Origin of the sequence: Curtobacterium sp. VKM Ac-2889 (assembly GCF_015350855.1) — a bacterium.
Classification (GTDB): Bacteria; Actinomycetota; Actinomycetes; order Actinomycetales; family Microbacteriaceae; genus Curtobacterium; species Curtobacterium poinsettiae.
Genome location: NZ_JADKSC010000001.1, coordinates 504,358 through 558,523, shown reverse-complemented (window position 1 = coordinate 558,523; position 54,166 = coordinate 504,358). Strand labels below are relative to the sequence as shown.

General features: G+C 71.7%; 59 protein-coding genes and 3 tRNA genes (1 of these 62 cut by a window edge). 37 read left to right on the top strand and 25 right to left on the bottom strand.

Going from position 1 to position 54,166, the window contains the following annotated elements:
* Positions 1–21: 21 nt before the first annotated feature.
* Complete coding sequence (locus tag ITJ50_RS02850; protein WP_056072520.1) at positions 22–699, bottom strand: DUF4232 domain-containing protein; 678 nt, start codon at positions 697–699, stop codon at positions 22–24.
* 99 nt (positions 700–798) lie between these two features.
* On the opposite strand from ITJ50_RS02850, the gene ITJ50_RS02845 reads away from it, so the two are divergent.
* Positions 799–1,074, top strand: coding sequence for a hypothetical protein (locus ITJ50_RS02845; protein WP_071249893.1), 276 nt, complete (start codon positions 799–801; stop codon positions 1,072–1,074).
* A 3-nt stretch (positions 1,075–1,077) separates the two neighbouring features.
* Here ITJ50_RS02845 and ITJ50_RS02840 read toward each other — a convergent pair whose 3' ends face one another.
* Positions 1,078–1,476, bottom strand: coding sequence for an NUDIX domain-containing protein (locus tag ITJ50_RS02840; RefSeq protein WP_323749874.1), 399 nt, complete (start codon positions 1,474–1,476; stop codon positions 1,078–1,080).
* 35 nt (positions 1,477–1,511) lie between these two features.
* Positions 1,512–2,834, bottom strand: a complete 1,323-nt coding sequence (locus tag ITJ50_RS02835) for a glutamyl-tRNA reductase (protein WP_017887730.1) — start codon at positions 2,832–2,834, stop codon at positions 1,512–1,514.
* 38 nt (positions 2,835–2,872) lie between these two features.
* Here ITJ50_RS02835 and hemE point away from each other — a divergent pair, with 38 nt between their 5' ends.
* The 11 genes from hemE (at position 2,873) to hemL (ending at position 12,693) form a co-directional block, all read left to right on the top strand.
* Positions 2,873–3,979, top strand: coding sequence for a uroporphyrinogen decarboxylase (gene hemE, locus ITJ50_RS02830; RefSeq protein WP_194589868.1), 1,107 nt, complete (start codon positions 2,873–2,875; stop codon positions 3,977–3,979).
* Positions 3,976–5,292, top strand: a complete 1,317-nt coding sequence (locus tag ITJ50_RS02825; RefSeq protein WP_194589867.1) for a protoporphyrinogen/coproporphyrinogen oxidase — start codon at positions 3,976–3,978, stop codon at positions 5,290–5,292. Before hemE ends, ITJ50_RS02825 begins: the two co-directional genes overlap by 4 nt.
* A gap of 100 nt (positions 5,293–5,392) precedes the next feature.
* Complete coding sequence (locus ITJ50_RS02820; protein ID WP_017887727.1) at positions 5,393–5,647, top strand: hypothetical protein; 255 nt, start codon at positions 5,393–5,395, stop codon at positions 5,645–5,647.
* Positions 5,644–6,102 carry a phage holin family protein gene (locus ITJ50_RS02815; RefSeq protein WP_017887726.1) on the top strand — a complete coding sequence of 153 codons (459 nt, stop codon included), beginning with the start codon at positions 5,644–5,646 and terminating at the stop codon, positions 6,100–6,102. The genes ITJ50_RS02820 and ITJ50_RS02815 overlap by 4 nt, the downstream gene beginning before the upstream one ends.
* Before the next feature lie 41 nt (positions 6,103–6,143).
* Positions 6,144–6,374, top strand: a complete 231-nt coding sequence (locus ITJ50_RS02810; RefSeq protein WP_017887725.1) for a DUF3618 domain-containing protein — start codon at positions 6,144–6,146, stop codon at positions 6,372–6,374.
* 68 nt (positions 6,375–6,442) lie between these two features.
* Positions 6,443–7,195 (top strand): hydrogen peroxide-dependent heme synthase, encoded by a 753-nt coding sequence (gene hemQ / locus ITJ50_RS02805; RefSeq protein ID WP_056072514.1) that lies wholly within the window; start codon positions 6,443–6,445, stop codon positions 7,193–7,195.
* Entirely contained in the window at positions 7,192–8,424 is a 1,233-nt protein-coding gene (locus ITJ50_RS02800; RefSeq protein WP_071249887.1) for a ferrochelatase, read from the top strand. The genes hemQ and ITJ50_RS02800 overlap by 4 nt, the downstream gene beginning before the upstream one ends.
* Positions 8,421–9,473: a hydroxymethylbilane synthase gene (hemC, locus tag ITJ50_RS02795; RefSeq protein WP_235517694.1), complete on the top strand. Its 1,053-nt coding sequence runs from the start codon at positions 8,421–8,423 to the stop codon at positions 9,471–9,473. Before ITJ50_RS02800 ends, hemC begins: the two co-directional genes overlap by 4 nt.
* Before the next feature lie 30 nt (positions 9,474–9,503).
* The gene (locus tag ITJ50_RS02790) at positions 9,504–10,313 is read left to right on the top strand and encodes a uroporphyrinogen-III synthase (protein WP_042537983.1); all 810 of its coding nucleotides are present in this window, start codon (positions 9,504–9,506) and stop codon (positions 10,311–10,313) included.
* Positions 10,310–11,365 carry a porphobilinogen synthase gene (hemB, locus tag ITJ50_RS02785; RefSeq protein WP_284760440.1) on the top strand — a complete coding sequence of 352 codons (1,056 nt, stop codon included), beginning with the start codon at positions 10,310–10,312 and terminating at the stop codon, positions 11,363–11,365. Before ITJ50_RS02790 ends, hemB begins: the two co-directional genes overlap by 4 nt.
* Positions 11,362–12,693: a glutamate-1-semialdehyde 2,1-aminomutase gene (gene hemL, locus ITJ50_RS02780; RefSeq protein WP_071249881.1), complete on the top strand. Its 1,332-nt coding sequence runs from the start codon at positions 11,362–11,364 to the stop codon at positions 12,691–12,693. The genes hemB and hemL overlap by 4 nt, the downstream gene beginning before the upstream one ends.
* Before the next feature lie 48 nt (positions 12,694–12,741).
* On the opposite strand, the gene ITJ50_RS02775 is transcribed toward hemL, so the two are convergent.
* From ITJ50_RS02775 to ITJ50_RS02750, 6 genes are all read right to left on the bottom strand, one after another.
* Positions 12,742–13,446, bottom strand: a complete 705-nt coding sequence (locus tag ITJ50_RS02775; RefSeq protein WP_194589866.1) for a hypothetical protein — start codon at positions 13,444–13,446, stop codon at positions 12,742–12,744.
* 99 nt (positions 13,447–13,545) lie between these two features.
* On the bottom strand, positions 13,546–14,343 hold the full coding sequence (locus ITJ50_RS02770; protein ID WP_017887717.1) for an ABC transporter ATP-binding protein: 798 nt from the start codon (positions 14,341–14,343) through the stop codon (positions 13,546–13,548).
* Complete coding sequence (locus ITJ50_RS02765) at positions 14,340–15,662, bottom strand: hypothetical protein (protein WP_017887716.1); 1,323 nt, start codon at positions 15,660–15,662, stop codon at positions 14,340–14,342. The genes ITJ50_RS02770 and ITJ50_RS02765 overlap by 4 nt, the downstream gene beginning before the upstream one ends.
* Positions 15,663–15,665: 3 nt before the next feature.
* Positions 15,666–16,334 carry a GntR family transcriptional regulator gene (locus tag ITJ50_RS02760; RefSeq protein WP_017887715.1) on the bottom strand — a complete coding sequence of 223 codons (669 nt, stop codon included), beginning with the start codon at positions 16,332–16,334 and terminating at the stop codon, positions 15,666–15,668.
* A 79-nt stretch (positions 16,335–16,413) separates the two neighbouring features.
* Positions 16,414–17,391, bottom strand: a complete 978-nt coding sequence (locus tag ITJ50_RS02755; protein WP_042537980.1) for an MDR family oxidoreductase — start codon at positions 17,389–17,391, stop codon at positions 16,414–16,416.
* A gap of 227 nt (positions 17,392–17,618) precedes the next feature.
* Positions 17,619–18,647, bottom strand: coding sequence for a 6-phosphofructokinase (locus ITJ50_RS02750; protein WP_031260061.1), 1,029 nt, complete (start codon positions 18,645–18,647; stop codon positions 17,619–17,621).
* 74 nt (positions 18,648–18,721) lie between these two features.
* On the opposite strand from ITJ50_RS02750, the gene ITJ50_RS02745 reads away from it, so the two are divergent.
* Positions 18,722–19,690, top strand: a complete 969-nt coding sequence (locus tag ITJ50_RS02745; RefSeq protein WP_193558921.1) for a DNA-3-methyladenine glycosylase family protein — start codon at positions 18,722–18,724, stop codon at positions 19,688–19,690.
* A gap of 86 nt (positions 19,691–19,776) precedes the next feature.
* On the opposite strand, the gene ITJ50_RS02740 is transcribed toward ITJ50_RS02745, so the two are convergent.
* The gene (locus ITJ50_RS02740) at positions 19,777–20,634 is read right to left on the bottom strand and encodes an NAD-dependent epimerase/dehydratase family protein (RefSeq protein ID WP_042537979.1); all 858 of its coding nucleotides are present in this window, start codon (positions 20,632–20,634) and stop codon (positions 19,777–19,779) included.
* A gap of 72 nt (positions 20,635–20,706) precedes the next feature.
* Here ITJ50_RS02740 and ITJ50_RS02735 point away from each other — a divergent pair, with 72 nt between their 5' ends.
* The 3 genes from ITJ50_RS02735 to ITJ50_RS02725 all read left to right on the top strand — a co-directional run bounded on the left by ITJ50_RS02735 (position 20,707) and on the right by ITJ50_RS02725 (position 23,047).
* Complete coding sequence (locus ITJ50_RS02735; protein ID WP_020381114.1) at positions 20,707–21,039, top strand: hypothetical protein; 333 nt, start codon at positions 20,707–20,709, stop codon at positions 21,037–21,039.
* A gap of 50 nt (positions 21,040–21,089) precedes the next feature.
* Positions 21,090–22,454 carry a hypothetical protein gene (locus tag ITJ50_RS02730; protein WP_042538049.1) on the top strand — a complete coding sequence of 455 codons (1,365 nt, stop codon included), beginning with the start codon at positions 21,090–21,092 and terminating at the stop codon, positions 22,452–22,454.
* Positions 22,455–22,519: 65 nt separating this feature from the next.
* On the top strand, positions 22,520–23,047 hold the full coding sequence (locus ITJ50_RS02725) for an AAA family ATPase (RefSeq protein WP_042537976.1): 528 nt from the start codon (positions 22,520–22,522) through the stop codon (positions 23,045–23,047).
* A gap of 12 nt (positions 23,048–23,059) precedes the next feature.
* Here the strand turns inward: ITJ50_RS02725 and ITJ50_RS02720 are convergent, their stop codons facing one another.
* Positions 23,060–23,731, bottom strand: coding sequence for an HAD family hydrolase (locus tag ITJ50_RS02720; RefSeq protein WP_052481691.1), 672 nt, complete (start codon positions 23,729–23,731; stop codon positions 23,060–23,062).
* A 188-nt stretch (positions 23,732–23,919) separates the two neighbouring features.
* Here ITJ50_RS02720 and ITJ50_RS02715 point away from each other — a divergent pair, with 188 nt between their 5' ends.
* Genes ITJ50_RS02715 through ITJ50_RS02700 form a run of 4 tightly spaced genes read left to right on the top strand, consistent with a single transcriptional unit; the run spans position 23,920 to position 26,909 of the window.
* Positions 23,920–24,960: a TerC family protein gene (locus ITJ50_RS02715; RefSeq protein ID WP_042537974.1), complete on the top strand. Its 1,041-nt coding sequence runs from the start codon at positions 23,920–23,922 to the stop codon at positions 24,958–24,960.
* Positions 24,961–25,003: 43 nt separating this feature from the next.
* On the top strand, positions 25,004–25,693 hold the full coding sequence (locus ITJ50_RS02710; RefSeq protein WP_017887706.1) for a YceI family protein: 690 nt from the start codon (positions 25,004–25,006) through the stop codon (positions 25,691–25,693).
* Entirely contained in the window at positions 25,690–26,205 is a 516-nt protein-coding gene (locus ITJ50_RS02705) for a sigma-70 family RNA polymerase sigma factor (protein ID WP_017887705.1), read from the top strand. The genes ITJ50_RS02710 and ITJ50_RS02705 overlap by 4 nt, the downstream gene beginning before the upstream one ends.
* Positions 26,202–26,909, top strand: coding sequence for a zf-HC2 domain-containing protein (locus tag ITJ50_RS02700; protein ID WP_017887704.1), 708 nt, complete (start codon positions 26,202–26,204; stop codon positions 26,907–26,909). Before ITJ50_RS02705 ends, ITJ50_RS02700 begins: the two co-directional genes overlap by 4 nt.
* Here the strand turns inward: ITJ50_RS02700 and ITJ50_RS02695 are convergent.
* Positions 26,906–27,385: a MarR family winged helix-turn-helix transcriptional regulator gene (locus ITJ50_RS02695; protein ID WP_161598107.1), complete on the bottom strand. Its 480-nt coding sequence runs from the start codon at positions 27,383–27,385 to the stop codon at positions 26,906–26,908. The genes ITJ50_RS02700 and ITJ50_RS02695 overlap by 4 nt on opposite strands.
* 128 nt (positions 27,386–27,513) lie before the next feature.
* Here ITJ50_RS02695 and ITJ50_RS02690 point away from each other — a divergent pair, with 128 nt between their 5' ends.
* Complete coding sequence (locus tag ITJ50_RS02690; protein WP_042537973.1) at positions 27,514–31,083, top strand: bifunctional proline dehydrogenase/L-glutamate gamma-semialdehyde dehydrogenase; 3,570 nt, start codon at positions 27,514–27,516, stop codon at positions 31,081–31,083.
* A gap of 93 nt (positions 31,084–31,176) precedes the next feature.
* On the opposite strand, the gene ITJ50_RS02685 is transcribed toward ITJ50_RS02690, so the two are convergent.
* From ITJ50_RS02685 to ITJ50_RS02670, 4 genes are read right to left on the bottom strand one after another with little or no spacing between them, the layout of a single operon-like run.
* Entirely contained in the window at positions 31,177–31,374 is a 198-nt protein-coding gene (locus tag ITJ50_RS02685) for a hypothetical protein (RefSeq protein ID WP_042537971.1), read from the bottom strand.
* Between the two features lie 10 nt (positions 31,375–31,384).
* Positions 31,385–31,927, bottom strand: coding sequence for a dihydrofolate reductase family protein (locus ITJ50_RS02680; RefSeq protein ID WP_214519290.1), 543 nt, complete (start codon positions 31,925–31,927; stop codon positions 31,385–31,387).
* A 33-nt stretch (positions 31,928–31,960) separates the two neighbouring features.
* Positions 31,961–32,305: a hypothetical protein gene (locus tag ITJ50_RS02675; protein WP_071249865.1), complete on the bottom strand. Its 345-nt coding sequence runs from the start codon at positions 32,303–32,305 to the stop codon at positions 31,961–31,963.
* A complete protein-coding gene (locus ITJ50_RS02670; RefSeq protein ID WP_194589864.1) occupies positions 32,302–33,297 on the bottom strand; it encodes an SDR family oxidoreductase in 996 nt (331 codons plus the stop codon). The genes ITJ50_RS02675 and ITJ50_RS02670 overlap by 4 nt, the downstream gene beginning before the upstream one ends.
* A 92-nt stretch (positions 33,298–33,389) precedes the next feature.
* Between ITJ50_RS02670 and ITJ50_RS02665 the strand changes: the two genes are divergently transcribed.
* Positions 33,390–34,103 carry a hypothetical protein gene (locus ITJ50_RS02665; protein ID WP_194589863.1) on the top strand — a complete coding sequence of 238 codons (714 nt, stop codon included), beginning with the start codon at positions 33,390–33,392 and terminating at the stop codon, positions 34,101–34,103.
* Here ITJ50_RS02665 and ITJ50_RS02660 read toward each other — a convergent pair.
* From ITJ50_RS02660 to ITJ50_RS02645, 4 genes are read right to left on the bottom strand one after another with little or no spacing between them, the layout of a single operon-like run.
* On the bottom strand, positions 34,075–34,836 hold the full coding sequence (locus ITJ50_RS02660; RefSeq protein ID WP_056072461.1) for a YqjF family protein: 762 nt from the start codon (positions 34,834–34,836) through the stop codon (positions 34,075–34,077). The two genes, ITJ50_RS02665 and ITJ50_RS02660, sit on opposite strands and share 29 nt — an antisense overlap.
* Entirely contained in the window at positions 34,833–35,666 is an 834-nt protein-coding gene (locus ITJ50_RS02655; RefSeq protein ID WP_027467047.1) for a nitroreductase family protein, read from the bottom strand. The genes ITJ50_RS02660 and ITJ50_RS02655 overlap by 4 nt, the downstream gene beginning before the upstream one ends.
* A 3-nt stretch (positions 35,667–35,669) precedes the next feature.
* Positions 35,670–36,050, bottom strand: coding sequence for a hypothetical protein (locus ITJ50_RS02650; RefSeq protein ID WP_194589862.1), 381 nt, complete (start codon positions 36,048–36,050; stop codon positions 35,670–35,672).
* A 10-nt stretch (positions 36,051–36,060) separates the two neighbouring features.
* Positions 36,061–36,498, bottom strand: coding sequence for an Lrp/AsnC family transcriptional regulator (locus ITJ50_RS02645; protein WP_017887694.1), 438 nt, complete (start codon positions 36,496–36,498; stop codon positions 36,061–36,063).
* Between the two features lie 304 nt (positions 36,499–36,802).
* On the opposite strand from ITJ50_RS02645, the gene ddaH reads away from it, so the two are divergent.
* Both ddaH and rocD read left to right on the top strand, forming a co-directional pair.
* Positions 36,803–37,711, top strand: a complete 909-nt coding sequence (gene ddaH / locus ITJ50_RS02640; RefSeq protein ID WP_017887693.1) for a dimethylargininase — start codon at positions 36,803–36,805, stop codon at positions 37,709–37,711.
* Positions 37,711–38,943: an ornithine--oxo-acid transaminase gene (gene rocD / locus ITJ50_RS02635; protein WP_194589861.1), complete on the top strand. Its 1,233-nt coding sequence runs from the start codon at positions 37,711–37,713 to the stop codon at positions 38,941–38,943. The genes ddaH and rocD overlap by 1 nt, the downstream gene beginning before the upstream one ends.
* Before the next feature lie 102 nt (positions 38,944–39,045).
* On the opposite strand, the gene ITJ50_RS02630 is transcribed toward rocD, so the two are convergent.
* Complete coding sequence (locus tag ITJ50_RS02630) at positions 39,046–40,038, bottom strand: NAD-dependent epimerase/dehydratase family protein (protein ID WP_194589860.1); 993 nt, start codon at positions 40,036–40,038, stop codon at positions 39,046–39,048.
* Between the two features lie 126 nt (positions 40,039–40,164).
* On the opposite strand from ITJ50_RS02630, the gene ITJ50_RS02625 reads away from it, so the two are divergent.
* Positions 40,165–41,175 (top strand): aldo/keto reductase family protein, encoded by a 1,011-nt coding sequence (locus ITJ50_RS02625; RefSeq protein WP_194589859.1) that lies wholly within the window; start codon positions 40,165–40,167, stop codon positions 41,173–41,175.
* 140 nt (positions 41,176–41,315) lie between these two features.
* On the opposite strand, the gene ITJ50_RS02620 is transcribed toward ITJ50_RS02625, so the two are convergent.
* The 3 genes from ITJ50_RS02620 to ITJ50_RS02610 form a co-directional block, all read right to left on the bottom strand.
* Positions 41,316–41,388 (bottom strand) — tRNA-Phe (locus ITJ50_RS02620).
* Position 41,389: 1 nt separating this feature from the next.
* Positions 41,390–41,466 (bottom strand) — tRNA-Asp (locus tag ITJ50_RS02615).
* Between the two features lie 53 nt (positions 41,467–41,519).
* Positions 41,520–41,592 (bottom strand) — tRNA-Glu (locus ITJ50_RS02610).
* 258 nt (positions 41,593–41,850) lie between these two features.
* On the opposite strand from ITJ50_RS02610, the gene ITJ50_RS02605 reads away from it, so the two are divergent.
* A complete protein-coding gene (locus tag ITJ50_RS02605; RefSeq protein ID WP_017887689.1) occupies positions 41,851–43,128 on the top strand; it encodes a M23 family metallopeptidase in 1,278 nt (425 codons plus the stop codon).
* A 34-nt stretch (positions 43,129–43,162) separates the two neighbouring features.
* Entirely contained in the window at positions 43,163–44,626 is a 1,464-nt protein-coding gene (locus ITJ50_RS02600) for an NlpC/P60 family protein (protein ID WP_194589858.1), read from the top strand.
* 113 nt (positions 44,627–44,739) lie between these two features.
* Here the strand turns inward: ITJ50_RS02600 and ITJ50_RS02595 are convergent, their stop codons facing one another.
* Positions 44,740–45,231, bottom strand: a complete 492-nt coding sequence (locus ITJ50_RS02595; protein ID WP_017887688.1) for an inorganic diphosphatase — start codon at positions 45,229–45,231, stop codon at positions 44,740–44,742.
* Between the two features lie 64 nt (positions 45,232–45,295).
* Between ITJ50_RS02595 and tilS the strand changes: the two genes are divergently transcribed.
* From tilS to ITJ50_RS02545, 10 genes are all read left to right on the top strand, one after another.
* A complete protein-coding gene (gene tilS / locus ITJ50_RS02590) occupies positions 45,296–46,315 on the top strand; it encodes a tRNA lysidine(34) synthetase TilS (protein WP_056072440.1) in 1,020 nt (339 codons plus the stop codon).
* 9 nt (positions 46,316–46,324) lie between these two features.
* Positions 46,325–46,876, top strand: coding sequence for a hypoxanthine phosphoribosyltransferase (gene hpt, locus ITJ50_RS02585; RefSeq protein ID WP_017887686.1), 552 nt, complete (start codon positions 46,325–46,327; stop codon positions 46,874–46,876).
* Positions 46,877–47,038: 162 nt separating this feature from the next.
* Positions 47,039–49,027 carry an ATP-dependent zinc metalloprotease FtsH gene (gene ftsH / locus ITJ50_RS02580; protein WP_042537940.1) on the top strand — a complete coding sequence of 663 codons (1,989 nt, stop codon included), beginning with the start codon at positions 47,039–47,041 and terminating at the stop codon, positions 49,025–49,027.
* Positions 49,028–49,033: 6 nt separating this feature from the next.
* Positions 49,034–50,002, top strand: a complete 969-nt coding sequence (folP, locus tag ITJ50_RS02575; protein ID WP_017887684.1) for a dihydropteroate synthase — start codon at positions 49,034–49,036, stop codon at positions 50,000–50,002.
* The gene (gene folB, locus ITJ50_RS02570) at positions 49,999–50,388 is read left to right on the top strand and encodes a dihydroneopterin aldolase (RefSeq protein WP_017887683.1); all 390 of its coding nucleotides are present in this window, start codon (positions 49,999–50,001) and stop codon (positions 50,386–50,388) included. The genes folP and folB overlap by 4 nt, the downstream gene beginning before the upstream one ends.
* A complete protein-coding gene (gene folK, locus ITJ50_RS02565) occupies positions 50,385–50,939 on the top strand; it encodes a 2-amino-4-hydroxy-6-hydroxymethyldihydropteridine diphosphokinase (protein ID WP_194589857.1) in 555 nt (184 codons plus the stop codon). The genes folB and folK overlap by 4 nt, the downstream gene beginning before the upstream one ends.
* On the top strand, positions 50,936–51,427 hold the full coding sequence (locus tag ITJ50_RS02560) for a DUF3180 domain-containing protein (protein ID WP_017887681.1): 492 nt from the start codon (positions 50,936–50,938) through the stop codon (positions 51,425–51,427). The genes folK and ITJ50_RS02560 overlap by 4 nt, the downstream gene beginning before the upstream one ends.
* A 24-nt stretch (positions 51,428–51,451) precedes the next feature.
* Entirely contained in the window at positions 51,452–51,973 is a 522-nt protein-coding gene (locus ITJ50_RS02555; protein ID WP_042536926.1) for a PH domain-containing protein, read from the top strand.
* Positions 51,974–51,982: 9 nt separating this feature from the next.
* Positions 51,983–53,749 (top strand): PH domain-containing protein, encoded by a 1,767-nt coding sequence (locus tag ITJ50_RS02550; protein ID WP_194589856.1) that lies wholly within the window; start codon positions 51,983–51,985, stop codon positions 53,747–53,749.
* Positions 53,746–54,166: the 5' portion of a Rossmann-like and DUF2520 domain-containing protein gene (locus ITJ50_RS02545; protein ID WP_194589855.1), read on the top strand. It continues 272 nt past the right edge of the window; the window shows 421 of its 693 coding nt (coding positions 1–421); the start codon lies at positions 53,746–53,748; the stop codon falls past the right edge of the window. The genes ITJ50_RS02550 and ITJ50_RS02545 overlap by 4 nt, the downstream gene beginning before the upstream one ends.

The window sequence follows — 54,166 nt, the reverse complement described above, 5'->3', positions numbered from 1 at the left end:
CTGTCGTCGAACGTCCGACCGCTACGACGTCGCCTGCCCCTCCGGCACGAACGCCTGCACGGACAGCAGCGAGGCGTCGGCGGACGCGCAGGCCTTGTAGTCCGTGTCCTTCACGAACAGGGACTGCTTCGACCCGGGCGGGTACACACGGAAGCCGTCCGGGGTCTTCGCCGAGCAGTCACCCGACGGGTAGTTCTCGGCCCGGACGATCTTGAGCGGTGCGACGGCGGTCTTGCCGGGTGCGAGGGTCACGGTCGGGTGCGGCGCGTTCTTCTCCTGCGTCGCGGCCGCACCGATCTGCTTGCCGGTGCCACCCCCGACGAACGAGACGCCCGGCCACCCCTGCACAGTGCAGGTCGTCGACCCGGTGTTCTCGAGCACCAGGTGCACGATGACGCTGCCGGCGGCACCACCGCTGCCGGCCTCGATGCGTCCTGCCAGCGACGACACCGCGCACCGGTCACCGGAAGCAGAACCGGAACCGGCGGACGACCCGGAACCGGTGGACGGTGCCGTCGAGGCGGACTCGTCCGACGACTGCGGTGCGGACGCCGGCGCGGACGCGGACGGCGACGGCGCGGGCGCGGTGACCGTCTCGGTGGCGGCGGGCTGCCCGTCCGAGGCACACCCCGCCAGTGTCCCGACGGCGACGAGCCCGGTCACGACGAGCAGGAACTTGGATCGGCTGCTGCGTTGCATGCTGCACAGGCAACCACCGAACGCCGCATCCGGTTCGGTCGGCGTCCAGGGACCCCGAGCACACTCCGAGGCAAGCAACCCGAGCAGCGGAGGTCGGACATGACGGGCAAGCACGAACAGGCACGAGGCGACGAGGGTCGCGCGGACGGGGTCGAGCCCCGCGCCGGAGCCTTCACCGACAGCGAGATCCCGGGCGAGGAGCACGTCGAGTCGACGGAGCCCGTCGGCGAGTTCGTCTCGAGCGACATCCCCGGCGAGACCCGTCCGAACGGCGCCGGGCCCGATGGCGAGTACGTCGACTCGGACATCCCCGGCGAGGCCGAGCCGGCCCAGAACGGCGAGGTCGGCGAGTACACCGACACCGACAAGGCCTGACGGTCAGTCGATCAGCTCCGCCGCCACCAGGCGGCGGAGCGTCTCCACGCCCGCAGGCGGGCAGCGACCCGCGTCGGCGGAGGTGACCCACTCGACCTCGTCCACCTCGGCCGAGGCGACGGGCGTGGCGGAGTCCAGTGGGCCTCCCGGCCGGACCAGGAACAGCGTCATCGCGACCATCGTCCCCGGAGCCTGCCCGTGGGCGGGCTCGAACACGACGCCGAACGGTTCGACGTCGGCGGCGGTCAGCCGCAGGCCGGTCTCCTCGTACGCCTCGCGCACGGCGGCCTCGACGTCGGTCTCGTGCGGCTCCGCCTTGCCGCCGGGCATGTAGAGCACGTCGCGCGCCCGGGCGCGCACCATCAGGACACGTCGGTCACGCACCAGCAGCAGCGCACTCACGCGCAGTGTGGGTGGTTGGGCGCCTGTCTGGAGGCTCAGCTCGCGTCCGCCTGGTCGTCGCGTCCCGGGGTGGTCGGGTCCAGGGCCGTGCGGTCGGCCAGCGGGACGACGGGCGACGGCAGCTCCGGTTCGGCGTCGGGGCGGACGCCGTACAGGGAGTCGATCGCCCCGACGAACTCCTCGCCGCGACCGGCCCGACCGAGCTCACGGGCGCGGACCGACGGACGGTGCAGCAGGACGCCGACCAGGTGCCGGAGCGCCCGCTCGGTGTGCTCGACGGACTCGCCGTCGGCGTCCGCGCGGCGCTTGGCCCGCTCGATCTCGTCGTCGAGGATGTCGAACACGTGCTTGCGGAACGCCACGAGCGCCGGGGTCGTCGACTGCTCCATCGCCTGCGCGCGGAACCGGGACACGGCGTCGTCGACCATCGCGCGGGCCTCGGACTCGGCGTTCAGCTCGGAGATCGGGGCGTGGATGCTGATCGTCTCGAGGTCGAGCAGCTCGACGCCGTCGACGCCGGCGGCCGCGGGGTCGACGTTGCGGGGGAGCCCGAGGTCGATGACGATGCGGCGGACCCCGTCGTCGAGGTCGGCCGGTGCGACGACCGGGACCTCGCTCGAGGTGCAGGTGATCAGGACGTCGCTCGCCCCGATGGCCTGGCGCAGGTCACGGGTGGCGACGAGGTCGTGCTTGGCGGCGAACCAGGACGCGCGACCCGAGGGCGAGAAGACCTGGATGTTCGTGGCACCGCGGTCGCGCAGCGCGGCGATGGTGGTCGCCGCGTAGCTGCCGGTGCCGACGAGCAGCACGCGGGTGCGGGCCCAGTCGGTGACGCGCGACGAGGCGAGTTCGAGGCCGAGGCGCACGAGCGACCGGCCGGCGGCGCCGATGCGGGTGCGGGTCTTGACGCCGCGCGAGGTGTGCGCGGCCTCTTGGAACAGGCGCTCGAGGTCCGAGGTGGTGGTGCCGTTCGACCGGGCGTCCTCGAGCGAGCGACGGACCTGGCCGGAGATCTCGGTCTCGCCGACGACGACGGACTCGAGACCGCTCGACACGGCGAACAGGTGCTGCACGACGTCCTTGCCGCCGAGCACGTTGACGGAGTCCAGGACCTCGGTCGCGTCGAGGTCGCTCGCGGCGGCCACGGCCTGCACGGTGGCGGAGACGGCGGAGTCGCTCTCGTCGCCCGCGATGTCCAGGTACGCCTCGAAGCGGTTGCAGGTCGCGAGGACCACTGCACCGTCGAGGACGCCGGCATCCGTGACGAGTCGGCTGGCTGCCGCGGGTGCACCGATGCTCAGTCGCTCCAGGAGATCGAAGCTGGCGTTGCGATGCGACGCCGTGAGACAGATGAGCACGTAGTCAATGGTAACGCGCTCGATGGGAGAATCATCCGGTGACCGAAGCGACGAGCACATCCCTCCCCGACTCCCACCCCCTGGCATCAGGGCGGACGAGTGGTTCCCGCCTGGTACGGGCCCTGCGGGGTGACCGTCCGGAGACGCTCCCGGTGTGGTTCATGCGGCAGGCCGGACGGTCCCTGCCGGAGTACCGCGAGCTTCGGATCGGCACAGCCATGCTCGATGCGTGCCTCGACCCGGAGATGGCGTCGGAGATCACCCTGCAGCCGGTGCGCCGGCACGGTGTCGACGCGGGCATCTTCTTCAGCGACATCGTCGTGCCGATCAAGCTCGCCGGCGTGGACGTCGAGATCGTCCCCGGTCGTGGTCCGGTGCTCTCGTCGCCGATCCGCACCCCCGCGGACGTCGACGCGCTCGAGCAGCTCGACCCCGCGGCCCTCGCCCCCATCGAGCAGGCCGTCCGCCGAACGGTCGAGCAGCTCGGCGACACCCCGCTGATCGGCTTCGCGGGGGCACCGTTCACCCTGGCCGCCTACCTGGTCGAGGGCGGCCCGTCGAAGGACCACATCCGCGCGCGCACGCTGATGCACGCCGACCCCGAGACCTGGTCGCGGCTGCTCGCCTGGGCCGCCGAGGTGTCCGGGATGTTCCTGCGGGCCCAGGTGCTCGCCGGGGCCTCGGCCGCGCAGCTGTTCGACTCGTGGGTCGGGTCGCTCTCCCGCGCCGACTACATCCGGTACGTCGCGCCGCACTCCGCCCGGGCCATGTCGTACGTCGCCGAGCTCGGGGTCCCGCGCATCCACTTCGGTGTCGGCAGCGGCGAGGTCCTGGCCGACATGACGACCTTCGGCACGGACACCGTCGGCGTCGACGCGATCGGGGTCGACTGGCGCCTGCCCCTCGACCAGGCGGTCCGGCGCGTCGGCACCGGCGTCAGCGTGCAGGGCAACATCGACCCGGCGATGCTCTCGGCGCCGTGGGACGTCCTCGAAGCGCACGTCCGCGACGTCGTCCGTCGGGGCGGTGCCGCACGGGCCCACGTCGTGAACCTGGGCCACGGGGTCCCGCCGGAGACCGACCCGGACGTCCTGACCCGCGTGGTCGAGCTCGTCCACTCCCTCGGGGACGGAGCCGGCGCATGACCGACGTCGTCGTGGTCGGCGGCGGGATCGCCGGGCTCGTCACCGCGCGTGACCTGGCCAAGGGCGGCGCCCACGTGGTGCTCGTCGAGTCCTCGGGCGAGCTCGGGGGCATGATCCGTCGGCACACCGTCGGCGGGATCGACCTGGACATGGCGGCGGACTCGTTCGCCACCCGCACGGACGCCGTCGGCCGCCTGGCGACCGAGCTGGGACTGGGCAACGACGTCGTCGCCCCCGACCCCCGCGGCGCGTGGCTGATGACCCGCGACGGCCGGACCTCGCCGATCCCCGCCACCGGGCTCCTCGGCATCCCGAGCACCCCGATGGCGGCCGACGTGCTGGCCGTGGTCGGACAGCAGGGCGGTCTGCGCGCCCAGATGGACTCGCTGCTGCCGGCCCCGGTGGGCGCCAAGGCCTCCTCGCTCGGCGAACTCGTCCGGCGGCGCATGGGGGAGCGGGTGCTCGACGACCTGGTGGTGCCGATCGCCGGTGGCGTGCACTCCACCCACCCCGACCAGCTCGACCCCGACCGGGTGGCTCCGGGCCTGCGCGCCGCACTGCTGCGCGAGGGCTCCCTGGCCCGGGCGGTCCTGTCGCTGCGGGCACGGGCGGCCGCCGGCACCCCGGTGCAGGGGATCCGCGGTGGCACGGTGCGGCTCGTGGACGAACTCGTCGCCGACATGGCCACCTACGGCGTCGACGTCCGACTGCACACCCGGGCGACCCGGATCGAGGCGCACGCGGTGGAGATCGTCGGCGCCGACGGCACCACCGAACGGCTGCCGGCCCAGCACACCCTGTCCTCCGTCGCCGACCCGGAGCGCACGGCTGCACCCGACCGGACGGGCATCCAGCTCGTCACGCTCGTCGTCGACCAGCCGGAGCTCGACGCGGCCCCGCGTGGCACCGGCATGCTCGTGCACCCGGACGCGCAGGCCGTGTCGGCGAAGGCCCTGACGCACGCCACCGTGAAGTGGCCGTGGCTGGCCGACGTGGCGGACGGACGCCACGTCCTGCGACTCAGCTACGCGACCGGCGCGACGGACACGGCGGGCGTGGCCACGAGCCTCCCGGTCGACCCGGCCGACCCCGTCGGCAGCCGTGCCCTGCAGGACGCCTCCACGCTGCTCGGCGTGCCGATCACGGCGGACCGCGTCAGCGGGGCCGCACGCGTCGGCTGGTACGGGCCGGACCTGACCGAAGCCGGGCTGGCCGAGGGTGTCGTCGGCATCGGCGAGGCCTCGACCGGACGCGGCCTGGCGGGCATCATCGGCGCGGCCCGGAAGGCAGCCGACGAGCTCCTTCGTTCCTGAGCGGACCGCGCAGCCCCTGAGGGCTACTGTTGGTGAGACCGCCGGACGTATTCCGTTCGGTGCATGACCACCGCACAACCAATGCACGGAGGAATCGCACATGCGCGGAAAGCTCCTGTTCGTCGCCGGCGCCGCACTCGGGTACGTCCTGGGATCGCGAGCCGGACGGGCGCGGTACGAGCAGATCAAGACCGTCAGCGGCAAGGTCTGGAACAGCAACGGCGTCCAGAAGGGCGTGCACGTCGCTGAAGACTTCATCGCCGACAAGACCCCGGACGTCGCCGAGTTCATCGGTGAGACCACCAAGAAGGCCGTCCGCAAGGTCGGCCAGAAGAAGGACACCACCACCTCATGACGGACACCCGCGATCGCAAGTCGCGTTCGCTGTTCGGCCTGGTCGGTGACGTCCCGAAGCTCGTCAAGGGCCTGGTCAAGGGCGAGATCGACCTGCTCAAGGCCGAGATGCTCGCGAAGGCGAAGATCTTCGGTCTGGCAGCCGGGCTGCTGGTCGGTGCGCTCGTCGTGGTGCTCTACGCGATCGGCGTCCTGCTGACCGCAGCCGTGATGGGCCTGGCGACCGTGATGCCGGCGTGGCTGGCCGCACTGGTGGTGGCCGTGGTGATGCTCGTCATCGCCGCGATCCTCGGCCTGGTCGGCTGGAAGCGCCTGAAGAAGGGCCTGCCCCTCACGCCCAAGCGCACGATCGACAGCGTCAAGAACGACATCAACGCGGTCAAGGGCCTCGGCAAGAAGCCGACCCCGCCGACGCAGTACGGCAGCCGCAAGCCGGACGTCGACAGCCGCTCCTGAGCGTCGACAGCCCCGACAGCCGCACCACCGACGGAGGAACCGTGACCGACCCGCACGACGATCTCGCTGCCCGCGTCGCCGCGACCCGCGCCCAGTTGTTCGACACCCTCGACGCGATCGAGGACAAGCTCAACGTCCCGAAGCAGATCGGGATCGCCGCGTCGAGGTTCAAGCGCGGCCTCGACGAGCAGCCCGTCCCCTACCTGGCCGGTCTCGCAGCCGGCGTGGCAGTGGTCGGGGGTATCGTCGTGATGGTGCTCCGACGGCGGTAGACCGCCCGAGCGCGGTCCACCGGAGGCGGGGCGGCCACCACCCTGGCAACCGATAGGACAATGGATCCATGAGCTCCGACGCGCCCGTGCCCGCGAACGACCACCCCCACGCCGAACCCGCCGAGACCGGTCACCCGGACTCCGGGATCGACCCGAACCTGCTGACGGCCTACGCTCTGTGGGCAGTGTTCCGCCGGCCCCTCGGTCCGATCCACCGCGTCGGCGACGACGCCGTGGCCGAACTCGACGCCGTGATCGCCAGCGCTGCCGAGCGCGGGGTCACGATCCGTGGCTTCTACGACGTCTCGGCCTTCCGCGCCGATGCCGACGTCATGGTCTGGCTGCACGGCGACGACGCACAGGCGATCCAGGCCGTGCTGCGCGAGATCCGCCGCACCGGACTGTTCCAGGACGCCGAGCCGGTGTGGCACGTGATGGCCATGCACCGCGAAGCCGAGTTCAACAAGCGGCACACCCCCGCGTTCCTGCGCGGCAAGGACCCCGAGGCGTGGATCACGGTGTACCCGTTCGTCCGCTCCTACGAGTGGTACCTGCTGCCCGAGGACGAGCGCTCGAAGATGCTCCGCGACCACGGCATCGCCGGCGCGAAGTACCGCCGCGTGCTCACGAACACCATCGCGACCTTCGCCCTGAGCGACTACGAGTGGATCCTGCCGCTCGAGAGCCCGGACCTGGTCGACCTCGTCGACCTGATGCGCGATCTCCGTTACACCGAGGCGCGCATGCACGTGCGCGAAGAGGTCCCCTTCTTCACGGGTCGTCGCGTGACGACCGCCGAACTCCCGGAGGTGCTGTCATGACCGACACCAGCATGATCACGAACGGCCAGGTCCTCGCCGCGACCCCAGCGGCAGCGTCCGGACCCGAGCACGTCGAGACCCCGACCGCGTACGACGCGATCCTGCTCGCGGGCTTCGGTGGTCCCGAGGGCCAGGACGACGTCATCCCCTTCCTGCGCAACGTCACCCGCGGCCGCGGGATCCCGGACGAGCGTCTCGAAGAAGTCGCGCACCACTACCGCCACTTCGGCGGCGTGAGCCCGATCAACGCGCAGAACCGTGCGCTCAAGGCCGCGCTCGAGGCCGAGCTGGCGTCGCGCGGCATCGACATGCCGGTCCTCTGGGGCAACCGCAACTGGGCGCCCTACCTCGAAGAGGCCTTCACCGAGGCAGCGGACAAGGGCTACACCAAGCTCGTCGCCATCGCCACGAGCGCGTACTCGTCGTTCTCGAGCTGCCGGCAGTACCGCGAGGACTACGCCCGCGTGCTCAACGAGACCGGTCTGATCGACACGATCCAGATCGACAAGGTCCGCCAGTTCTTCGACCACCCGGGCTTCGTCCGCCCGTTCATCGACGGCGTCCGCGACGGCATGGCCCGCGCGATCGCCGAGAACGATGGCCTGGACGTCGCGACCGAGCTGCAGGTGCTCTTCTCGACGCACTCGATCCCCTCGACCGACGCCGCCCGCTCCGGCCCCGACTACCGCGGGTTCGACGAGCACGGCGCGTACGAGGCGCAGCACCTCGCCGTGGGCGAGGTCGTGCTCGACCAGGCCTGGGCCGAGCTCCTCGAGCAGCCCGAGCACGCCCACCTGCAGGGCACGTCGAAGCCCGGATGGAAGCTCGTCTACCAGTCGCGTTCCGGCCCCCCGACGCAGCCGTGGCTCGAGCCGGACATCAACGACTACATGAACGAGGACCTCAAGGGCGGCCCGACGCGTGCCGTGCTGATCGTCCCGCTCGGCTTCGTCAGCGACCACATGGAGGTCATGTGGGACCTCGACGAGGAAGCCACCGAGACCGCCGGTGAGCTCGGCTTCTGGTCGCTCCGCACGCAGACCCCCGGCATCGACCCGGCCTACGTGTCCGGTCTCGTCGACCTGGTGCTCGAGCGGGTCAACGGCACGCCGAAGGCCGAGCGTCCGCACATGACCGACATCGGCCCCTGGTACGACGTGTGCCGTCCGGGCTGCTGCGAGAACGTGCGAGCGGGGTTCAAGCCCGCCGCCGCCGGCGTCGCCCCGTGACCGACGCACCCGTGAACGACCCCAACACGACGTCCCCCGATCGCCCGGCCCCGATCCGGCTCGGCACCCGTGCCAGCCGGCTCGCGGTCGCGCAGTCGCAGGACGTCGCCGACCGCCTGGCGAAGGCGGCCGGTCGACCCGTCGAACTCGTCACCGTCACGAGCGAGGGCGACACGAACCGTGCGTCCCTGGCCTCGCTCGGCGGCACCGGTGTCTTCGCCAGTGCCCTGCGTGAAGCCCTGGTCGCCGGCGAGGTCGACGTGCTCGTGCACTCGCTGAAGGACCTGCCGACCGCCCCGTACCCGGGTCTGACGATCGGCGCCGTCCCGAAGCGGGCGGACGCCCGCGACGTCCTCGTCGCCCGGAACGGTGCAACCGTCGACACGCTGCCGGACCGCGCGAAGGTCGGTACCGGTTCGCCGCGCCGTGCCGCGCAGCTCCGTGCCGCACGGCCCGACCTGGACGTCGTCGACATCCGCGGCAACATCGACACCCGCCTCGGTCGGGTGGACGACGACCTGGACGCCGTGGTGCTCGCCGCTGCCGGCCTGGGGCGCATCGACCGCCTGTCGGCCGCCACCGAACTGCTCGACCTCGGCTTCTGGCCGAGTGCTCCCGGGCAGGGTGCGCTCGCGGTCGAGATCCGCACGGACGAGACCGACCGGGGGCTGCTCGCGGCACTCCGCAAGATCGAGCACGCCCCGACCCGCCTCACGGTGACGGCCGAGCGCGAGGTGCTCGCCAAGCTCGAGGCCGGCTGCTCCGCCCCGATCGGTGCGACGGCCGTCGTGGACGCCGAGCTCCTGCTCGTGTCCGCGACCGTCTACCGCCCCGACGGCACCGAGTACCGCACCGCGTCGCACGCGGCCGTGCTCGACGGTTCGGCGCAGGACCGTCTCGACGAGGCGCTCGCGGTCGGTGGCCGCGTGGCGACCGAGCTGCTCGAGAACGGTGCTGCGGAGCTCGCCGACCTGGCGACCACCGTCGCCGAGGACACCACGGACGGGCCGTACACCGCCGGCCCCGGCCTGGCGACGCCGGCCGAGTAGGCGGTCACCACGGAACCCTCCACCACCGCGATGGACGAGGCGCGACCCCCGGTCGTCCTCGTCCCGCGTGGCGGTGCGTGGGGGGACCGGGTCGCCGCGGCCGCCCGGGCCCGTGGGCTCGCCCCCGTCGTCGTCCCCCTCATCACGGACGCTCCGCCGTCGGACCCCTCCGCGCTCGACGCTGCGGTCCGGCGACTGGTCGCCTCCGGTGCGGCCGGGAGGCTCGGATCACCCGGTTCTGTCGGTGACGGAACCAACGTGGCTGGTTACGCATGGGTCGTGGTGACCAGTGCGACGGCCGTGACGGTCCTGGCGGGACGCGTGGCGGGCCTCCCGGCCGGGGTGCGCGTCGCCGCAGTCGGCGAGCCGACCGCCCGTGCCGCGCGCGCTGCGGGCTGGGTCGTCGACCTGGTCCCGGCCGAGACGTCCGCCGCCGGACTGGTGCAGGAGCTGCCGGACACCGACGGCACCGTGCTGTTCCCCCGCTCCGAGATCGCGGCACCCACGCTCGTCGACGGCCTGCGTGCCCGCGGCATCGACGTGGACGACGTGGTCGCGTACCGTACCGTGGGGACCGGCGACGAGCCGATCACCTTCGACACGGCGCCCGCTGCGGTGCTCGTGACGAGCGGCAGCGTCGCCCGCGAGATCGCCCGCCGGATGACCCCGCTCGACCCCCGCACCACCGTGGCCTGCATCGGCCCCGGGACCGCAACCGACGCACGTGCCGCCGGCCTGCCCGTGCACGCCGTCGCACACGACCGGTCCGCAGAAGCCCTGCTCGACGCCGTCGTCGCGGCACTGAACCCCACCACCCCCCACCAGGAAGGTCACCCGTGACTGGACGCTTCCCCCAGGTCCGCCCCCGTCGGCTCCGCGCCACCCCTGCGATGCGACGACTCGTGGCCGAGACCCGGCTCCACCCCGCCGAGCTCGTGCTGCCGATGTTCATCCGCGAAGGCGCGACCGACGCCGTGGACATCTCGAGCATGCCGGGTGTGCAGCAGCACTCCCTCGACTCGTTCCGCCGTGCGCTGGTCGACGCCGCGTCGGTCGGTGTGGGTGGCGTGAACCTGTTCGGCGTGCCGACCACGAAGGACGCCGACGGCTCCGGTGCGACCGATCCGGACGGCATCCTCAACGTGGCGATCCGCGTGGCTCGGCAAGAGGTGGGGGACGCCCTCGTGGTGCAGTCCGACCTGTGCCTCGACGAGTTCACCGACCACGGGCACTGCGGCGTGCTGGCCGCCGACGGCTCCGTCGACAACGACGCCACGTTGCTGCGCTACCGCGACATGGCGGTCGCGCAGGCCGAGGCCGGCGCCGAGCTCGTCTGCATGAGCGGCATGATGGACGGCCAGATCGCCGCCGCACGTGACGCCCTCGACAGCGCTGGACACAGCGGCACCGCGCTGCTCGCCTACGCCGCGAAGTACGCCTCGGCGTTCTACGGCCCCTTCCGCGAAGCGGTGTCGTCGTCGCTCGTCGGTGACCGTCGGACCTACCAGATCGACGCCGCGAACGGTCGTCAGGGCCAGCGCGAGGTCGCACTCGACGTCGACGAGGGTGCCGACATCGTGATGGTGAAGCCCGCGATGAGCTACCTCGACGTGCTCGCCGAGACCGCGGCGACCTCGCCGGTCCCGGTCTGGGCGTACCAGATCTCGGGCGAGTACGCGATGATCACCGCAGCAGCGCAGAACGGCTGGATCGACCGCGACGCAGCCGCGATGGAGTCGCTCGTCGGCATCAAGCGCGCCGGTGCCGACGCGATCCTGACCTACTTCGCCGTCGACATCGCGCGGAAGCTCAACGAGGAAGCGGGCCTCCGCACCTCGGGCAGCACCGCCGACGTCGCCGGCATCGCCTCGACCGGGAAGGCCCCCGAATGACCACGAACGACCAGCTCTTCGGCCGCGCCAAGAACGCGATCCCCGGTGGCGTGAACTCCCCGGTCCGCGCCTACGGGTCGGTCGGCGGCACCCCGCGCTTCCTGGTGTCCGCGAAGGGCGCCTACGTCACCGACGCCGAGGGTCGCGAGTACGTCGACCTCGTCGCGTCGTGGGGGCCAGCGATCCTCGGGCACGCCCACCCCGGCACGGTCGAGGCCGTGCAGCAGGCCGCCGCGCGCGGACTGTCGTTCGGGGCGTCGACCCCGGGCGAGACCGAGCTGGCCGAACTCGTGAAGCAGCGGGTGTCGGTGGACGGCGACGGCCCCATCGAGAAGCTCCGCATGGTGTCGACCGGCACCGAGGCCACGATGACCGCGATCCGACTGGCCCGCGGGTACACCGGCCGCGACCTGCTCGTGAAGTTCGCCGGGCACTACCACGGCCACTCGGACTCCCTGCTGGCCGAGGCCGGCTCGGGTGTCGCGACCCTGGCCATGCCGGGCAGCGCGGGCATCACCGCCGAGACCGCCGCGCAGACCCTCGTGCTGCCGTACAACGACCTCGACGCCGTCCGCCGGGCCTTCGATGAGCACTCCGAGCGGATCGCCGCCGTGATCGTCGAGTCGGCCGCCGCGAACATGGGCGTGCTGGCTCCCGAGCGCGGCTTCAACCGGGCACTGGCGCAGATCACGCAGGCCCACGGGGCGCTGCTCATCGTCGACGAGGTCCTGACCGGGTTCCGGGTCGGAGCTGCAGGCTGGTGGGGCCTCGAGGCGTCCAAGGTCGTGCCGGACGGCGCCGGGTGGAAGCCCGACCTCATCACGTTCGGCAAGGTCATCGGTGGTGGCATGCCCCTCGCCGCCCTCGGTGGTCGGCGCGAGGTCATGGACTTCCTCGCCCCGCTCGGGCCGGTGTACCAGGCGGGCACGCTCTCCGGCAACCCGCTCGCGGTCGCTGCCGGTACCGCCACGCTCCGCGCCGCGACGGCCGAGGTGTACGAGCACCTCGACCGCACGGCGTCGACCATCGCGACCGCCACGAGCCAGGCACTGTCGGCCGCGGGCGTCGCCCACACCGTGCAGCACGCCGGCAACCTGTTCTCGTTCGCGTTCACCGAGCAGGCACCGCGCAACTACGACGACGTGCGGGCACAGGACGTGTTCCGCTACGCGCCGTTCTTCCACGCGATGCTCGACGCCGGGGTGACCCTGCCGCCGAGCGTGTTCGAGGCGTGGTTCGTCACCGCCGCCCACGACGACCGCGCCGTCGGACGGATCCTGGACGCCCTGCCCGCGGCCGCGAGGGCTGCTGCCGCCGCGACCGCGTGACGGGCGCGGGGGCTGCTGCCGCCGCGACCGCGTGACGGGCCGCGGGACTCAGGAGCAGTCGGCCTTGGTGAAGGTCGTGTCGACGGTCTTCGACGAGCCCTCGAACTTGTAGGTGTACCGCATGTCGACGTCCTCGTCGAGGAGCTTCTTCGTCTCGCTGTTCGAGCAGAGGTTCGGCCCGACGGCGTCGCGGATGGCACCTTCGGTGATCGAGGCCGGGTCGACGTTCGCCGACACCGTGTAGTCGTAGTGGATCGCGGCGCCCTCGGCCTCGATCCCGGTCCACGTCGTGACGGAGTCGACCTGCTTCGGCAGGTCGCTCTGCTCGCGGATCTGCTCGACCGCCTTCGAGACCTTCTCCTCGGTGGAGTCGCTGAAGGCCGCGTTCAGGCCCTGGCGGACGAGGAACGCCACCACGACGGCGACGACGACGCCGAGCACCGAGATCAGGACGCGCTTGCCGCGGGACGAGGACTTGGGCGGGGGCGCGTACGGTGCGGCACCGGCCGGGGCTGCCTGGGCGTACGGCTGCTGGGCCTGCGGCTGACCGGTGTACGGCTGCTGCTGGTACTGCTGGCCGGCGGGGGGTTGCTGCTGGTACTGCGGCGGCTGCTGCGCGGACGGCTGGCCGTCGGGCTGGGGCGGCCCGGCGGGCTGCTGCGGGTACTGCTGGCCGTTCGGCTGGCCGGTGTTCGGCTGGCCGTCGTTCGGCTGCGGCTCGGACCCCGGGAAGGGCGGCGGCGTGTTCGTCATGGTTCCCCCTGGTGACGGTCAGCGGCGTGACACCGTGGTGCGGTGCCGGGTCCCTCCCCGACACGGGCCGCGGACACGGAACGCCCATTCAAGCACGCGTCAGGCGGATCGGCGTGCGGCCCAGCGCCCCTCGGCCCGCAGGATCGCGAGCGGGAAGTCGAACGCGTGCGACACCGCCGACGACGTGATGACCTGGTCCGAGGTGCCCTGGGCCACCGCGGCGCCGTCGCGCAGGAGCATCGCGTGCGACGTCGAGGCCGGCAGGTCCTCCAGGTGGTGGGTCACCATGACGCTGCCGAGGCCCGGGTGCCGGTGCCGCAGGGCGTCGACGGTCTCGAGCAGGTGCTCCCGGGCGGCGACGTCCAACCCGGTCGCGGGCTCGTCGAGCAGGAGCAGCTGGGGCTCGGACATCAGGGCCCGGGCGATGAGGGCGCGGCCCCGCTCGCCCTGCGACAGCACCGGCCACCGGGCGTCCCGTCGCGCCGTGAGCCCCACGTCGGCGACGTGCTGCTCGGCCAGGGCGACCTGTTCGGCCGAGGGTTCCCACCGCATCATGAGGTCCGTCGTGCCGGTCAGGCCGGTCAGCACCGTCTCGAGGACGGTGAGCGGCGACAGCATGCGGTGTCGGGGGTCGACGTGGCCGATGTGCTGACGGAGTTCGCGGACGTCGACGCGTCCGAGTCGGCGACCGAGGACCTCGACCGTGCCCGCGGTGGGGTGTCCGGTCGCGCCGAGGACGGCGAGCAGGGTGGACTTGCCGGCACCGTTCGGTCCGAGCAGCGCCCAGTGCTCGCCGCGGCGGACGGTCAGGTCGATGTCGTGCAGCAGGTCGCGGCCGGAGCGCGTGACGCGGACCCCGGTGGCGTGGATCAGGACGTCGTCGCGCGCGTCGGTCATGACCCCATCGTGCCCCACCGCGCCGTGACGTCGTCCACGTGGGCTCGTGCGACGTCGACGAACCGGCGGGCAGCGGCTCGGGCGGTCTCGACGTCGCCGCTGCCGGCGGCCGCGTCGAGCGTGAGCCAGAGCGCTTCTGCGTCCCACTGCCGGAACGCGGGTGCCTCGGGCAACGCGTAGGCGAGCCGGGCCATCGCGAGGCGCAGGGCCTTACGCACCCAGCGGTTGCCGGACTGTTCGGACAGGAAGCGTGTGACCGCGAACGAACTCTCCGTGTACCGGTGATCGCGCACCTGGCCGTCCGCGCGTGCCCGTGCGACGAGCGTGCGGAACTCCTCGAGCGCGGGGCCCCGCAGGCCGGGCAGGACGTGGACGGCGCCGTGGGTGAAGACGCCGGTGAGCAGCTCCATCGTGTCGCGCCAGGTTGCGAGCGACGGTTGCCCGACGCGGTACCGGCCGTCGTCGTCGTCGACGAGCCCCAGGTCGTGCAGCCAGCGCAGTGCTCCGTGCACCTGCTCGGGTGTGGCACCGGTCCGTGTCACGAGGTCCTCGAGCCGATGTGTGGACCCCACCGCCAACGCGCCGGAGCGGACGTCTCGCAGCAGGGTACGGCCGACCGGACCGACGCGGTCTTCGGTGGTGTCGTCCGCCGGGCGGTGCGTCCGCGGGATCCCGACGTTCCGCCGGTGGACCTCGAACAGCCCGTCCATGACCTCGGCCGCCGCCGTCGCCACGGCCGGGTCACCGGACTCCACCGCGCGGGACGTGGTGGCGAACCAGGTGTGCACCTCGTGGACCGACCAGAGCTGCGTCGGGACCCGGGCCCACCGCATCCGCTCGAACGCACGCAGGCCCAGGCTGCGCACCAGGGTGTTTGGGGAGTGCTCGAACCAGAACTGGCAGGCGGCGGAGAACACCGTCGGGTACTCCGGCAACCGGAGTGCCGCAGTGGTGCGAGCCCGCGCGACCCGGCGGTCGAGTTCGGCGTGGAGCTGAGGGGTGAGCGCCGGGATGGTCGCGCGGAGGGCCGGGCCGACCAGCGCGACCCAGAAGTCGAGCGTGTCCGAGAGGTCGGCATCGGACAGTTCGTCGTACCACCACGAGCCGTCCGGGCGCCGGGACAGGATGCCGAGGTCCTCGAGGCGAGCCGCCGCTGCACGGACCCGGCCGCGAGGCGTGCCCCACTCCCACCCCAGTGCGTCGAGGTCGACGGGCACCGGTCCACGCGGGCCGGTGCGGACGTGGGCGAGCAGGGACGCGTAGGCGTCGTCGTTCGCCGCCGCCCAGGGGTCGGCGTCACCCCACTCGCCGACGACCACGGGTCAGCCGCGGTCGGCGCGGACCGCCTCGATGTGCTGTTCGAAGTTGCGGGTGAGGGCTCGACCGGCCTCGGCGGCCCCTTCACCGTCACGCTCGGTGAGGGCCTCGCGCAGGATCGAGAAGAACGCCTCGGATCCGTACTGCTCGAACGGCGGCGTCGGGTTGAGCGTGAAGCGGACCCGCTCCATGGCACCCACGGCCGCGTTCTGCACCAGGGGGTTGCCGGAGTGCTCGACGGCGAACTCGATGATCTCGGTGAGGGCGCCGCTGAAGCCGTAGTCCCGCACCTTGCGCATGCGGTCGGCCTTGTCGAGCAACGCGGTGAGGGCTTCGACGTCCTCGTCGCTGTACTCGGGGACGCCCCAGCGCAGGCTGAGCTCGAAGAACCCTGCGGTCGCGCGGGTCGCGGTGACCCAGTCGTCGAAGGTGGGCGTGGCGACGCGGGTGTACCGGTTCGCCTCCATCTCGACCAGGCCGATGTCGACGAGCTTCGCGATCGCCTCACGGATCGGGGTGCGACTCACACCCAGCCACTGGACCAGCTCGTCGTCGTTCAGGCGCTCGCCGTGCTGCAGCGTGCCGTCACGGAGCGCCGCGAGCATCTTGTCGTAGACGACGTCGCGCAGGAGCTTCCGGGGAGAGCTCTCCACGGTGGACTTGGGGACCGGCATGTCATCTCCTCGAGGACGAAATCGACACTCGAAATCCTAGCGTGCCAATATGCAAACGTTTGCTAAAAAACGCCGGGATTCAGCCCGCAACGGCGACCACGGTGCGACCGTGCACCCGCCCTGCGACCACCTCGGCGCCGACCGTGATCGCCTGCTCGAGCGTGACGGTGCGGGTGACGTCGGCCAGCAGCGCCGCGTCGAGGTCGGTCGCCAGCCGGTCCCACGCTCGACGGCGGAGCTCCGGTGGGGCGTCGACGGAGTTGATGCCGAGCAACGAGACCGACCGCAGGATGAACGGCAGCACGGTCGTCGGCAGCGCGGAGTCCTGCGCCAGCCCGCAGGCCGTCACCGCGCCACCCCACCGGGTCGAGGCCAGCACGTTCGCCAGGGTGGCCCCGCCGACGCTGTCCACCGCTCCGGCCCACGTGGCACGCTGCATCGGCTTGCCCGGCTCGGACAGTGTGCCGCGTTCGATGACCTCGGTGGCACCGAGCCGGCGGAGCGAGTCCGTGTTGGCCGAGCGACCCGTCGACGCCGTCACCCGGTACCCGCGGGCCGCGAGCAGGGCGATCGCCACGGTGCCGACCCCGCCGGACGCGCCGGTCACGAGCACCGGCCCGTCGTCCGGCGCGACGAAGCGCTCGAGCGCCAGCACGCTGAGCATCGCGGTGAACCCCGCCGTGCCGATGGCCGCCGCGAACGAGTCGTCGATCGTCTCGGGCAGCACGACGAGCGATCCGGACGGCACGACCGCCTGCGCCGCCCAGCCCCCGTGCCTGCTCTCACCCAGGCCGGCACCGTTCAGCACCACCCGGTCGCCGATCGCCACCTCGTGCACGCCGGGACCGAGCCCGGACACCGTGCCCACGACGTCGATCCCCGGAACGAGCGGGTCGAGCCGAGCGACACCGGGGTTCCGCGCCAGGGCCAGCCCGTCCTTGTAGTTGACGCTCGAGTACGTGACGTCGACCAGGACCTCGCCCTCGGCCGGATCCGGCAGGTCGACGTCGGTGACGGTGGGCGGGGTTGCACTGGACACGAGGACGGCGCGGGTCATGCGCCGGACGCTACCCCCCTCCCTCGCAGGCTCGGTCGGCGCGCCTGGCATGCCGCTGGCGCGTCATCGCCGAGCCGGTCGCGCCCGGCGGTCTGCCCGCTCTTTCCCAGAACGTGCGCGATGGCTGGTGGGATCGGGCGTACCGGGGCGGAACAACCGACGGGGTACGCCCGATTCGACCAGGTGCGCCCGAAACAGCCCCCAGCCCCCAGCCCGGCCCAGCCCGCTCAGCCGAACATGATGGCGGCCTCGTCGAAGCGCGCCTGCGGCACCGTCTTGAGCTCGCCGAGCGCCTCCTCGAACGAGACGTGCTCGATCTCGGTGCCCCGGAGCGCCACCATCCGGCCCCAGCGCTCCTCGACCACGGAGTCGATCGCCGCCAGGCCGAGCCGGGTCGACAGCACCCGGTCGTACGCCGTCGGCGTGCCGCCGCGCTGGATGTGCCCCAGGGTCGTGGCCCGCGTCTCGATGCCCGTCATCTCCTCGATGAGCGGCGCGAGGCGCTCGCCGATGCCACCGAGCCGCGGGCGCCCGAAGGCGTCGAGGCCACGCTCGGTGTGCGCGGTGTCCTCGTGGTCGGGGACGAAGCCCTCGGCCACCACCACGAGCGGGGCACGACCGCGGTCGTAGGCGGCCCGCACCCACTTCGCGATCTGTTCCATGCTCGTCTTCTGCTCGGGGATGAGGATCGCGTGCGCGCCCGCTGCCATGCCGGAGTGCAGCGCGATCCAGCCCACGTGCCGGCCCATCACCTCGGCGACCATGCAGCGCGAGTGCGACTCGCCCGTGGTGCGCAGGCGGTCCATGGCCTCGGTCGCGATGGCGACGGCGGTGTCGAAGCCGAACGTGTAGTCGGTCGCACCCAGGTCGTTGTCGACGGTCTTCGGCACGCCAACGATCTTCAGCCCGGCGTCGGTGAGGCGCTTCGCGGCGGCCAGGGTGCCCTCGCCGCCGATCGCGACGATGGCGTCGATGCCGTGCTTCTCGAGCATCCGCTCGATGTTCTCGACCCCGCCGTTGGGGCCCTCGAACGGGTTCGTGCGGCTGGTGCCGAGGATGGTGCCGCCCTGCTTCGCGATGCCCTGGATGTCCTTGCGGCCGAGCGGGACGATGTCGCCGTCGACCACGCCGCGCCACCCGTCGCGGAAGCCGACGAAGTCGTGGCCGTAGATGGCGATGCCCTTGAGGACGATCGCGCGGATGACCGCGTTCAGGCCGGGGCAGTCGCCTCCGGAGGTGAGGATGCCGATGCGCATGGTGAACTCCGTCGTCGGGTGGTGGGGATCACTGCCCATCATGACTGACGGTGGTTCAGCATTACCATCCCCGTGTGTCCCTGCTCGCTTCCGCCGCCGCCGTCGACGACGCTGGTGCGTCCGGTGACGCGTCGCGCGTCGACACGGTGTACCGGCCTGGAGGCGCGGTGGACGTCGCGTCGACCCTGCGGCCCCTGCAGCGCGGCTCCGGCGACCCGGCCTTCCAGGTGGCCGGCGGTGTCGTGTGGCTCGCGCTGCAGACGCCCTCCGGCCCCGCTTCCGTCGCGATCCGGCGGGCCGGCGACACCATCGCGGTCTCGGCGTGGGGGAGCGGAGCGCCCTGGGCCGTTTCCCACGCTCCTGAGCTGCTCGGTCGCGGCGACGACTGGTCGTCGTTCGACGTCTCCGGCAACGAGTTCCTGGCCGCGGCACGACACCGGCAGCCCGGGCTCCGGCTGCTCCGCACGAACACCGTCGTCGCGATGCTCGTGCCGGCGATCATGGAGCAGAAGGTGACCTCGCGTCAGGCGTGGGGCGCGTGGCGGTACCTGCTCCGTCGGCACGGCACCCCGGCGCCCGGCCCGGCACCCGCGGGCATGATGGTGCCGCCCGACGCCCGGACGTGGGCTCGGATCCCGAGCTGGGAGTGGCACCGGGCCGGCATCGAACCGGGGCGCTCGGCGACCGTGATGCGCGCCGTGCAGCTCGCGCCGGCACTCGAGCGGACCCTGGCGCACGGCCGCGGCGGCGAGGCCGTGTCCACGAAGCTGCAGTCGATCCCCGGGGTCGGCCGGTGGACCGCCGCCGAGACCGCGCAGCGATCCCACGGCGACCCGGACGCACCGAGCGTGGGGGACTTCCACGTGCCGGCGCTCGTCGGCTGGGCGCTGACCGGTTCGCCGGTCGACGACGACGGGATGCTCGAGCTGCTCGAGCCCTGGCGCGGGCACCGGGAGCGCATCGTGCGCCTGATCGCCGGCTCGGGGTTCCGGAAGCCGTCGTTCGGGCCGCGGATCACGATCCAGGACCACCGCGGCCACTGAGCGGTCGTCCGCAGAACACCGGTGTTCGCGCGTCGCACACCGGCACGCGCGTGTTCGGAGCGTGAACACCGGTGTCTCGCAGGGTGTCAGGGGTGGCGGGTGCCCTCGCCGGCCAGGACGGCGCGGTAGCCCTCGCGGAACGTCGGGTACTGCGGTGTCCACCCCGTCGACCGGAGCAGCGTGTTGGACAGGCGCTTGTCGCCGCCGGCCTGCCGTGCGTCGCCCTCGCCGGTGGACGGCTCGGCGACGTGGAGCTCGTCGGCCAGGAACCGCAGCACGTCGTCCAGTCGGCTCGGCTCGTCGTCGGTACCCAGGTAGAGCGGTGCCGGGTCGGGCAGCGCCGCCAGGTGCACGAGTGCGGCGGCAGCGTCGTCGCGGTGGATGCGGTTCGTGTGCGGTGAGGTGCCCGGCGCCAGTCGCGCGGACCCGGACCGGACCTGGTCGATGAGTCGCTCGCGGCCGGGGCCGTAGACGCCCGACAGCCGGACCAGCACGGCGCCGGGAGACCGTTCGCGCAGCAGGACCTCGGCCTCGACCAGGACCTCGGCGGTCGGGGTCGCACCACGCGCCGGGGTCTCCTCGGTGACCTCGCTGCCGTCGGCGACGTCGTAGACCGCGGTCGAGGACACGACGAGCACCCGGGGGTCGGCGTCCGAGGCGTCGATGCCGTCGAGCACGTTGCGCAGACCGTCGACGTAGGTGGCGCGGTACTCGTCGACGTCGCGGCTGCCGGCGGCGAAGGCCACGACGACGACGCTCGTGTCGGCCGGGATCGCGGGGACCTCGTGGCGCAGGTCGACGCTCCGGCCGGTGATCGGCGCGGGGACCAGCTCGGCGCGGCGGCGGAGTCCGATCACGCGGTGGCCCTGGTCGGCGAAGCGCAGGCCGGCTTCGGTCCCGAGGTCGCCGCATCCGGCGATGACGACTGTCGTGGAGTTCTGCACGGCTCGACACTGGCACGGCCGGTTGGTGGAAGGCGGGGAGGCGCGCACATCACGGATCACTAGGGTCGGCGCATGGGGCGGCAGCGGCGACGGGTGGTGCGTGACGTGGCGATCGCCGTGCCCCCGTTCGTCGAGATCGCGCTCGTCGTCGCCGGCTCGATCGTCTCCGTCGGAGCCGTGGGGGAGAGCGCTGCGTCGTGGGCGCCGTTGTCGTGGCCGCTGTACGCCGTGCTCGGGACGTTCCCGTTCGCGGTCGGCGCGCTCGTCGCTGCGGTGCGGCTCCGCGGACTCGAAGCCAGGACGCCGGCGATCTGCTTCGCTGCCCTGTCGGTGGCCGTGGGTGCCATCCCCTTCGTCGGGATGCTGAGCGTCTTCGTACAGTTCTGGAGTGTCTCGCCTAGATGAGAACGGTTATCGTCTAGATGACCCTCATCCGCACCGCACTCAGGAGCTCCATGTCCGCTCGACCTCCACGTCTCCTCCCGGCACTCGTCATCGCGGGGCTCGTCCCGCTCGTCGCCACCGCGATCGCCGTCCCCGCCTCGGCTGCACCCACCGTGACCCGGACCGCCCACCACAGCTGGCTCGTCACGGCCGACCCGACCGCGAAGCGCGTGTACGTCAACGACGCCGTGACCGGCAGGCGGACCGCCACCCTGAGCGGGATCGAGTTCGGCACCCACGCGGGCTCGGTGCAGCTCGGCCACGGGCAGATCGCGTTCATGGACGAGTCGAAGCCGCAGCTCGACGTCCTGGCCATCGGCCCCCGCGGTACGGCCCGCATCGCGCAGCACTACGCGATCCCGAACGGCGACGGCCGGTGGGAGCGCGCCGGCTGGCTGTCCACCGACACGGCGCGGCGTCACCTGGCGGTCGGGTCCGACTTCGACGGCTCCGAGCGCCAGCGGGTCACGGTGATCGACCTGCGGCGGAAGACGGAGCACACCGCTCGGATCGACACCTCGGCCGTGCAGCTCGCCACGACGGGCAAGCGCGGCACCGAAGAGGTCGAGACGTTCCTGGTCGGCAGCCCCCTGCGCCTGGTGGTCACCGCGGGCGGACGACTCGACGCCTACTCCGTGTCCGCGATCATGCAGGGTGCGACCCACCCGCGCCCCGTCGCGACCACGCCCCTCGGCGCCTACCCGCACGGCCCGATCGTCAACGCCACCGGGACGGTGATCGGCTCCGACCTGGCCGCCGGCGTGCAGACCGTCCGGGTGACACGGACCGGCTTCACGGGCTCCCGGTCCGTCGCCTACCCGAAGCCGAGCGTGCAGAGCTACCGGCCCCGCATGGCACCGGACGGCACGACCGTGGTCGGCACCCAGGCCGGCACCACGGCCGCGGGGACCCCGTGGAACGCCGTCCCCGCCTACCTGACCACCTCGTCGACGTCGTCGGGAAGGATCAGCAGCGTCGACCTCGGCACCGGTTCCTTCACCCGGGTCGCCGTGACCGCGCGGTTCGCCGCCGTCGCGCTGACGTCGGGCACCGGCGACTCGCTCGTCCTGGTGCGCAAGCAGGCCGACGGCGTCTACTCCGGCCGGACGACCTCGGTCGCGCTCACGCCGCTGCGCAAGGGCCCCGTCGCCGGACAGCCCGCCACCGGGGCGTCGGTGCGGTTCACCGCCGCGACCGACGACGGCCGCAGTGTGTTCGTGACGCGGGGCGACGAGGGGAAGATCACCCAGATCGACACCGCCGGTGCGACGCCGTCCGTGCTCCGCACCATCACGCTGCCCACGGCGCTCGCCGGGGGTGGGTACATGACGACGGTCGACTCGACGATGAGCCCGTACGACCTCAGCGGTCGCTGATCGTTCGTCGATCGACAACCGGCCGCCGACCGCCCCACGGGGTGGTCGGCGGCTAGGGTCCTGGTGTGATCGTCTGGTTGAACGGAACACACGGGGCGGGCAAGACGACGACGAGCCGACTGCTCCAGCCGCTGCTGCCCGGCTCGCGGGTCCTCGATGCCGAGAAGGTCGGCGAGGTGCTGATGGACGTCACGCCGGGGCTGCCGGCCAGTGACAACTTCCAGCACTGGGACCCGTGGCGGCCGCTCGTGGTCGAGACCGCCCGCCGGGTGCACGACTACGTGGGCGGACCGCTCATCATGCCGATGACGGTCCTGGTCGAGGCCTACTGGCGCGAGATCGCCGCGGGACTCGCCGCCCACGGCATCCCGGTCCGGCACTTCGTGCTGCACGTCGACGAGCCGACGCTCCGCGACCGGATCCAGCACGACCCGATCGTGGGCCCGTCGACGTTCCGGTTCGCGTACGTCGACGCCTACGCCGAAGCGGCGCGCGGCTGGCTGCACGCCGAGGCCGAGGTCATCGACGCGACCGACACCCCGGCCAGCGAGGTCGCCCGCGCCGTCGCGGACGCGGTGACGTCAGAGCGCTGACCGGCGGTGACGTCAGAGCGCTGACAGCACGAGCTCCCGGATGCCGGGGCGCTCCGGCTGCCCGTGGTCGACCAGCACCGCCCGCATCCCGGCCGCCCTGGCACCGACCACGTCGCGCTCGGGGTCGTCGCCCACGAAGAGACAGTCCGCCGGGTCCACGCCGAGCTCCCGCGCCAGGGTTCCGAACGCGCGGACGTCCGGCTTCTGGAACCCGATGCGTTCCGAGGTGCAGACGACGTCGAACGCGTCGGCCAGCCCGGTCCGTGCGAGCTTGTCGCGTTGCTGGGTCTCCGTGCCGTTCGTCAGGAGCCCGAGGCGGTGTCCGTGCTCGCGCAGCTCGTGCAGCAGCGGCAGGCTCTCGGGGAAGAGCCGCCACGCGTCCCGGTACGCACCCGAGTAGTCGTCGAACACCGCGTCCAGGCCGGCGTCGTCCTCGGCGACCACGACACCCAGCGGCGGCAGGACCGTGCGGAGCCGTGCGCGTCGCTGTTCCTGGAAGCTGATCGCCCCGGACCGCCAACGCTCGAACTGCTCGTCCTCGGCCGTGAACCAGTCGCGGAGGACCGCCTCCGTGGCCTCGACGCCGAAGCCCTGCAGGAACCGGGTCACGCCCGCCCGAGCCGACCCGTGGTGGTCGAACAGCGTGCCGTCCAGGTCGAAGCCGATCGCTCGCGGAGTCCCCACGTGCCCAGGCTAGGGCCGCTCCCGGTCCGTGCGGACCCTGCGAGGTGAACAGCTGCGGACCCCCGCGAGGTGCACAGCACTGTCCGCCGCACGCAGCCCCGGGGTTCGCCACCGCCCGGATCATGCCGGAGACTGGTCCGGGCCACTCACGAAGCGGCCCGCCCCACCACCAGCAAGGAAGGCTCCGCATGCCCGAGCTCCCCGTCGTGTTCGAAGTCGGCTCGATGATCGCCCTGGTCGCGATCCTGCTCGCCGACCTGCTCATCGTCGCGCGTCGCCCGCACGTGCCGACGCTGCGCGAATCCGGCATCTGGGTGGGCGTCTACGTCGGGCTGGCGCTGGTCTTCGCGGTGCTCATGCTGGTCTTCGCCGGCGGCGACTCGGCCGGGCAGTTCCTGGCGGGCTGGCTGACCGAGTACAGCCTGAGCATCGACAACCTGTTCGTGTTCGTCATCATCATGGCGCGCTTCTCGGTGCCGAAGAAGATCCAGCAAGAGGTGCTGCTGCTCGGCATCATCATCGCGCTCGTGCTCCGCGGGATCTTCATCCTGGTCGGCGCGCAGCTCATCGAGAACTTCTCGTGGATCTTCTACATCTTCGGTGCCTGGCTGATCTGGACGGCGATCCAGCAGCTCCGCGGCGAGGACGAGGACGACCAGAAGGACAGCTTCATCGTCCGGCTGCTGCGCCGCCGGGTCCGCCTCACCGACACGTTCGACGGCATGAAGTTCCGCACCCACCACGACGGCGTCCGGCACTTCACGCCGCTGCTCGTCGTGCTCATCGCGATCGGCACCACCGACCTGCTGTTCGCGCTCGACTCGATCCCGGCGATCTTCGGCATCACCGAGAGTCCCTTCATCGTGTTCACCGCGAACGTCTTCGCCCTGATGGGCCTGCGGCAGCTCTACTTCCTGCTCGGCGGCCTGCTCGAGCGCCTGGTCTACCTGAAGTACGGCATCGCCGTGATCCTGGCCTTCATCGGTGTGAAGCTCGTCCTGCACGCGCTGCACGACAACGAGCTGCCGTTCCTGAACGGCGGCCACCACATCGAGTGGGCACCGGAGATCAACACGTGGGTGTCCCTGCTCGTGATCGTCGCCGCGATGGCCGTGTCGACGCTGGCGAGCCTCGTGCGCATGCGCGACGAGACCCCCGCGACCGACGACGGCGCAGCCGAGATCGACCAGGACCGAGCCGACCAGGACCCCGCCCGGACCTCCGACTGAAAACCCGTTTGAACGATCCGCTCCGCTCTCTCGTTGTCTGGGTATGGCACTCCGCAAACGCACCAAGGTCATCATCGGGATCTCCGCCGGCGTCGTCGTCGTGGCGGCAGCAGCCGTCATCGCCGGCCCGGTCATCTACGCGAACACCGTCAACGGCCAGGCCGCGGCAGCACCCTCGCTGTCGGCGTCCTCGTCCGGCACCCTCGACGCGAAGGACGCCGACGGCACCTGGACCAGCAAGAGCAGCTCGTACGCCGGGTACCGGGTGCACGAGGTCCTGCAGGGGAATGATGTGAACGTGGTCGGTCGCACGAAGGACGTCAAGGGCACCGCCGTCGTCGACGGCGGCTCGCTCACCAAGGCGTCCGTCACCGTGCAGGTCGGCAAGATCAGCACCCCCGAAGCCGCACGCGACGAGTACTTCCGCTCCACCGCACTGCAGACCGACAAGTACCCGACGGCGACGTTCGAGCTCACCAAGCCCGTCGACGTCACGAAGGCGCTCGACGGCTCCACGCAGGACGTCACCCTGACCGGCACGATGGAGCTGCACGGCGTCGAGAAGCCGGTCACGGCCGACGCGCAGGTCGCGGTCGGCAAGGGCGGCACCGTCCAGGTCGCCGGCACCGTGCCGATCACCTTCGCCGACTACGGCGTGAAGGCCCCCTCGCTCGGCTTCGTCACCGTGGACGGGAAGGGCTCCGTCGAGTTCTCCCTCGACCTCGGGAAGTGACCGTGACGAGCCGTTCCGCGGACGAGTTGCTCGCGACGCTGTACCGCGAGCACGGTGACGCGCTCACGCGGTACGTCCGGCACCTCACGCGGGACGGCTCGACGGTCGAGGACGTCGTGCAGGAGGCGATGGTCCGCGCCTGGCAGCGCCCGGCCGTGCTCGAACGGGCACCCGACAGCGCACGGGCGTGGTTGTTCACGGTGGCGCGCAACCTGGTCGTGGACGAGGCGCGCTCCGCACACAACCGGCGCGAGCACGGCACCGAACACCAGGTGGAACGGATCGAGTCGGACAGCACGGACGCCGTGCTGGACCGGATCGTGGTCGCCGACGCACTCGCGTCGCTGACCCCGGACCACCGCCGCGTGGTGGTCGACGCGTACTGGCTCGGGCACACGGTGCCGGAGATCGCACGACGACACGACATCCCGGAGGGCACCGCCAAGTCGCGGCTGCACTACGGGCTGCGAGCCCTCCGGCTCGCACTGCAGGAACGAGGAGTGACCCGATGAGCGACGACAAGTACGCAGAGTGGGATGCGGCGTACGTCCTCGGGTCGCTCCCGGCGAGCGAGCGCCTGGAGTACGAGCGACACATCGAGAACTGCGACCGCTGTGCGGCCGCCGTCGCCGAGCTGGTCGGTCTGCCGGGTCTGCTCGGCAAGCTGCCGGCCGACCAGGCGATCGAGATCGCGGAACCGGACGGGAGGCCCGACACCCGTTCCGAGAGCGACCTCGCCTCCGTCGCGCACCGCGTCCGACACCGTCGCCGCCGTCGCCGGGTCTGGGTCGCCGCCACCGCGGGGCTCGCGGTGGTCGCCGCCGTCCTGGGCGGGCTCGCGGTCGGGGCAGCGGGGGAGCGCACCACGGTGCAGGCCGGCTCCGCGCCGACCGCTGCGGCCACCGCCGACCGGTACGACATGAGCGGCGTGCAGGGCCTCGACGTCAAGCTGGCCGTCAGCGGCGAGCAGTGGGGCACCCGCTTCGACTGGGGGTGCTCGTACGGCGGCAAGGCGTGGTCCCCCGACGGGTCGATCCTCTACGACCTCGTCGTCGTCCGGAACGACGGCACGACGCAGACCGTCGGCTCGTGGACGGCTGCCGGTGCGGATGCGCGCGGACTGTCGGCCTCGACGGACATCCCGCGCGACGACATCAGGAGCGTCCAGGTGCGGCTGCGCGGTGAGCGCGGCGCGCTCGCCGTCGTCACGCTCTAGCCGGCGTCGGCCTCGTCCGCAGCGTCGTCGGGGCCGACGGCGTCCTGGACGCGCGCGCTGACGGACCGCAGCGTCTCGGCGTCGGTCCCCACGGGCCTCCAGAACAGGTCCTCCAGCGCACCGGTGTGCGCGCGGATGCCGGCGAGCACCGCTCGACGACCGTCCGCGGTCATCACCACCCAGCTGCCGCGCGCGTCGCTCGGGCAGTCGGCGCGCTCGACCAGGCCGCGGGCCACCATCCGCGTGACCTGGTGGCTCACGCGCGACTTCTCCCAGCCGATCCCCGTGGCGATGTCCCGGACGCGCAGACGGTGGTCGGGGTCGCGGTGCAGGCCGATCAGGATCTCGAACTCGGGGACCGAGATGCCGGCTCCCGCCTGGACGGCCCGGTCGAGCGCCCGGTCGAGCCGTCGCCAGGCGTCGTGGTACGCGTCCCAGGTGACCCAGTCGTGGCCACCGTTGCCCTCCGTCGACATGCCGACCAGCGTATCCACCGGGCGGGGCATCGGACCGCGCCACGGGTGCTTTCATCCGCTCGGATGACTCCTGGCCGACGTACGGCGTGCTCCGAGGCCGCGTCGGACGTGCGGCATACGATCGGGGGATGCCGAGTGCTCGCCTCCAGGACACCACCGATGACGCCGTCGCGCTCGTGCGCCGGTGGCTGGCGGCGTCCGCCGGGGTGAAGCCCGACCCGGGTGCGGCCCGTCTGGCCCAGGTCCTGCGCGACGAGCAGGGCCTCGACTTCACCCGTGGTTTCGTCGACAAGGTCGTCCGTCCCGAAGACCCCCGGGTCGCCGCGCGCAACCTCGAGCAGCTGAGCCGTGACGTCCCCGACTTCCTCGCCTGGTACCTGCGCGGTGCGGTGACGCTGGGTGGCGGGTTCGCCACCATGGCGCCGTGGGCCGTGATCCCCACCGCGCGCCGGATCCTGCGCCGGATGACCGGGCACCTGGTGATCGACGCGAGCACGAGCAAGCTCGGTCCCGCGCTCGCCAAGCTCCGCGGACCGGGCACCCGCCTCAACGTGAACCTGCTCGGCGAAGCCGTCCTCGGCAGCGCCGAGAGCGACCGACGCCTGCAGGGCACGATGGACCTGCTCGCCCGCGACGACGTCGACCACGTGTCGATCAAGGTGAGCGCCGTCGTGCCGCAGACCTCGCCGTGGGCCTTCGACCAGACCGTCGAGCGCGTCGTCGACCGGCTCGTCCCGCTGTACCGCCTGGCCGCGGCGCCGACGGCCGCCGGACGCCCCGCCAAGTTCATCAACCTCGACATCGAGGAGTACCGCGACCTCGACGTCACCCTCGCCGTGTTCCGGACGCTGCTCGACCGTGACGAGTTCGCCGACCTGCAGGCCGGCATCGTGCTGCAGGCCTACCTGCCCGACGCCGCCGGAGCGCTCGACGCGCTGACCGAGTGGGCGCAGGAACGCCGGTCGCGCGGCGGAGCCCCGATCACGGTGCGGCTCGTCAAGGGCGCGAACCTCGCGATGGAACACGTCGACGCGATCGTGCACGGGTGGCCCCTCGCCACCTGGGGCAGCAAGCGCGAGACCGACACCGCCTACCTCCGGATGCTCGACGCCGCGCTGACGCCGGAACGCACCGACGCCGTGCGGATCGGGGTCGCCGGGCACAACCTGTTCGACCTCGCCACCGCGTGGGTGCTCGCCCAGCGGCGCGGGGTGACCGACGCCGTCGACGTCGAGATGCTGCTCGGCATGGCGTCCACCCACGCACAGGCCGTCCGCGCCGACGTCGGGCAGATCCTGCTCTACACGCCCGTCGTCCAGCCCGACGAGTTCGACTCCGCCATCGCGTACCTGGCGCGCCGCCTGCAGGAGAGCGCCAGCCCCGAGAACTTCCTCGCCGCCGCGTCCGACATCGACCACGACGCCAGCGTGTTCGAGCGGGAGCACAGCCGGTTCCTGGCATCCGTCGCCGCACTCGACGAACCCGTCCCCGCCAGCCACCGCACCCAGGACCGCCACCGCGCGCTCGGTGAACCGGTCCTGCGGGACGCGTTCCGGAACGCCCCCGACACCGACCCGTCCGTCGCCGCGAACCGGGCCTGGGCACTCGACGTCCTGCGCCGGGTGCCGCGCTCGCAGCTCGGTGCGCAGACGATCCGTGGGGCGAAGGTCGCCGACCGCTCCAAGCTCGAGCGGATCATGGCCCGGACCGCCCAGGCCGGCGTGAACTGGGGCCGACAGGACCCGTCCGACCGCGCCGAGCTCCTCGACCTCATCGGGCACGAACTCGAGACCCGCCGCGCCGACCTGATCGAGGTCATGGCCGCCGAGACCGGCAAGACCTTCACCGAGGCCGACACCGAGGTGACCGACGCCGTCGACGCCGCCCACTACTACGCCGAGCGCGCTCGCCGCCTCGGGGACGTCGAGGGCGCGCAGTACGTGCCGCCACGGTTGACCGTCGTCGTGTCACCGTGGAGCTCCCCCGTCGCGGTCCCCGCCGGGGGCGTGCTGGCTGCGCTCGCCGCGGGCAGCGGTGTCGTGTTCAAGCCCGCACCCGAAGCGAAGCGCTCGGGGGCCGTGCTCGCCGACGTGCTCTGGGACGCCGGGGTGCCGCACTCGCTGCTGCAGCTCGTCGACCTGGCCGAGGACGAACTCGGCCGCGACCTCGTCGGCCACCCCACGGTCGACCGCATCATCCTGACCGGCTCGTCCGACACCGCCCGCTCGTTCCGCTGGTGGCGCGCCGGGCTGCCGCTCAACGCCGAGACGAGCGGCAAGAACGCCATCGTCGTCACGCCGAGCGCCGACCTGGACCTGGCGGTGCAGGACATCGTGCGGTCCGCCTTCGGGCACGCCGGGCAGCAGTGCTCGGCGGCGTCGCTGGTGATCCTGGTCGGGTCGGTGGGCGAGAGCGAGCGCTTCCAGCGGCAGCTCGTCGACGCCACCCGCACGCTCCGGGTGGCGTGGCCCGACGACCCCACGGCGCAGGTCGGCCCGCTCATCACGGAGCCGCAGGGCGCCCTCCGTCAGGGTCTGACCGAGCTCGGCCCGGGGGAGTCCTGGCTCGTGCAGCCCGAGGCGGTCGACGACTCCGGTCGGCTCTGGTCGCCGGGCATCCGCGACGGTGTCCGCCCCGGCAGCGACTTCCACCAGACCGTGTACTCGGGCCCGGTGCTCGGCATCATGCGGGCCGAGACCCTCGAGCAGGCCATCGCGATCCAGAACGGCACCGACTTCGGGCTGACGGCGGGCATCCACTCGCTCGACGTCGACGAGGTGTCCGAGTGGCTCGCCCGTGTCCGCGCCGGCAACCTCTCCGTCAACCGCGGCACCACCGGTGCCGTCGTCGGGCGCCAGCCGTTCGGCGGCTGGAAGGGTTCGTCGGTCGGTACCGGCACCAAGGCCGGCGGTCCGATGTACGTCGCGACGCTCGGCAGGTGGCTGCCCACGCCCCGCACGGTGCACCGGAGCATCCAGCTGCACGGCCTGCCCCCGCGCGTGACCGCGGTGATCGAGGCCGCACGCAGCGGGCTGTCGTTCGAGGAGTTCGACCGTGTGCGCGCCGGTGCCCTGAGCGACGTCCGTGCACGCGAGACCCTGTTCCGCTCGCAGGACCTGGCGGGACTCGTGGTGCAGCGGAACGTGCTGCGCCACCGTCCCCAGTCCGTCATCGTGCGCCAGGCCGAGGACGCCTCGACCGTGGACCTCGTCCGGACGCTCGTCGCCGCGACCTCGGCACGGGCGCACGTCCTGCTGAGCACGGCTCGGCCGCTGCCCGGCCCCCTCACCCAGCTGCTGGCGGGGAACCGGTCGCCGCTCGACGTCGTCGACCACCTGGTCGAGTCCGACCAGGAGTTCCACGCCCGCGCGTCGTCGGGGGCGGTGTTCCAGGCGGACTGGTCCAGCGGTCAGGACGACGAGCCCGTCGACGCGCTCGAGGCCGTGCTGTCACAGGGGCAGGACCGCCCGGCACACACGGCGTTCGGTGGTCCCGGGGCCCGCATCCGGCTGCTCGGCGGCGACTCCCAGGCCCTCGAAGAAGCACTGGGCGCGAGCATCGACGTCGCGATCCACGACGCCCCCGTGGTCGAGGCCGGCGTGATCGAGATGCTGCCGTACCTGCGCGAGCAGTCGGTGTCGATCACCGCGCACCGGTTCGGCGACGTCGACAGCGAGTTCTCCGAGCTGCGCGTCTGAGCAGTTCCGCGCGTTGCGTTTCGCTTCGTGAGCAGAAGAGGTCGGATCCCCAGACGGGACCCGACCTCTTCTGCTCACGAAGTGCCCCGGGGATCAGTCCTCGGCGTCACCCGCTTCTTCGTCCTCGACGCCGGTCTCGGCCATGCGGTCCCGCAGGTGGTCTGCCATCGCGCCGGCACCTTCACCGGCGTGGTCGTGGTCGACCTGCTCGATCAGACCCTGCAGCTTCTCGTGGTTCGTGGCATCGGTGGCACCGTCCATGACGGGCTCGGTCTGCTCGTTGTCGCTCATGCTCCGGACGCTACGCCGCGGTTGCTGCGGAACGGTAGTGGAGCTCGACCGCCCCGCCGTCGAACCGCGTGGTGCCGACGAGCTCGAACACCGGGGTCGGTGCGGCGACCGGCAGCAGGGGTGCTCCGGCACCGAGCGCGACCGGCATCACGGTGACCCGCAGCTCGTCGAGGATGCCCGCCTGCTGGTACTGCGCCGCGAGCAGTCCGCCGCCGACGACCCAGACGTCACGGCCGTCGGCCACGCTCTCGAGGTCGGCCTGGTGGTCGCCGACCTCGCCGGAGACGAAGCGCACGTCGGCACCGTCCGGCACCGGCAGGTCTCGCGTCGTGAACACCCACGTCGCCAGGTCCGGGTACGCCCACGTGTCGTCGTGCTCGAGCAGCCACTCGTACGTCGTCGACCCCATCGCGATCGCGCCGACGCCCGCGTAGAACCGGTCGTGGTGCTCCTGGAACGGTTCGAAGCCGAACTGCAGCAGCCAGTCGAGGTCGTCGTCGGGCGCGGCGACGAAGCCGTCCAGCGAGGATGCGACGGAGTAGATCGTGCTCATGCCGGGGACGCTACCGAGCACCCCCGACAGCACTCAGCGCCGACTGCCGCGACCGACGACCGCTGCCTCGGCGATCGCCAGGGCGGCGGCGATCCAGAGCTGGTCGAGCGCGAACCGGCGGCGACGGGGATCGGCGACGGCCAGCGGCACCATCGTCACGCCGTGCAGGGTGTCCACGACGGCGCTCAGGGTGTGCGCGTTGCCGGAACCCGCCCGCGCGACGAGCACGGCCTGTCCGAGCTGTCGGATCCCGAGCACGCCGTGCAGCGCCGCCTGGTCCGACCCTCGGGCCGCACGGCTCAGGTGCCACAGGCCGAGCCCAGCTCGGGCCAGCTCGACGACGGCTGCTCCGGACACGGTCGACGACCGGCGGCTCATCGTCGGCGTCCCGCGACGAGTGCGACGGCCCCGGCGGCACCGAGCACCGCCCCGATGATCCCGTTGCCGACCCGGCGGTGCTCCACCCACCAGGTCTGCGGCGACCAGGCGTGCGCGGACTCGTCGAAGACCCCGTGTGCACCGTGGTCGCCCGGCACCGGCTCGTACAGGTTGTCCCGCATCTCGAGGCCGTCCTTGTCCGGAGCCTGCTGCCCGTCGACCAGGGTCTTGGCGGCGTACCAGTCGGCGAAGCGTCCGCTGATCCGGTTGCCGAGGATCGTGTAGACCGTGGACTCGCCCACCCAGGTGCGGCTGCGCGGCCGCTCGGCCACCGCGGCGATGGCCCGGGCACCGACCTCGGGCTGGTAGATCGGGGCGACGGGCTGCGGGTGGTGCGGCAGCTTCGACTTCACCCACTGGAACTGGATCGTGTTGAGCGCCGGCATGTCCACGCGGGACACCTTGACCTTGCTGCCCTGTTCGCGCAGCTCGGAGACGACGGACTCGGTGAACCCGACGATCGCGTGCTTCGCGCCGCAGTACGCGGCCTGCAGGGGGATCCCGCGGAACCCGAGCGCCGAACCGACCTGGATCACGTGCCCACGACCGCGGGGGACCATCCGCGACAGTGCAGACCGGGTGCCGTTCACGAAGCCGAGGTAGGTCACGTGCAGCGCCCGCTCGAAGTCCTCCGGGGCGGTGTCGAGGAACTTCCCGAACACCCCGACCATCACGCCGTTCACCCACAGGTCGATCGGTCCGAGCTCCCGCTCGGCCCGGTCGGCCGCGGCCTCGACGGCGTCGCGGTCGGAGACGTCGGCGACCAGGGCCAGCCCGCGTCGCCCGGCGGCCTCGACCTCGGCGACGGCGGCGTCGACGCCCTCCTGCCCGCGGGCCAGCACGGCCACGTCCCACCCCCGTGCGGCGAGCTCCCGGACGGTCGCCCGTCCCAGTCCTGCGGATCCACCGGTCACCACTGCCACTCGAGTCATGGCTCCCTTGTACCTGCGGTCGCCCGTGCACCACTCAGCCGCTGTCCCCCGACGACCCGTGCCTCCGGATGGTGGCCGAGCATGATGGTGGTGTGGACACGCGAGACGACCCCGTGGAACCGGAGCCGGACGCGGAGCCGCAGCCGCGCTGGATCCGCCGGACGCCGATCGTCCCCGAGCAGTGGTGGGGTCCGCCGACGGCTCTGGCAGTCGGGGTGATGGCGATCGTGGCGATCGGCATCTGGTTGCAGCGTCCCGCCCTGCCCGTCGTGATCCCGGTCGGCGCCGTGGTGCTGGTCGGTGCGTTCGTGCTCGCGGTCGCCGGGCGGCGTGCGTACTGGTACCCGAGTCGGGCGGAGGCTTGGCACTTGCATCGCACACAGGTCCTCGTGTGGAACGTGGTCGGCGTCGCGTTGTCGGTGTTCGCCTTCGCGGTGGGAGCACGGACGCTCCTGATCGGGTACCTGGTCGTCGCGACGGGCCTGTACACGATGCGACGCGACGACCCGACGCGGTTCGAGCGGCGCGGTCGTGCGGTGGCGTCGGCGGCCGTCGCGGTGGTGGCGGCCGTGTTCGCGGTCGTGGCGTTGACGGTCCCGGTCGTCGACGAAGCGCACGCATCGCTGTGGATCGGGTGGAGCGTCCTGGTCATCCCGGTCGCCGTCGTCGTCGCGGTGCTGAACTGGCGAGCCGCGTCGAGGACGGCCCAGCCCGACCTCGACGGGGCGGAGGCCGTCGAGGGTCAGCGACCGGGACCGGAGCCGGGCACCGATCCGCTCAGCGCCCCCGACCGAACCGCGTCGTGACCCCCGGCGAGTAGAGCACCGAGTCCGGCTCGAGCTCGGTCAGCCCGAAGGGCAGCCCGGCCGCCCCGACCAGGTCGTCCCGCAGCGACACCACCGAGGCCCGGTGCAACGGCCACGGCTCGTGCTCGTTCGGCCAGAAGCGCGTCCGTCTGGCCCGGTGCACGTGCATGCCCCACCGCGCCGTCAGGAACGTCTCGAGGGCCCCTGGCTCGTCGAGTGCCTCGCCCACCCGGATGTCGAGCATCGACCGCAGGTGGGTGCCGTGCCGACGCATCGCGTACCCGACGCGGCCGTCACCGCTGCGCGACTCGGCGACCGCCCACCGGTACGGCAGGCCCGTCGCGACGCGCGCCCCGATGGTCGGCAGGAGCTTGCCGGCGTCGAGCGACAGGAACACCACCCCGCGCTGTCCCTGCTCGTCGACCGTGTAGACGCGGACGTTCAGCTCGACGAAGTCGCCGATGCTCCCGGTCGAGAACGGCGGGAACCGGGTGTCCTCGAACCGGAACGCGATGAGGCCCACCCAGGTGGTCACGCCGTCGTCGGTGCCGTCGAGCGCCATCGTGTCGGGCCGTGTGCCGGCCGGTAGCAGCGGCGCCACCGCCGACACGTCGACGCGCCAGTGCACGAAGACGACGTCGAGCCAGTCCTGCGAGATCCAGGGACGGCCCGGCAGGCCGGGGGCGACGGGCTGGAGGCCCGGGGCGCTCTGGGTGGGTCGGGTGTCGGTCACGATGTGGTCGCCTCCGGTTCGATGTGGGCTGCGACGGGTGCGTCGTCCCACCCGCGCTGCGGGGTGTCGCAGGTGCCGCGGAACACGTACTGCGAGGGACGCTTCCGCTCGCTCGACGTCCAGTCGATGGCCGGCCGTCGTCGTTCCGGGGGCAGGTACCCGATCCGGTAGACGGCCATCAGCTCGAGCGACTCGGGCACGCGGAGCAGTCCCTCGATCTCCTCCCACGCGCCGGGGGTCTCCATCGGGAAGGACACGAACTGGATCCCCAGGCCGAGCTCGGTCGTCGCGAGCCAGATGTTCTCCATCGCCGCGCCCATGCTGAACACCGAGTAGAAGCCGGACAGCTCCTCCTTCCGGTACTCGTGGCGGTCGAGCATCACGCCGAGCAGCAGCGGCGACCCGGCGACGAGCTTCCGGTTCTCCTCACCCAGGGTCTGCGGCACCCGGAGCGTGTTCATGAGCAGCTGCCCGCGCTTCGTGAACACCTGCTTCGTGAACGGCCGAAGCGGCCCGGGGAGCTTGTCGAACAGCATCCCGTCGCGTCGCTCGTCCATCTCTGCCTTCGAGAACCGGAAGTACGGCTTGTACCGCTCGAAGAACGTTCCCTCGGCCATGGTGCGGGTCATCGAGCTGCCGCTGATCTCGGCGACACGGTCGATCGTCTGGCGCTCCTCGATCAGCACGAAGCGCCACGGCTGACTGTTGAGCTGCGACGGCGCCCGGCCGGCGAGCTCCATGAGCAGCCGCTGGTGCTCGTCCGACACCGGATCGGGCAGGAACGGCCCGTTCGTCGTGCGTCGTCGTCGGATGGCCTCGAACAGCTCCACTGCTCACCTCTCTGATCGCCTGCGGGCGAGCACGGCCCCCAGGTAGGACGGTGCGGCGGCGACCGCGACCTTCCAGTGTGCTCCGGAGCGCGGGTTGGTGCGTGGAGCGACCGCCAGGGGCACGAGTGCCGGCAGCAGGAACAGTGCGGTCCGGTCGCGGGTCCACGCGGGGGGCGTCGCGGCGACGCCGGTCAGGGTCGCGGTCGCGACGAACAGGCCGTGGTGCACGACACGGAGCTTCTTCGTGCGGATCAGCCGCACGGCGACCGCGGTGCCCCACAGGCAGTTCGCGACGTAGGCGAGGCCCGCAGCGGTGACCAGCTGCCGGGCCGGACGCGATCCCGTGGGCGGTGATCCGCGCCTCCCGGCCGTCTTCCGTCCCATGCGTGGGACGCTACGCGGTCTCTCGACTGACGAGCTTGGAGAGCACGATCGCGGAGCGGGTGTGGTCGACCTGGGGTGCGAGGCGGACCTTGTCGAGCGCCTCCTCGAGCGCGGACAGGTCCTTCGAGCGCATGTGCACGACGGCGTCGGCGCTGCCGGTGACCGTGCCGGCGTCGATGACCTCGGGGACGGTGTCGAGCAGGGCACGCAGCTCGTCGGGCGAGACGGTGCCGCGGCAGTAGAGCTCGACCCAGGCCTCGGTGCCGCGGTCCTCGACGGCGGGGTCGACCTTGATCGTGAAGCCCTGGATGACGCCGTCACCGACCAGCCGGTCGACACGGCGCTTGACGGCCGAGGCCGAGAGTCCGACCACCGACCCGATGTCGCCGTAGCCGGCGCGGGCGTTGTCCCGGAGCTGATCCAGGATGCGGTGGTCGAGCGTGTCCATTTGTCCCCTATCGTACGCGGACTTGTTGCGAGGCCGGTGGGTCTCGCGCACGAAACGTGCGTCACCCGAACGGGTGTCACGCCGTCGGGGCCCCCGTACTGCACTTGCTGGACGGTGTGTGTCAGGATCGGAGTGGCGTCGATGCTTGAGTGACACTGTTCCGCTGCGGTGAGTCTGTGGAAGGATCGACTCGGCGTCGACCTGGTCCGCTGCGGTGAGTGAGCCTGCATCTCACCGGAGCTCTTCTCCTCGTTCCGTTTCGGTTCCTGGCAGGCTCGGGCCCCGGTCCCTTCCAGGAGGACTGATGTCGAACACCGCACCCGCCCCCGAGTCCGTCGCCACCCCGGCCCGTGTCGCCACGAAGCGCACGATCCTGATGTGCAAGCCGGACTTCTACACCGTGAGCTACCGGATCAACCCGTGGATGCACCCGGAGGAGCCGACCGACACGTCGAAGGCCGTCGAGCAGTGGGAGTCGCTCGTCGCCGTCTACGAGCAGCTCGGCTTCGACATCTCGTACATCGACCCGATCGACGGCCTGCCGGACATGGTCTACGCGGCCAACGGCGGGTTCGTCCTCGACGGCATCGCGTACGGCGCGAAGTTCCAGTACCCCGAGCGCCAGCCCGAGGGCCCCGCGTACATGGACTGGTTCCGCCAGGCCGGCCTGACCGTCGCCGAGCCTGAGCAGACCAACGAGGGCGAGGGCGACTTCCTGCTCATCGGTGACACCATCTTCGCCGGCACCGGTTTCCGGTCGGACAGCACCTCGCACGACGAGCTCGCGACGATCTACGGCCGCGAGGTCGTCACGCTGAAGCTCATCAACCCGAGCTTCTACCACCTCGACACCGCCATCGCCGTGCTCGACCCCGAGCCCGCCGTCGACGGGACGAGCAACATCGCCTACCTGGAGAGCGCCTTCGACGAGCCGTCGCTGGCGATCCTGCGCGAGCGCTTCCCGGACGCGATCATCGCCACCGAAGAAGACGCCGCGATCCTCGGCCTGAACTCGTACTCCGACGGGTACAACGTCGTGATCGCCGCCCGGGCCGTTCGGTTCGCCGAGCAGCTGCGCGAGAAGGGCTACAACCCGATCGGCGTCGACCTGTCCGAGCTGCTGCTCGGCGGTGGTGGCGTGAAGTGCTGCACCCTCGATCTGCACCCGGTCGGCACCGGCACCTCGGTCGCGCGTTCGCTCGGGGTCAGCTGATGTCTGCGGCAGCGTCGCTCGGGGTCAACACCGCGGCGGCGCTCGCCGTCGAGGACCGCGCCCTCGCGCACAACTACAGTCCACTGCCCGTCGTCATCGCGTCGGGTCAGGGAGCGACCGTCACCGACGTCGACGGCAAGCGGTACCTGGACGGCCTGGCCGCGTACTCGGCGGTGAACTTCGGCCACGGCAACCCGCGACTGCTCGACGCCGCGCGGGCGCAGCTCGACCGCGTGACGCTGACCAGCCGCGCGTTCGTGAACGACCAGCTCGGGCCGTTCGCGGCAGCACTGGCGGCGTTGACGGAGACCGAGATGGTCCTGCCGATGAACACCGGTGCCGAGGCCGTCGAGTCCGCGATCAAGGTGTCCCGCGCCTGGGGCTACCGCGTCAAGGGCGTGCCGGCCGAGCGGGCGACGGTCATCGTCGCGTCCGGCAACTTCCACGGGCGCACCACGACGATCATCTCGTTCTCCGACGACCCGTCGGCCCACGACGACTTCGGGCCGTTCACGCCCGGCTTCCGCACGGTGCCGTACGGCGACGCTGCGGCGCTGCGCGAGGCGATGGACGAGACCGTCGTCGCCGTGCTGCTCGAGCCGATCCAGGGCGAGGGCGGCGTGGTCATCCCGCCGGAGTCGTACCTTCCTGACGTCCGCGCGGTCTGCGACGAGTTCGGTGCGCTGTTCATCGCGGACGAGATCCAGTCCGGCCTCGGTCGCACGGGGCACACGCTCGCGGTGCAGCGCGTCGGGGTGCGTCCCGACCTGATCACACTCGGCAAGGCCCTGGGTGGTGGCATCGTGCCGGTGTCCGCGGTGGTGGGCTCGCGCGATGTCCTGGGCGTCCTGCGCCCCGGCGAGCACGGATCGACCTTCGGCGGCAACCCGCTCGCGGCGGCCGTCGGTGCCGAGGTCGTGGCGATGCTCGGCGAGGGCACGTTCCAGCAGCGGGCCCTCGACGGCGAACCGCTGTTGCGCGGCCTACTCGACGACCTGCTCGGCAAGGGTGTCGTCTCGCACCGGGTCGCCGGACTCTGGGCCGGGATCGACATCGATCCCGCACTCGGCACCGGCAAGGAGATCTCGAAGGACCTCGCCGACCGCGGGCTCCTGGTGAAGGACACCCACGGGTCGACGATCCGCTTCGCACCGCCCCTGGTCGTCACCGACGACGAGGTGCGCTTCGCGATCGGAACCCTGGCCGAGGTGCTCGCCGCGCGCCTGACCTGATCCGCAAAACACCGGTGTTCGCGCGTTGAACCCCCGCATGCCGCGGTGCGGAGCGCGAACACCGGTGTCTTGCGTGCGCCGGCGCGCGTCACCAAGTGCGGCTCACACCGCCCAGCGCGCCGCCAGCTCGTCCATCAGGGCATCGAGCCGCTCGTCGATCACCTGCTCCTCGGGGTGCGCCTCGTACCAGGCGATGACCTCGCGCACACCCTGCCGGTAGGTCGTGCGCGGCCGGTACCACGGCACGAGCGACCGGATCTTGCTGTTGTCGAACACCGACGAGTTCGCCTTGTCGCCGAGCAGCGCCGCGCCCCACTCGGGGTCCACCGCGTTGATCGCGTCCGCCGGCACGTGCACGATCCGCAGGTCCTCGACCCCGGCCGCCGCCGCGATCTCGTGCGCGATGGCGTTCCACGTCGGGGCTTCGTCGCTCGTGATCGTGAAGGGCTCACCGATCGCCTCGGCCCGGTCGAGCAGCCCCGTGAACCCGACCGCGAAGTCGCGGCTGTGGGTCAGCGTCCACAGCGACGTGCCGTCGCCGGTGATGACGACCGGCTTGCCGGCACGCATCCGAGCGACCGCGGTCCAGCCACCCGTCAGCGGCAGCTTCGTCTCGTCGTAGGTGTGCGACGGCCGCACGATCGTCACCGGGAAGTCCTGCTCCCGGTACGCCTGCATCAGCAGTTCCTCGCACGCGATCTTGTCGCGCGAGTACTGCCAGTACGGGTTCTTCAGCGGCGTCGACTCTGTGATCGGCAGGTGCGTCGCCGGCGTCTGGTACGCCGAGGCCGAGCTGATGAACACGTACTGCCGCGTCCGCCCGGCGAAGAAGTCCACGTCGGCCTGCACCTGGTCCGGCGTGAAGGCGATCCAGTTCACGACCACGTCGAACCGCTGGTCGCCGAGTGCGTCCGCCAGGGCGCTGCGGTCCGACACATCGGCCTGGAGGCGCGTCACACCCTCCGGGATCGGCCTGCCCCCGGTGGTCCCCCGGTTGAGCACGGTCACGTCGAACCCCTGCTCGACGGCTTCCCCGACGCAGGCGGCGCTGATGACGCCGCTCCCGCCGATGAACAACACGCTCGCTCCGGTCATGGATGCTCCCTCGCTCTCCGCGGCGCAGCCCTGCGCCGTCGTCCCATGTGATCCTGCACCGTCCGAGCCGACTACCGTCACGGTTCGGGTCGCACCGACGCGCCCCACGACAGGAGTGACACGCACATGGAGTACCGCTACCTCGGCAACTCGGGCCTCAAGGTCTCCGAGATCACCTACGGCAACTGGCTCACCCACGCATCCCAGGTCGAGAACGACGCTGCGATCGCCTGCGTCAAGGCGGCCCTCGAGGTCGGCATCTCGACGTTCGACACCGCCGACGTCTACGCCAACACCGGCGCGGAGACGGTCCTCGGAGAGGCGCTCAAGGAGGAGCGGCGCCAGTCCCTCGAGATCGCCACGAAGGTGTTCGGTCCGACCGGTCCGAAGGGCCACAACGACACCGGCCTGTCCCGCAAGCACATCCTCGAGTCGATCGACGGTTCGCTGCAGCGGTTGCAGACGGACTACGTCGACCTGTACCAGGCGCACCGCTACGACCACGAGACCCCGCTCGAAGAGACGATGCAGGCCTTCGCGGACATCGTGCGCCAGGGCAAGGTCCTGTACGTCGGCGTCAGCGAGTGGACCGCGGACCAGCTGCGGGCCGGTGCTGCGCTCGCGAAGGAGCTCGGCTTCCAGCTCATCTCGAACCAGCCGCAGTACTCGGCACTGTGGCGGGTCATCGAGGACGAGGTCGTCCCCACCTCGAAGGAACTCGGCATCTCGCAGATCGTCTGGTCCCCGATCGCCCAGGGGGTGCTCACCGGCAAGTACAAGCCGGGTCAGCCGCTGCCCGAGGGCTCCCGTGCAACCGATGACAAGGGCGGCGCGGACATGATCAAGCGCTTCATGCGCGACGAGGTGCTGTCCTCGGTGCAGGAGCTCGAGCCGATCGCGAAGGAGCTCGACCTGTCGATGGCGCAGCTCGCGGTCGCCTGGGTCCTGCAGAACGAGAACGTCGCCTCGGCGATCATCGGGGCATCGCGCCCGGAGCAGGTCCACGACAACGCGGGCGCTGCCGGCGTCACGATCCCGGCGGAGCTCATGTCGCGGATCGACGATGCCCTGGGCGCCGTGGTCGAACGCGACCCCGAGAAGACGAACGACAGCAGCCCGAAGACCCGCGAGGCGTAGGCCCTCCGCGAAACACCGGTGTTCGCCCGTTGAACACGCGCAGGCCGCGGCTCGATGCGCGAACACCGGTGTTTTGCGAGCAGGTCACACTGGCCGGACAACGGAAAAGGCCCCCTGCCGAAGCAGGGGGCCTTCACCGGTGGCTGGACACGGCATCGATCCGTGGACCTTTCGATTTTCAGTCGAACGCTCTACCAACTGAGCTATCCAGCCGTGGCGACCCTGACGGGACTTGAACCCGCGACCTCCGCCGTGACAGGGCGGCACGCTAACCAGCTGCGCTACAGGGCCATATTGAATTGCTGTGGTGTTGCTCAGTACTACTTGCTCGCTCACTCTAGGAGTGACCCCAACGGGATTCGAACCCGTGCTGCCGCCGTGAAAGGGCGGTGTCCTAGGCCACTAAACGATAGGGCCGCAAGCAGTGCATCGCGCTACCGATGGACAAGCATACGGATGCCCTCGGGGTTTCACAAATCCGACCTCGCCAACCGTGCATCCCCGGCGTGTCGCGCCGACCGTGCACGGGTCTCCGAAGCGGTCGGTGCGAGCATCGACGGCGGTCGCGCCCCTCGTCCGAGGGGCTGTCGCGCCTGCGACCGGTGTTGTTACTGTTGCAACTGTTAACAGTGTTACGTGCGTGAGCCTTGCCGCGCTGTTACGAAATCGAGATACATGTCGACCTCCACTCCGCTCTCCCTCAGCACCCGCAGCCGCCTGATCGCCGCCGCGGTCGCCGTCGCGCTCACGGCCGGCACGCTCGCGGCCATCGCCCCGACGTCGTCCGCCAGCGCTGCGAGCTACCCCAGCTGGGACGAGGTGCAGCAGGCGAAGTCGTCGACCAGCGCCCAACAGGCGAAGGTCAGTGAGATCAAGTCGCTCATCTCGTCACTGAAGAGCGAGGCCGCCGCCAAGCAGAAGGCCGCGCAGGCCGCCGGTGAGGCGTACCAGGCAGCGCAGAACAAGTACGACGAGGCGACGCTCAAGCAGAAGAAGTTCCAGTCGCAGGCCGACGATGCGAAGCAGACCGCCGCGCAGTCCGAGGCGCAGGCCGGCCAGCTCGCCGCCCAGCTGGGTCGCACCAGCGGCGACGACGTGACGACGGACATCCTCACGCACCCGTCCGACTCCGGAGACCTGCTGTACGAGCTCGGGGCCATGTCGAAGCTCAGCGAGCAGTCCGAGGGCATCTACGCACAGGCCTCGCAGGACCGTGGCGTGGCCCAGGGGCTCGCTGACAAGGCCGATCGTGCCAAGCAGGCCCTCGGGGACCTCGCCGACGCCGCGCAGTCGAAGATGCAGCAGGCCCAGGGAGCCGCCGATGCCGCACAGACCGCGGTCGACGCCCAGAACGACAACGAATCCCGGCTCGAGGCGCAGCTGACCGCGCTCACCTCGAAGCAGCGCGGCGTCGAGGCCGACTACCGCAAGGGCGTCGCCGCCGAGAAGGCCCGCCAGGCCCGCCTGGCCGCAGCCGCCGCGAAGGCAGCAGCCAAGGCCGCGGCGACCAGCCAGGGCGGCACCGGCGGCGGCAGCGCCAACCCCGCCGGGTGGGTCCGCCCCGCCGGAGGGTTCCAGACGAGCCCGTACGGCTACCGCGTCGACCCGTACACGCACATCAGCGCCCTGCACGCGGGTGTCGACCTGGCCCCGGCCTGCTACGCCCCGATCTACGCGGCACACGACGGCACCGTCACCTTCGCCGGCAACGGTGGCGGGTACGGCAACGAGGTCATCCTCGACAACGGCGGCGGCATCTCGACCGCGTACGGCCACGTCGTCGACGGCGGGATCATGGTCACCGCCGGCCAGCACGTCACCGCGGGGCAGCAGATCGCCAAGATCGGTTCGACCGGTTGGTCGACCGGGTGCCACCTCCACTTCGAGACCCGGATCAACGGCGCTGCTGTCGACCCGGTCCCCTTCATGGCAGCGCGGGGGATCTCGGTATGAGCATCAGCGCCACCGGAACGAGTCGTCCCACGTCATGACCACCTCCGCTCGCTCGTTCTCCTGCGGGATCGCGACCATCGCCGTGCTCGGCATCGGCCTGTCGGTCGTCATCGCCGGGCCGGCCCAGGCCGCGCCCTCGGGCCCCTCCTGGGACGACGTCAAGGCCGCCAAGTCCGACGCGGCCGACGCCCAGCAGACGGTCGACGAGCTGAGCGACCGGCTCAGCACGCTGCAGGATGCCGCCGACCAGGCGGGCGTCGCCGAGCAGCAGGCCGGGCAGGCGTACGCCCTTGCCGCGTCGCAGCAGCAGGAGGCGAAGGACGACCTCGCCGACCTGTCCGCGCAGTCGAAGCGCGCGAAGGCCCGGGCGGACGACTCCGCCGGCCAGGTGGCCGGGCTCGTGGTCGAGCTGTCCCGCACCGGTGGCGGCGACCTGTCGACGACGATGCTCATGGACTCGTCGGACTCCAAGGACCTGCTCTACCGGGTCGGCACGATGTCGCACCTGTCCGAGCGCTCCGCGACGGTCCTGGCCGAGGCCCGCGCCGACCAGAAGACCGTGGAGTCCCTGGCAGCCCAGCAGTCCGCCGCCGAGAAGGCCCTGAGCAAGGCGACGAAGGCGACGAAGACCACCTTCGCGACGGCCAACGCCGCCGCTGCCGGCGCCCAGGAACGGGTGCAGAAGCAGCAGGAGCAGCAGGGCGAGGTCCTGCGCCAGCTCGCGTACCTGAAGGGCACGAGCGTCGCGACGGAGACCGCGTACTGGAGCGCCCAGCAGGCGAAGGCAGCCGCGGCGGCCATCGCGAAGCAGACGCGCAACTCCGGTGGCGGCAACACCGGCAGCTCCTCCGGCGGCACCGGCAGCACCGGCGGCGGCAGCAACTCCGGCACCACCGGCGGCACCGGCAGCACCGGCGGCGGCAGCAACTCCGGCACCACCGGCGGCACCTCCACTCCGGCCCAGCCCAGCACCCCGTCGAACCCCGGCACCCCGAGCAAGCCCAGCACGCCGACGCGGCCGAGCAACCCCGCCCCGGCTCCTGCACCGGCCCCGGCTCCCGCTCCTGCTCCAGCCCCAGCCCCGGCGCCCGCACCCAGCAGCCCCTCGAAGGCCGCCGGTGCGATCGCGTTCGCCCGCGGACAGCTCGGCAAGCCGTACGTGCTGAACGGCGCCGGCCCGAACACCTGGGACTGCTCCGGCCTGGTGATGATGGCCTACAGCTCGCAGGGCATCGCGACCGGCGGGCACAACGTCGTCTGGCAGTACAACTACTTCAAGTCGATCGGTCGCCTCGTCCCGCTGTCCCAGCGCCAGCCCGGCGACATCCTGTTCTACTCGTCGAACGGCACGTCGTCGGGGGCGTACCACGACTCGATCGTGACGAGCTACGGCACCATGGTCGAGGCTGCACGGCCCGGCGTCGGCGTCGTCGAGCGAGCGATCTGGCTGCCGAACCAGCTCATGCCGTACGTCGCCCGCCCGAGCGGCTCCCTGTAGCCAGCTCCCGGTATGCCCGTTCCCTCCCAGAGCGGCTGCGTGAGCAAGCACCAGCACAGAACGGCGCCCGCCCTCCGGATGGAGAGCGGGCGCCGTTCGTCGTCAGGGGATCGTCAGTGCGAACCGGGCACGTACGCGGCCTGACCAGCCTGCACGATGCGCTCGGCCTCGGCGGCGTCGCCCCAGCCCTCGGCCTTGACCCACTTGTTCGGCTCGAGGTCCTTGTAGTGCTCGAAGAAGTGCGCGATCTCGGCCTTCGTCTGCTCCGGCACGTCCGCGATGTCCTGGATGTGCGCCCAGCGCGGGTCCTTGGCGGGGACGACGAGGACCTTCTCGTCGATGCCGGCCTCGTCGCTCATCTTGAAGACGCCGACGGGGCGGACCTTGACGCCCACGCCGGGGAACGTCGGGAACTCGAGCAGCAGCAGGGCGTCCACGGGGTCACCGTCGTCGGCCAGGGTCTTCTCGAAGAACCCGTAGTCGGTGGGGTAGACGAACGAGGTGAACAGCACGCGGTCGAGGTAGACGCGACCGGTCTCGTGGTCCACCTCGTACTTGTTGCGGCTGCCCTTGGGGATCTCGACGACGACGTCGTACGCGGCCATGTTGCGCTCCTGTGTCTGCTTCGGGGACTGTCGTGTGTTGCGAAAGCGCGGCTAACGTTACCGGGTGAACTCTCCGCGTCCCCGGCTCGACCCCGCCGTCGCCGAGACCCGTCTGGCCGTCCGTGACCTGCTCGCCGCAGCCGTCGACGGCGGCGTGGTCGCCGAAGGCGACCTGGTCCTCGTCGCACTGAGCGGCGGACCGGACTCCCTCGCCCTCGCCGCGGCCACCGCGTTCGAGGCGGGCAAGCAGGGTCTCCGGGCCGGGGCGGTGGTCGTCGACCACGCGCTCCAGGCGGGCTCCGAGGCGGTCGCGAGCCGCGCCTCCCGGCAGGCATCCGAGCTGGGACTCGACCCGGTGACGGTCCGCAGGGTCGCGGTCGGCTCCGACGGTGGCCCGGAAGGCGCCGCCCGGGAGGCCCGCCACGCGTCGATCGCCGAGGTCGCGGCCGCCACCGGGTCACCCCTGGTGCTGCTGGGGCACACCCTGGACGACCAGGCCGAGACGGTGCTGCTCGGCCTGCTGCGCGGCAGCGGGCCGGACAGCCTGTCCGGCATGCAGCCGCTCGCCCGGCGTGACGCCGGTCCGGCCTACGGCCGTCCGCTGCTGACCGTCCGGCGGCACGCGACCCGGCAGGCGTGCGCCGCAGCGGGGCTGGCACCCTGGCACGACCCGCAGAACGACGACCCCGCGTACGCACGGGTGCGGGTGCGGAACACCCTGCTGCCGGTGCTCGAACGGGAGCTCGGCGCCGGGGTCCCCGAGGCCCTGGCCCGGACGGCCGACCAGCTGCGCGAGGACTCCGCGGCACTCGACCACTTCGCCGAGGAGATCGCGGAGGACATCGCCGAGCACTCCGAGGCGGGCATCTCGCTGTCGGTGCGGGCGCTCGGGGCGAACCCGCCGGCACTCCGGCAGCGGCTCGTGCGCCTGGCGGTGGAGAGCGAGTTCGGGGTGACGCTGTCCCGCGTGCAGACGCTCGAGGTCTGCCGGCTCGTCACGGACTGGAGCGGACAGGGCCCGATCGACCTGCCGGGCGTCCGTGCCACGCGGACCGGCGACCGCATCGAGTTCAGCGCCGGTTAGGCTGGCGTGGTGGAACTCTCCGACGTCCAGGCAGACCTGTCCGAAGTGCTCTTCACCCCCGAGCAGATCGACGAGAAGCTCGCCGAGCTCGCGGCGGTCGTCGACGCCGACTACGCGGGCCGCGACCCGCTGCTCGTCGGGGTGCTCAAGGGTGCCGTCATGGTGATGGCGGACTTCTCGCGCCACCTCAAGATGCAGGCGCGGATGGACTGGATGGCGGTGTCGTCGTACGGCTCCGGCACGAAGTCGTCCGGCGTGGTGCGGATCCTCAAGGACCTCGACACCGACCTGCACGGGCGCGACGTCCTGATCGTCGAGGACATCATCGACTCCGGCCTGACCCTGTCGTGGCTCAAGCAGAACCTGCAGTCGCGTGGTGCCGCGAGCGTCGAGATCGTCGCCCTGCTGCGCAAGCCCGAGGCAGCCAAGGTCGAGGTCGACGTGAAGTACGTGGGCTTCGACATCCCCGACGCGTTCGTCGTCGGGTACGGCCTGGACTACGACGAGCGTTACCGCAACCTGCGCGGCGTCGGCGTCCTCGCCCCGCACGTCTACTCCTGACCGACGAGCGACCCGCTGCGCGCGGGTCGCACTCGGCCGACTCTGGCCCGGGGGTGAGTTCGCCCGCAGAGGACACCCATTCTCGCCACAGAATCGCGGCCGTATGCTGACCTGCACGCAACTTCGGCAGAGAAAGGTGTCGGGCACTCGCGCCCGGATCACATGAACTTCAAGCGCATCTTCCGCGGCCCGTACCTCTACGTGCTGATCGCGCTGGCGGGCATCTTCATCGGCTGGAGCGTCATCAGCCAGGGCAGCACGCAAGAGATCAACACCCAGAAGGGTCTCGAGCAGCTCGCCGACGACAAGGTCTCGTCCGTGACCGTCAACTCCACGGAGCAGCGGGTCGACCTCGTCCTCAAGGACGGCGACAAGCAGGAGCAGTTCTACTACTCCACGCCCCGCGGCGAAGAGGTCATCCAGGCGGTGAACGACTCCAACCTGCCCAAGGGCTACAACGACACCGTGCAGCAGGGCAACTGGTTCCTGTCGCTGCTCAGCATCCTGCTGCCGTTCCTGATCATCGGTGCCCTGTTCTGGTTCCTGCTCTCGAGCGCCCAGGGCGGCGGCTCGAAGGTGATGCAGTTCGGCAAGTCGAAGGCCAAGATCAACAACAAGGAGAACCCGCAGGTGTCGTTCGCCGACGTCGCGGGTGCCGACGAGGCGATCGAGGAACTCCACGAGATCAAGGAGTTCCTCAAGGAGCCCGCGAAGTTCCAGGCCGTCGGGGCGAAGATCCCGAAGGGCGTGCTGCTCTACGGCCCTCCCGGAACCGGCAAGACCCTGCTCGCCCGCGCCGTCGCGGGTGAAGCCGGTGTGCCGTTCTACTCGATCTCCGGTTCGGACTTCGTCGAGATGTTCGTCGGTGTCGGTGCGAGCCGTGTCCGTGACCTCTTCGAGCAGGCCAAGGCGAACTCGCCGGCCATCGTCTTCATCGACGAGATCGACGCCGTGGGTCGTCACCGTGGTGCCGGCATCGGCGGTGGCAACGACGAGCGCGAGCAGACGCTGAACCAGCTCCTGGTCGAGATGGACGGCTTCGACGGCAAGACGAACGTCATCCTCATCGCCGCGACGAACCGTCCCGACGTGCTCGACCCCGCGCTCCTGCGCCCCGGCCGCTTCGACCGTCAGATCGGCGTCGACGCCCCGGGCCTCGCCGGCCGCAAGCAGATCCTCGAGGTGCACGCGAAGGGCAAGCCGCTCGCCGCGAGCGTCGACCTCGAGCTGCTCGCCCGCAAGACGCCGGGCTTCACCGGCGCCGACCTGGCGAACGTCCTGAACGAGGCGGCCCTGCTGACCGCCCGCTCGAACGCGCAGCTCATCGACAACCGTGCCCTCGACGAGGCCGTCGACCGCGTGATGGCCGGCCCGCAGCGCCGCACCCGGATCATGTCCGACCAGGAACGCCTGATCACCGCGTACCACGAGGGCGGCCACGCCCTGGCGGCAGCGGCGATGCGGCACACCGACCCGGTCACGAAGATCACGATCCTGCCCCGCGGCCGTGCCCTCGGCTACACGATGGTGCTCCCGCTCGAGGACAAGTACTCGGTCACCCGCAACGAGCTCCTCGACCAGCTCACCTACGCCATGGGTGGTCGCGTCGCCGAGGAGATCGTGTTCCACGACCCGACCACGGGCGCCTCGAACGACATCGAGAAGGCCACCGGCACCGCCCGCAAGATGGTGACGGAGTACGGCATGAGCCAGGCCGTCGGGTCCGTGAAGCTCGGTTCCGGGTCCAGCGAGCCGTTCGTCGGCCGTGACATGAGCGGTGGCACCGGTCGGGACTACTCGGAGAACATCGCCCAGACGGTCGACGCCGAGACCCGCGCCCTGCTCGAGGCCGCGCACGACGAGGCCTACCAGGTGCTCAACGACAACCGCGACATCCTCGACCGCCTGGCCGGTGAGCTCCTCGAGAAGGAGACGCTCGACGCCCCGGAGCTCGTGGAGATCTTCAAGGACGTCCGCAAGCTGCCCGAGCGCCCGCAGTGGCTCTCGAGCGACAAGCGCCCGGTCAGCAACCTGCCCGCGATCGACGTGCCCGGCAAGGCCGCCGCGACCGCAGCGGACCCGACGGACTCCGAGTCGACCTCGAAGACCCGTCGTCGCCCGTTCGGCAACCCGGGTATCGCCCCCGCGTAGGCCCGCATGTCCGAGCTGCCGACGCGACGAGAGCGTCGACTCGCCGAGGTGAGTCGTGCCCGCGCCGCCGCCGCCGAACCGGCGACGGTCGCGATCGACCTCCGTGCACCCCAGCCGGTGCCCGAGGTCGTGACCGGCCGTCGCCGTGACCGCGGTGGTCCGGCCGAGGAGCGCACCCGGGTGCTCGGCATCCTCAACGTCACCCCCGACTCGTTCAGCGACGGCGGTCTGCACCAGGCCTACGACGCCGCCGTGCAGCACGCACGTGACCTCGTCGCCGCCGGTGCCGACGTCATCGACGTCGGTGGCGAGTCCACCCGGCCCGGGTCCGAGCGCGTGCCCGTGCCCGTCGAGCAGGAACGCGTGCTGCCGGTCGTGCAGCAGCTCGTCGCCGAGGGCATCCCGGTCAGTGTCGACACGATGAACGCCGCGACGGCCGAGCGTGCCGTCGACCTCGGTGCCGCCATCGTCAACGACGTCTCCGGCGGCCTCGCCGACCCGGACATGGCCCGCGTCGTGGCGTCCACGGGCGTCGGCTTCGTCGTCATGCACTGGCGGGGACACAGCGACCGGATGTACCGCAACGCCGAGTACACCCACGCCGTCGAAGAAGTCCGTCGCGAGGTCGAGCTCCGCGTCGCCGAGCTCATCGTGCTCGGCGTCCGGCAGGAGCAGGTCGTCATCGACCCGGGCCTCGGCTTCGCCAAGCACGGCGTGCAGAACTGGGAGATCCTGGCCGGCTACGAGCGCTTCGCCTCCATCGGCCTGCCGGTGCTCGTCGCCGCCTCACGCAAGCGGTTCCTCGACGGTGTCGGGAGCCCCGAGGGCGCTCCTCCCAGGGAGCGCGACCTCGCCACCGCCGCCATCAGCCTGCTCGCCGCCGAACGCGGCGCGTGGGGTGTGCGCGTGCACGACCCGGCACCGACCCGTGCCGTGCTCGACGTCTGGGACGCCTGGAGGGCAGCTCGATCGTGAACGACACCATCCGACTCACCGGGGTCCGCGCCCGCGGACACCACGGCGTCTTCGACCACGAGCGCGAGGACGGCCAGGACTTCGTCGTCGACGTCGCCGTGGAGCTCGACGCCCGTGCGGCCTCGGGCAGCGACGACCTCGACGCCACCGTGCACTACGGCGTGCTCGCCGAGCAGGTCGTCGCCGAGATCGAACGCGACCCCGTCGACCTGATCGAGACGCTGGCCGAGCGCATCGCCGCGGCCGTGCTCACCCACCGTGCCGCGCTGGCGACCGAGGTCACGGTGCACAAGCCGCAGGCGCCGATCACCGTGCCGTTCACCGACGTCTCGATCACCATCCACCGCAGCCGCGGCGCCACGGTGCCGGACGAGGAAGAAGAATGACCCACCGGGTCGTCGTCGCCCTCGGTGCGAACCTCGGTGACCGGGGGAGCACCCTCCGCGCGGCGGCTACCGCGATCGCCGCCCTGCCCGGGGTGGTGCCGGTGGCCTCGAGCCGCGAGGTCGAGTCGGTCGCCGTGACCCTGGACGGGCTCGACACCTCGAAACCCCGGTACCGGAACGCCGTCGTGGTCGTCGACACCGACCTCGAGCCGCAGCCCTTCCTCGACGCCCTGCACGGCATCGAGGACGCCCACGGCCGCACGCGCGAGGTCCGGTGGGGCGACCGCACCCTCGACCTCGACGTCGTCGCCGTGGACGACCTGCGGATCGCCACGGACACCCTGGTCGTGCCGCACCCCCGGGCAGCGGAGCGCGCCTTCGTGCTCGCCCCCTGGCTCGACGCCGACCCCGAGGCCGTCCTGCCCGGCGCCGGACCGGTGGCCGACCTGCTCGCCGCCGTGGGGGACGACACCGAGCGCGTCGACGAGCCGCGCCTGTTCGCGGAGCCGGCACGGGCCTCCCGACCGGCGGGGAGCGCGACCAGCGCATGAAGCCCACCCGCGCCTCCACGCTGCTCAGCATCGCCGTCGTGACGGTGGCCGCCGGGTTCGCCCTCGACGCCGTCCTGGCGTCGCGCCAGCTGCCGACGTTCCTGTTCTCGCTCCCGCTCGGCATCACGCTCGCGTTCATCGGGGTCGCCGTCGTGCTGATGGCCAGGCCGGTGCGCCGCCACGCACGCGAGGGCGCCGGGCGGCAGCGGCCCGTCGACCCGCTCTACGCGACCCGGGTCGTCGTGCTCGCGAAGGCGTCCAGCATCTGCGGCACGCTGCTCGGTGGGTTCGCCCTGGGCCTGGTGCTGTACCTGCTGACCCGTTCCGCGACGCCTTCGCTAGGCTCGACCCTGCCGAACGTGATCGCCGTCGGGGGCGGGATCGTCCTGACGGTCTGCGCACTGGTCGCGGAACGGATGTGCGTCGCACCCCCGGGTGACGACGACGACCGTGACGATCCCCGCAACGGCTCGACGACGGTGAACTGACCGAGCAACCCCAGGAGGCCCGCGATGCCGCGTGAACGACTCGACGAGCCGGGCCTCGGCCTCGGTGGGATCGCCTGGCACCGGGTGTCCACGAAGCTCGTGTGGACCGAACTCATCGCCACGCTCGTGATCGGTGTCGTGCTCACCGCGGGCTTCGTGCTCATCGGCGTCGTCAACGACGGGTTCGGTTCCGGGGCCGGCACCGTCTGGCTCTCCATCGGCATCGCGGTCGCGGTCACCACGGCGATCACCGCCGCGCTCACGCCCCGACGGGTCCGGGCCATCGGCTACGCGCTCCGCGACGACGACCTGGTCGTGCGCCGCGGGCTGATGTGGCAGCGCTTCACGGCCGTGCCCTACGGCCGGATGCAGCTTGTCGACGTCGCCCGGGGCCCGCTCGACCGGGCGCTCGGCATGAGCGAGCTGAAGTTCGTCACCGCCGCCGCCGCGACCAACGTGCGGATCCCCGGTGTGCCGGCAGCGGACGCCGACGAGCTGCGCGACCGCCTCGTCGAGCTCGCCGAGTCCCGTCGCGCCGGACTGTAGGGGCCGTTCGTGACCTTCCGACCCGGCACCCCGCCGCCCGCTCCGCCCGCGCCGCCCACCGGGGGCAACGCGGCCGCCGCGGCACCCCTGACCGACGGCGAGTGGCACCGCCTGCACCCGCTCACCCCGCTGCTCAAGGGCGGGATCTTCCTCATCGTCGTCCTCGGCTACGTGCTGAACAGCCTGCGGGACCAGCTCGTCGAGTTCTTCATCCCCGGCGACCAGCAGGAGGACGGTGACCCGGTCCGGTACGTGTACGAGCACGGCGTCGTCGGCTGGGTCCTGCTCGGCATCGTGGTGCTGCTCCTGGTGCTGATCGGGCTGTTCTACCTGTCCTGGCGCATGCACGAGTTCCGCGTCACCGGCGAGATCGTCGAGGTGCGCTCCGGCGTGCTGTTCCGGAACCACCGCAAGGCCCGGCTCGACCGGATCCAGGGCATCAACATCCAGCGGCCGCTCGTGCCCCGGGTGTTCGGTACCGCCAAGCTCGAGATCGCGCAGGCCGGCAACGACGCCAACGTGCAGCTCGCCTACCTCGGGGTCCGCGCCGCCGACGACCTGCGGCAGCGGATCCTGGTGCTGGCGTCCGGCGCCAAGGACGACGACGGCCACGGTGGTCCGTCGCGGCAGTCGCACGGCGCACTGCAGGACCGCGTCGACGAGATGTTCTCGCCCGAGCTCGACCCGGTGGCCGTGCACGCCACCCGCATCGTCAAGGTGCGCCCGGGGCGGCTGATCGCGTCGATGCTGCTGTCCGGCACGACGCTGTTCCTGCTGCTCGTCATCGCCGGCATGATCGTCAGCGTCGCCCTCACCGGCGAGTTCGCGGTGCTGTTCGGGCTGTTCCCCGCCGTCCTCGGTGCCGGCGGGTACTACGTCCGCAAGTTCTCCCGCTCGTTGCAGTACACGATCGCCGAGACGCGTGACGGCATCCGGATCGGCTTCGGGCTGGTCTCGACGTCGAACGAGACGCTGCCGCCCGGGCGCATCCACGCCGTGAGCGTCGCGCAGCCGCTGCTGTGGCGCCCGTTCGGCTGGTGGGACATCCGCATCAACCGCGCGACGAGCGCCGGCAACGGGGCGTCCAGCAACCAGCAGGTGTCCTCGATCGTGCTGCCCGTGGGCACGACGGCGGACGTCCGCGAGGTCCTCGACATCATCCTGCCGGGGCTCGTCGGCACCGTCGTCGCCGGCCCCGAGGCCTCGCCGGAAGCCCTGCGCGAGGGCGCGGCCGAAGCCGTGGACGTCGTCGACGACAGCCTCACCACCTCGGGTGACCGCGGCGGCTTCGTGCACTCCCCACGGCGAGGCGCGTGGCTCCGCCCGTTCGCGTTCCGGCGCAACGGCTACCGGTTCGTGCAGGGCGCGGTGCTGCTGCGGCTCGGCGCCGTCTGGCGGTCGCTCGTCATCGTGCCGCTGCCCCGCGTGCAGAGCGTCAAGGTTGAGCAGGGACCGCTCGAGCGTGCCCTGCGGGTCGCGACCGTCCACGTCCACACCGTCGCCGGTCCGGTCTCGGCACGCATCGGCGCGCTCGACGCGCGTGACGCGCAGCGCTTCTGGTCCGAGACCACCCAGCGCGCCGTCGATGCCGCCGCCGTCGACACGACCCACCGCTGGCGCGAACGGGAGGCCCGCCCCGCGTCCGCCACACACGCTGCGGACGCACCGTGGCCCGGGTCCGGAGCCCCTGCCGGGCCCGCCGCGGCCCACCGGCAGGACGCCGCGCCTCCCGGCCCGGGGTGGGGCGACGTCCCGCCCACCGGAGCCGCACGATGAGGGCCGGGCGTCTCGGGGTCGGCATCGTCGGCGCCGGACGGGTCGGACCCGTCCTCGGAGCAGCCCTGGCGAACGCGGAGCACGCCGTCGTCGGCGTGACCGCCGTGTCGGAAGAGGGCCGCGACCGTGCCGAGGCGATGCTGCCCGGCGCCCCGGTGCTCGCGACGCCCGACCTGGTCGAGCGCAGCGAACTCGTCCTGCTCGCGGTGCCGGACGACCAGCTCGCCTCGCTCGTGCAGGGGTTGGCCGACGCCGGCATCTGGCAGCCCGGGCAGCTCGTCGTGCACACCAGCCCGGACCACGGCGTCGGCATCCTCGCCCCGGCGATGGCGGCCGGCGCGATCCCGCTCGCGATCCACCCCGCGATGGCGTTCACGGGCACCAGCGTCGACCTGTCACGGCTCCGTGACGCGTACT

What these genes read in the sequence shown, in the direction of transcription:
- ITJ50_RS02700 (WP_017887704.1), top strand. Translation starts at nt 26,202, where the DNA reads ATGAGCGACGACAAGTACGCAGAGTGGGATGCGGCGTACGTCCTCGGG.
- ITJ50_RS02595 (WP_017887688.1), bottom strand. Translation starts at nt 45,231, where the DNA reads ATGGCCGCGTACGACGTCGTCGTCGAGATCCCCAAGGGCAGCCGCAAC.
- ITJ50_RS02630 (WP_194589860.1), bottom strand. Translation starts at nt 40,038, where the DNA reads ATGACCGGAGCGAGCGTGTTGTTCATCGGCGGGAGCGGCGTCATCAGC.
- ITJ50_RS02735 (WP_020381114.1), top strand. Translation starts at nt 20,707, where the DNA reads ATGGGGCGGCAGCGGCGACGGGTGGTGCGTGACGTGGCGATCGCCGTG.
- ITJ50_RS02790 (WP_042537983.1), top strand. Translation starts at nt 9,504, where the DNA reads ATGGACGAGGCGCGACCCCCGGTCGTCCTCGTCCCGCGTGGCGGTGCG.
- ITJ50_RS02755 (WP_042537980.1), bottom strand. Translation starts at nt 17,391, where the DNA reads ATGACCCGCGCCGTCCTCGTGTCCAGTGCAACCCCGCCCACCGTCACC.
- folK (WP_194589857.1), top strand. Translation starts at nt 50,385, where the DNA reads ATGACCCACCGGGTCGTCGTCGCCCTCGGTGCGAACCTCGGTGACCGG.
- ITJ50_RS02820 (WP_017887727.1), top strand. Translation starts at nt 5,393, where the DNA reads ATGCGCGGAAAGCTCCTGTTCGTCGCCGGCGCCGCACTCGGGTACGTC.
- ITJ50_RS02770 (WP_017887717.1), bottom strand. Translation starts at nt 14,343, where the DNA reads ATGACCGACGCGCGCGACGACGTCCTGATCCACGCCACCGGGGTCCGC.
- hemQ (WP_056072514.1), top strand. Translation starts at nt 6,443, where the DNA reads ATGAGCTCCGACGCGCCCGTGCCCGCGAACGACCACCCCCACGCCGAA.
- ITJ50_RS02850 (WP_056072520.1), bottom strand. Translation starts at nt 699, where the DNA reads ATGCAACGCAGCAGCCGATCCAAGTTCCTGCTCGTCGTGACCGGGCTC.
- ftsH (WP_042537940.1), top strand. Translation starts at nt 47,039, where the DNA reads ATGAACTTCAAGCGCATCTTCCGCGGCCCGTACCTCTACGTGCTGATC.
- ITJ50_RS02685 (WP_042537971.1), bottom strand. Translation starts at nt 31,374, where the DNA reads ATGAGCGACAACGAGCAGACCGAGCCCGTCATGGACGGTGCCACCGAT.
- ITJ50_RS02710 (WP_017887706.1), top strand. Translation starts at nt 25,004, where the DNA reads ATGGCACTCCGCAAACGCACCAAGGTCATCATCGGGATCTCCGCCGGC.
- ITJ50_RS02815 (WP_017887726.1), top strand. Translation starts at nt 5,644, where the DNA reads ATGACGGACACCCGCGATCGCAAGTCGCGTTCGCTGTTCGGCCTGGTC.
- ITJ50_RS02680 (WP_214519290.1), bottom strand. Translation starts at nt 31,927, where the DNA reads ATGAGCACGATCTACTCCGTCGCATCCTCGCTGGACGGCTTCGTCGCC.
- hemL (WP_071249881.1), top strand. Translation starts at nt 11,362, where the DNA reads ATGACCACGAACGACCAGCTCTTCGGCCGCGCCAAGAACGCGATCCCC.
- ITJ50_RS02715 (WP_042537974.1), top strand. Translation starts at nt 23,920, where the DNA reads ATGCCCGAGCTCCCCGTCGTGTTCGAAGTCGGCTCGATGATCGCCCTG.
- ITJ50_RS02800 (WP_071249887.1), top strand. Translation starts at nt 7,192, where the DNA reads ATGACCGACACCAGCATGATCACGAACGGCCAGGTCCTCGCCGCGACC.
- ITJ50_RS02555 (WP_042536926.1), top strand. Translation starts at nt 51,452, where the DNA reads ATGCCGCGTGAACGACTCGACGAGCCGGGCCTCGGCCTCGGTGGGATC.
- ITJ50_RS02670 (WP_194589864.1), bottom strand. Translation starts at nt 33,297, where the DNA reads ATGACTCGAGTGGCAGTGGTGACCGGTGGATCCGCAGGACTGGGACGG.
- ITJ50_RS02825 (WP_194589867.1), top strand. Translation starts at nt 3,976, where the DNA reads ATGACCGACGTCGTCGTGGTCGGCGGCGGGATCGCCGGGCTCGTCACC.
- folP (WP_017887684.1), top strand. Translation starts at nt 49,034, where the DNA reads ATGTCCGAGCTGCCGACGCGACGAGAGCGTCGACTCGCCGAGGTGAGT.
- ITJ50_RS02645 (WP_017887694.1), bottom strand. Translation starts at nt 36,498, where the DNA reads ATGGACACGCTCGACCACCGCATCCTGGATCAGCTCCGGGACAACGCC.
- ITJ50_RS02695 (WP_161598107.1), bottom strand. Translation starts at nt 27,385, where the DNA reads ATGTCGACGGAGGGCAACGGTGGCCACGACTGGGTCACCTGGGACGCG.
- ITJ50_RS02750 (WP_031260061.1), bottom strand. Translation starts at nt 18,647, where the DNA reads ATGCGCATCGGCATCCTCACCTCCGGAGGCGACTGCCCCGGCCTGAAC.
- ITJ50_RS02730 (WP_042538049.1), top strand. Translation starts at nt 21,090, where the DNA reads ATGTCCGCTCGACCTCCACGTCTCCTCCCGGCACTCGTCATCGCGGGG.
- ITJ50_RS02845 (WP_071249893.1), top strand. Translation starts at nt 799, where the DNA reads ATGACGGGCAAGCACGAACAGGCACGAGGCGACGAGGGTCGCGCGGAC.
- ITJ50_RS02560 (WP_017887681.1), top strand. Translation starts at nt 50,936, where the DNA reads ATGAAGCCCACCCGCGCCTCCACGCTGCTCAGCATCGCCGTCGTGACG.
- ITJ50_RS02675 (WP_071249865.1), bottom strand. Translation starts at nt 32,305, where the DNA reads ATGAGCCGCCGGTCGTCGACCGTGTCCGGAGCAGCCGTCGTCGAGCTG.
- rocD (WP_194589861.1), top strand. Translation starts at nt 37,711, where the DNA reads ATGTCTGCGGCAGCGTCGCTCGGGGTCAACACCGCGGCGGCGCTCGCC.
- ddaH (WP_017887693.1), top strand. Translation starts at nt 36,803, where the DNA reads ATGTCGAACACCGCACCCGCCCCCGAGTCCGTCGCCACCCCGGCCCGT.
- ITJ50_RS02600 (WP_194589858.1), top strand. Translation starts at nt 43,163, where the DNA reads ATGACCACCTCCGCTCGCTCGTTCTCCTGCGGGATCGCGACCATCGCC.
- ITJ50_RS02625 (WP_194589859.1), top strand. Translation starts at nt 40,165, where the DNA reads ATGGAGTACCGCTACCTCGGCAACTCGGGCCTCAAGGTCTCCGAGATC.
- ITJ50_RS02650 (WP_194589862.1), bottom strand. Translation starts at nt 36,050, where the DNA reads ATGGGACGGAAGACGGCCGGGAGGCGCGGATCACCGCCCACGGGATCG.
- ITJ50_RS02760 (WP_017887715.1), bottom strand. Translation starts at nt 16,334, where the DNA reads ATGCCGGTCCCCAAGTCCACCGTGGAGAGCTCTCCCCGGAAGCTCCTG.
- ITJ50_RS02690 (WP_042537973.1), top strand. Translation starts at nt 27,514, where the DNA reads ATGCCGAGTGCTCGCCTCCAGGACACCACCGATGACGCCGTCGCGCTC.
- ITJ50_RS02775 (WP_194589866.1), bottom strand. Translation starts at nt 13,446, where the DNA reads ATGACGAACACGCCGCCGCCCTTCCCGGGGTCCGAGCCGCAGCCGAAC.
- ITJ50_RS02605 (WP_017887689.1), top strand. Translation starts at nt 41,851, where the DNA reads ATGTCGACCTCCACTCCGCTCTCCCTCAGCACCCGCAGCCGCCTGATC.